This is a genomic window from Micromonospora sp. IBHARD004 (genome assembly GCF_052814115.1).
In genome coordinates this window covers 5005515-5061993 of sequence record NZ_CP199934.1, presented here as the reverse complement: position 1 = coordinate 5061993, position 56479 = coordinate 5005515, and the positions used below count along the sequence as shown (strand labels likewise).

55 protein-coding genes (2 of these 55 only partly in view) are annotated in these 56479 nt (G+C 73.6%); 31 read left to right on the top strand and 24 right to left on the bottom strand.

All coding sequences use genetic code 11. The features are described from left to right. The 3 genes in view from ACTWO6_RS24610 to ACTWO6_RS24600 are tightly spaced (at most 34 nt apart) and all read left to right on the top strand, a layout consistent with a single transcriptional unit that may run on beyond the window. On the top strand, positions 1-772 hold the 3' portion of the coding sequence (locus ACTWO6_RS24610; RefSeq protein ID WP_446216152.1) for an ABC transporter permease. 80 nt of this gene lie to the left of the window's left edge; the window shows 772 of its 852 coding nt (coding positions 81-852); its start codon lies off the left edge, out of view; it ends in the stop codon at positions 770-772. Beyond that, complete coding sequence (locus tag ACTWO6_RS24605; RefSeq protein WP_130338595.1) at positions 765-1568, top strand: ABC transporter permease; 804 nt, start codon at positions 765-767, stop codon at positions 1566-1568. The genes ACTWO6_RS24610 and ACTWO6_RS24605 overlap by 8 nt, the downstream gene beginning before the upstream one ends. 34 nt (positions 1569-1602) lie before the next feature. Beyond that, positions 1603-2592, top strand: coding sequence for an ABC transporter ATP-binding protein (locus ACTWO6_RS24600; protein ID WP_446216151.1), 990 nt, complete (start codon positions 1603-1605; stop codon positions 2590-2592). Between the two features lie 124 nt (positions 2593-2716). Here the strand turns inward: ACTWO6_RS24600 and ACTWO6_RS24595 are convergent, their stop codons facing one another. The 3 genes from ACTWO6_RS24595 to nadA form a co-directional block, all read right to left on the bottom strand. Beyond that, positions 2717-3364: a DUF3043 domain-containing protein gene (locus ACTWO6_RS24595; RefSeq protein ID WP_446216150.1), complete on the bottom strand. Its 648-nt coding sequence runs from the start codon at positions 3362-3364 to the stop codon at positions 2717-2719. A gap of 36 nt (positions 3365-3400) precedes the next feature. Then, entirely contained in the window at positions 3401-4756 is a 1356-nt protein-coding gene (gene murA, locus ACTWO6_RS24590) for a UDP-N-acetylglucosamine 1-carboxyvinyltransferase (protein WP_089016017.1), read from the bottom strand. A gap of 216 nt (positions 4757-4972) precedes the next feature. Next, on the bottom strand, positions 4973-6172 hold the full coding sequence (gene nadA, locus ACTWO6_RS24585; RefSeq protein ID WP_446216149.1) for a quinolinate synthase NadA: 1200 nt from the start codon (positions 6170-6172) through the stop codon (positions 4973-4975). 68 nt (positions 6173-6240) lie between these two features. Between nadA and ACTWO6_RS24580 the strand changes: the two genes are divergently transcribed. The 4 genes from ACTWO6_RS24580 (at position 6241) to ACTWO6_RS24565 (ending at position 9707) form a co-directional block, all read left to right on the top strand. Continuing rightward, positions 6241-7377: a glycerate kinase family protein gene (locus ACTWO6_RS24580; RefSeq protein ID WP_446216148.1), complete on the top strand. Its 1137-nt coding sequence runs from the start codon at positions 6241-6243 to the stop codon at positions 7375-7377. A gap of 166 nt (positions 7378-7543) precedes the next feature. After that, positions 7544-7912 (top strand): iron-sulfur cluster insertion protein ErpA, encoded by a 369-nt coding sequence (gene erpA, locus ACTWO6_RS24575; RefSeq protein ID WP_130338589.1) that lies wholly within the window; start codon positions 7544-7546, stop codon positions 7910-7912. Between the two features lie 227 nt (positions 7913-8139). Further along, positions 8140-9117, top strand: coding sequence for a carbohydrate kinase family protein (locus tag ACTWO6_RS24570; protein WP_446216147.1), 978 nt, complete (start codon positions 8140-8142; stop codon positions 9115-9117). Then, entirely contained in the window at positions 9114-9707 is a 594-nt protein-coding gene (locus ACTWO6_RS24565) for an AAA family ATPase (protein ID WP_446216146.1), read from the top strand. Before ACTWO6_RS24570 ends, ACTWO6_RS24565 begins: the two co-directional genes overlap by 4 nt. A 4-nt stretch (positions 9708-9711) precedes the next feature. Here the strand turns inward: ACTWO6_RS24565 and ACTWO6_RS24560 are convergent, their stop codons facing one another. Then, a complete protein-coding gene (locus ACTWO6_RS24560; RefSeq protein WP_130338583.1) occupies positions 9712-9939 on the bottom strand; it encodes a sulfurtransferase TusA family protein in 228 nt (75 codons plus the stop codon). After that, positions 9936-11087 carry a cysteine desulfurase family protein gene (locus ACTWO6_RS24555; protein ID WP_446216145.1) on the bottom strand — a complete coding sequence of 384 codons (1152 nt, stop codon included), beginning with the start codon at positions 11085-11087 and terminating at the stop codon, positions 9936-9938. The genes ACTWO6_RS24560 and ACTWO6_RS24555 overlap by 4 nt, the downstream gene beginning before the upstream one ends. A gap of 169 nt (positions 11088-11256) precedes the next feature. On the opposite strand from ACTWO6_RS24555, the gene ctaC reads away from it, so the two are divergent. Continuing rightward, positions 11257-12228, top strand: a complete 972-nt coding sequence (gene ctaC, locus ACTWO6_RS24550) for an aa3-type cytochrome oxidase subunit II (RefSeq protein WP_446216144.1) — start codon at positions 11257-11259, stop codon at positions 12226-12228. A gap of 10 nt (positions 12229-12238) precedes the next feature. After that, positions 12239-12664 carry a cytochrome c oxidase subunit 4 gene (locus ACTWO6_RS24545; protein ID WP_446216143.1) on the top strand — a complete coding sequence of 142 codons (426 nt, stop codon included), beginning with the start codon at positions 12239-12241 and terminating at the stop codon, positions 12662-12664. A 186-nt stretch (positions 12665-12850) separates the two neighbouring features. Here the strand turns inward: ACTWO6_RS24545 and ACTWO6_RS24540 are convergent, their stop codons facing one another. The 4 genes from ACTWO6_RS24540 to ACTWO6_RS24525 form a co-directional block, all read right to left on the bottom strand. After that, on the bottom strand, positions 12851-13054 hold the full coding sequence (locus ACTWO6_RS24540; RefSeq protein ID WP_446216142.1) for a hypothetical protein: 204 nt from the start codon (positions 13052-13054) through the stop codon (positions 12851-12853). A 221-nt stretch (positions 13055-13275) separates the two neighbouring features. Further along, positions 13276-14322, bottom strand: a complete 1047-nt coding sequence (gene trpD, locus ACTWO6_RS24535; RefSeq protein ID WP_446216141.1) for an anthranilate phosphoribosyltransferase — start codon at positions 14320-14322, stop codon at positions 13276-13278. 85 nt (positions 14323-14407) lie between these two features. Then, positions 14408-14806 (bottom strand): hypothetical protein, encoded by a 399-nt coding sequence (locus tag ACTWO6_RS24530; protein WP_446216140.1) that lies wholly within the window; start codon positions 14804-14806, stop codon positions 14408-14410. Between the two features lie 104 nt (positions 14807-14910). Then, complete coding sequence (locus tag ACTWO6_RS24525) at positions 14911-15864, bottom strand: cytochrome c oxidase assembly protein (protein ID WP_446216139.1); 954 nt, start codon at positions 15862-15864, stop codon at positions 14911-14913. 108 nt (positions 15865-15972) lie between these two features. Between ACTWO6_RS24525 and ctaE the strand changes: the two genes are divergently transcribed. The 5 genes from ctaE (at position 15973) to ACTWO6_RS24500 (ending at position 21162) form a co-directional block, all read left to right on the top strand. Continuing rightward, a complete protein-coding gene (ctaE, locus tag ACTWO6_RS24520) occupies positions 15973-16572 on the top strand; it encodes an aa3-type cytochrome oxidase subunit III (RefSeq protein WP_089013301.1) in 600 nt (199 codons plus the stop codon). A 72-nt stretch (positions 16573-16644) separates the two neighbouring features. Next, the gene (gene qcrC / locus ACTWO6_RS24515; RefSeq protein ID WP_446216138.1) at positions 16645-17481 is read left to right on the top strand and encodes a cytochrome bc1 complex diheme cytochrome c subunit; all 837 of its coding nucleotides are present in this window, start codon (positions 16645-16647) and stop codon (positions 17479-17481) included. A 67-nt stretch (positions 17482-17548) separates the two neighbouring features. Next, positions 17549-18637, top strand: a complete 1089-nt coding sequence (gene qcrA / locus ACTWO6_RS24510) for a cytochrome bc1 complex Rieske iron-sulfur subunit (RefSeq protein ID WP_446216137.1) — start codon at positions 17549-17551, stop codon at positions 18635-18637. Beyond that, positions 18634-20262 (top strand): cytochrome bc1 complex cytochrome b subunit, encoded by a 1629-nt coding sequence (qcrB, locus tag ACTWO6_RS24505; protein ID WP_446216136.1) that lies wholly within the window; start codon positions 18634-18636, stop codon positions 20260-20262. Before qcrA ends, qcrB begins: the two co-directional genes overlap by 4 nt. Before the next feature lie 225 nt (positions 20263-20487). Further along, entirely contained in the window at positions 20488-21162 is a 675-nt protein-coding gene (locus tag ACTWO6_RS24500) for a DUF4142 domain-containing protein (RefSeq protein ID WP_446216135.1), read from the top strand. 57 nt (positions 21163-21219) lie between these two features. On the opposite strand, the gene ACTWO6_RS24495 is transcribed toward ACTWO6_RS24500, so the two are convergent. The 5 genes from ACTWO6_RS24495 to ACTWO6_RS24475 all read right to left on the bottom strand — a co-directional run bounded on the left by ACTWO6_RS24495 (position 21220) and on the right by ACTWO6_RS24475 (position 26831). Continuing rightward, on the bottom strand, positions 21220-21507 hold the full coding sequence (locus ACTWO6_RS24495) for an Lrp/AsnC family transcriptional regulator (protein WP_446216134.1): 288 nt from the start codon (positions 21505-21507) through the stop codon (positions 21220-21222). Positions 21508-21607: 100 nt separating this feature from the next. Then, complete coding sequence (locus ACTWO6_RS24490) at positions 21608-22435, bottom strand: nucleotidyltransferase family protein (protein ID WP_446216133.1); 828 nt, start codon at positions 22433-22435, stop codon at positions 21608-21610. Positions 22436-22566: 131 nt separating this feature from the next. Beyond that, complete coding sequence (locus ACTWO6_RS24485; RefSeq protein WP_130338559.1) at positions 22567-23106, bottom strand: NUDIX hydrolase; 540 nt, start codon at positions 23104-23106, stop codon at positions 22567-22569. A 48-nt stretch (positions 23107-23154) separates the two neighbouring features. Continuing rightward, on the bottom strand, positions 23155-24945 hold the full coding sequence (locus ACTWO6_RS24480; protein WP_446220752.1) for a RelA/SpoT family protein: 1791 nt from the start codon (positions 24943-24945) through the stop codon (positions 23155-23157). A gap of 128 nt (positions 24946-25073) precedes the next feature. Continuing rightward, positions 25074-26831, bottom strand: coding sequence for a DEDD exonuclease domain-containing protein (locus tag ACTWO6_RS24475; protein ID WP_446216132.1), 1758 nt, complete (start codon positions 26829-26831; stop codon positions 25074-25076). A 127-nt stretch (positions 26832-26958) separates the two neighbouring features. On the opposite strand from ACTWO6_RS24475, the gene ACTWO6_RS24470 reads away from it, so the two are divergent. The 4 genes from ACTWO6_RS24470 to ACTWO6_RS24455 all read left to right on the top strand — a co-directional run bounded on the left by ACTWO6_RS24470 (position 26959) and on the right by ACTWO6_RS24455 (position 31406). Further along, complete coding sequence (locus ACTWO6_RS24470) at positions 26959-28407, top strand: NYN domain-containing protein (RefSeq protein ID WP_446216131.1); 1449 nt, start codon at positions 26959-26961, stop codon at positions 28405-28407. A gap of 143 nt (positions 28408-28550) precedes the next feature. After that, positions 28551-28766, top strand: coding sequence for a hypothetical protein (locus tag ACTWO6_RS24465; RefSeq protein WP_446216130.1), 216 nt, complete (start codon positions 28551-28553; stop codon positions 28764-28766). A 259-nt stretch (positions 28767-29025) separates the two neighbouring features. Continuing rightward, the gene (locus ACTWO6_RS24460; RefSeq protein ID WP_446216129.1) at positions 29026-30285 is read left to right on the top strand and encodes a M48 family metallopeptidase; all 1260 of its coding nucleotides are present in this window, start codon (positions 29026-29028) and stop codon (positions 30283-30285) included. Next, positions 30282-31406, top strand: a complete 1125-nt coding sequence (locus ACTWO6_RS24455) for a glycosyltransferase family 4 protein (protein WP_446216128.1) — start codon at positions 30282-30284, stop codon at positions 31404-31406. The genes ACTWO6_RS24460 and ACTWO6_RS24455 overlap by 4 nt, the downstream gene beginning before the upstream one ends. 93 nt (positions 31407-31499) lie before the next feature. Here ACTWO6_RS24455 and ACTWO6_RS24450 read toward each other — a convergent pair whose 3' ends face one another. The 5 genes from ACTWO6_RS24450 to ACTWO6_RS24430 form a co-directional block, all read right to left on the bottom strand. Next, positions 31500-33167 (bottom strand): putative bifunctional diguanylate cyclase/phosphodiesterase, encoded by a 1668-nt coding sequence (locus ACTWO6_RS24450; protein WP_446220751.1) that lies wholly within the window; start codon positions 33165-33167, stop codon positions 31500-31502. Between the two features lie 82 nt (positions 33168-33249). Beyond that, positions 33250-34062 (bottom strand): SAM-dependent methyltransferase, encoded by an 813-nt coding sequence (locus ACTWO6_RS24445; RefSeq protein WP_446216127.1) that lies wholly within the window; start codon positions 34060-34062, stop codon positions 33250-33252. Positions 34063-34263: 201 nt separating this feature from the next. Continuing rightward, a complete protein-coding gene (locus ACTWO6_RS24440) occupies positions 34264-34932 on the bottom strand; it encodes a response regulator transcription factor (protein WP_007072219.1) in 669 nt (222 codons plus the stop codon). A gap of 7 nt (positions 34933-34939) precedes the next feature. Continuing rightward, a complete protein-coding gene (locus ACTWO6_RS24435; protein WP_446216126.1) occupies positions 34940-36631 on the bottom strand; it encodes a GAF domain-containing sensor histidine kinase in 1692 nt (563 codons plus the stop codon). Between the two features lie 14 nt (positions 36632-36645). Then, on the bottom strand, positions 36646-38457 hold the full coding sequence (locus ACTWO6_RS24430) for an AMP-dependent synthetase/ligase (RefSeq protein ID WP_446216125.1): 1812 nt from the start codon (positions 38455-38457) through the stop codon (positions 36646-36648). Positions 38458-38648: 191 nt separating this feature from the next. On the opposite strand from ACTWO6_RS24430, the gene ACTWO6_RS24425 reads away from it, so the two are divergent. The 6 genes from ACTWO6_RS24425 (at position 38649) to ACTWO6_RS24400 (ending at position 44065) form a co-directional block, all read left to right on the top strand. Then, positions 38649-39104 carry an SRPBCC family protein gene (locus ACTWO6_RS24425; RefSeq protein ID WP_446216124.1) on the top strand — a complete coding sequence of 152 codons (456 nt, stop codon included), beginning with the start codon at positions 38649-38651 and terminating at the stop codon, positions 39102-39104. 40 nt (positions 39105-39144) lie between these two features. Further along, entirely contained in the window at positions 39145-39831 is a 687-nt protein-coding gene (locus ACTWO6_RS24420) for a hypothetical protein (RefSeq protein WP_446216123.1), read from the top strand. Positions 39832-39894: 63 nt separating this feature from the next. Beyond that, positions 39895-40851, top strand: coding sequence for an ROK family glucokinase (locus ACTWO6_RS24415; RefSeq protein WP_446216122.1), 957 nt, complete (start codon positions 39895-39897; stop codon positions 40849-40851). 173 nt (positions 40852-41024) lie between these two features. After that, a complete protein-coding gene (locus ACTWO6_RS24410; protein WP_446216121.1) occupies positions 41025-41732 on the top strand; it encodes an endonuclease/exonuclease/phosphatase family protein in 708 nt (235 codons plus the stop codon). Positions 41733-41837: 105 nt separating this feature from the next. Beyond that, positions 41838-43244 carry a flavin-containing monooxygenase gene (locus tag ACTWO6_RS24405; RefSeq protein WP_446216120.1) on the top strand — a complete coding sequence of 469 codons (1407 nt, stop codon included), beginning with the start codon at positions 41838-41840 and terminating at the stop codon, positions 43242-43244. Further along, complete coding sequence (locus tag ACTWO6_RS24400; RefSeq protein WP_446216119.1) at positions 43241-44065, top strand: alpha/beta hydrolase; 825 nt, start codon at positions 43241-43243, stop codon at positions 44063-44065. Before ACTWO6_RS24405 ends, ACTWO6_RS24400 begins: the two co-directional genes overlap by 4 nt. Positions 44066-44092: 27 nt before the next feature. On the opposite strand, the gene ACTWO6_RS24395 is transcribed toward ACTWO6_RS24400, so the two are convergent. Both ACTWO6_RS24395 and ACTWO6_RS24390 read right to left on the bottom strand, forming a co-directional pair. Beyond that, entirely contained in the window at positions 44093-45511 is a 1419-nt protein-coding gene (locus ACTWO6_RS24395; RefSeq protein WP_446216118.1) for an alpha,alpha-trehalose-phosphate synthase (UDP-forming), read from the bottom strand. A 172-nt stretch (positions 45512-45683) separates the two neighbouring features. Further along, positions 45684-46535, bottom strand: coding sequence for a DUF308 domain-containing protein (locus ACTWO6_RS24390; RefSeq protein ID WP_446216117.1), 852 nt, complete (start codon positions 46533-46535; stop codon positions 45684-45686). 232 nt (positions 46536-46767) lie between these two features. Here ACTWO6_RS24390 and ACTWO6_RS24385 point away from each other — a divergent pair, with 232 nt between their 5' ends. Beyond that, a complete protein-coding gene (locus ACTWO6_RS24385; RefSeq protein ID WP_446216116.1) occupies positions 46768-47469 on the top strand; it encodes a lysophospholipid acyltransferase family protein in 702 nt (233 codons plus the stop codon). Between the two features lie 7 nt (positions 47470-47476). Here the strand turns inward: ACTWO6_RS24385 and ACTWO6_RS24380 are convergent, their stop codons facing one another. After that, positions 47477-51112, bottom strand: coding sequence for an ATP-binding protein (locus ACTWO6_RS24380; RefSeq protein ID WP_446216115.1), 3636 nt, complete (start codon positions 51110-51112; stop codon positions 47477-47479). Positions 51113-51247: 135 nt separating this feature from the next. On the opposite strand from ACTWO6_RS24380, the gene ACTWO6_RS24375 reads away from it, so the two are divergent. After that, on the top strand, positions 51248-51457 hold the full coding sequence (locus ACTWO6_RS24375; protein WP_446216114.1) for a hypothetical protein: 210 nt from the start codon (positions 51248-51250) through the stop codon (positions 51455-51457). Between the two features lie 56 nt (positions 51458-51513). On the opposite strand, the gene ACTWO6_RS24370 is transcribed toward ACTWO6_RS24375, so the two are convergent. Next, positions 51514-52206: a Crp/Fnr family transcriptional regulator gene (locus ACTWO6_RS24370; RefSeq protein WP_446216113.1), complete on the bottom strand. Its 693-nt coding sequence runs from the start codon at positions 52204-52206 to the stop codon at positions 51514-51516. 247 nt (positions 52207-52453) lie between these two features. On the opposite strand from ACTWO6_RS24370, the gene ACTWO6_RS24365 reads away from it, so the two are divergent. The 5 genes from ACTWO6_RS24365 (at position 52454) to ACTWO6_RS24345 (ending at position 56118) form a co-directional block, all read left to right on the top strand. After that, positions 52454-52951, top strand: coding sequence for a polyadenylate-specific 3'-exoribonuclease AS (locus ACTWO6_RS24365; RefSeq protein ID WP_446216112.1), 498 nt, complete (start codon positions 52454-52456; stop codon positions 52949-52951). A gap of 86 nt (positions 52952-53037) precedes the next feature. Next, positions 53038-53538 carry a pyridoxamine 5'-phosphate oxidase family protein gene (locus ACTWO6_RS24360; RefSeq protein ID WP_446216111.1) on the top strand — a complete coding sequence of 167 codons (501 nt, stop codon included), beginning with the start codon at positions 53038-53040 and terminating at the stop codon, positions 53536-53538. A 178-nt stretch (positions 53539-53716) separates the two neighbouring features. Then, positions 53717-54745 (top strand): 6-phosphofructokinase, encoded by a 1029-nt coding sequence (locus tag ACTWO6_RS24355; protein ID WP_130340896.1) that lies wholly within the window; start codon positions 53717-53719, stop codon positions 54743-54745. Between the two features lie 72 nt (positions 54746-54817). After that, complete coding sequence (gene proC / locus ACTWO6_RS24350; protein WP_446216110.1) at positions 54818-55636, top strand: pyrroline-5-carboxylate reductase; 819 nt, start codon at positions 54818-54820, stop codon at positions 55634-55636. Between the two features lie 131 nt (positions 55637-55767). Then, entirely contained in the window at positions 55768-56118 is a 351-nt protein-coding gene (locus tag ACTWO6_RS24345; RefSeq protein WP_446216109.1) for a DUF2203 family protein, read from the top strand. A gap of 32 nt (positions 56119-56150) precedes the next feature. Here ACTWO6_RS24345 and ACTWO6_RS24340 read toward each other — a convergent pair whose 3' ends face one another. Then, a protein-coding gene (locus ACTWO6_RS24340; protein ID WP_446216108.1) for a threonine ammonia-lyase crosses the window boundary here: on the bottom strand, positions 56151-56479 show its end. 619 nt of this gene lie beyond the right edge of the window; 329 of the gene's 948 nt are visible here — the last part of the coding sequence; its start codon lies beyond the right edge, outside the window; it ends in the stop codon at positions 56151-56153.

Genomic DNA, 56479 nt, shown 5'->3' with positions numbered 1-56479 from the left:
CGCGTCCGGCTTCCGGCGCCACGCCACCTACCGGCAGGCCGCCGTCGCCGGCGTGGTCACCAACACGGTCTTCGGGTTCCTGCGCTGCTACATCTTCCTCGCCGTGGTCGGCGCGGCCGGCACCGTCGCCGGGTACGACCGGGCGCAGCTCGCCACCTTCGTCTGGGCCGGGCAGGGCCTGCTGGCGGTGATCCTGCTCTGGGGCTGGACCGACCTGGCGGACCGGATCCGGACCGGGGAGATCGCCAGCGACCTGCTCCGCCCGGTGCACCCGGTGACCAGCTACCTCGCCACCGACCTGGGCCGCGCGGGGTTCGCCTCGCTCTCCCGGCTGCTGCCGCCGGTGCTGATCGGCCCGCTCTTCTTCGACGTGTACCTGCCCCGGCGCTGGGCCACCGTGCCGCTCTTCGCGCTCTCCGTGCTGGTCGCCGTGGTGCTCTGCTTCGCCTGCCGGTATCTGGTCAACGCCACCGCGTACTGGCTGCAGGACGTCCGGGGCGCACAGATCCTCTGGACGCTCAGCTCCGGGGTGCTCGCCGGGCTCTACTTCCCGCTGCGCTTCCTGCCCGAGTGGTTCCAGCTCGCGCTCTGGTACGCCACCCCGTTCCCGAGCCTGTTGCAGACCCCGCTCGACGTGCTGGTCGAGCGGGACCCGACCCCGACGCAGTTCGGGCTGGTGGGGCTCCAGGTCGCCTGGGCGGTGCTGATCCTCGCCGCCTGCCGGCTGGTGCAGCGCCGGGCCGAGCGCCGGCTGGTGGTGCAGGGTGGCTGAGCGGCTGGCCGCGTACCGGGCGTTGCTCGGGGCGCAGGCCCGGTCGCAGACCGCGTACCGGACCTCGTTCGTGGTGGACCTGGTCGGGAACGTGGGGGCGACCGTCTTCGACGTGGTCACCGTGCTGGTGCTCTTCGGGGTGACCAGGGAGCTGGGCGGGTTCACGCTGCGCGAGGCGCTGGTCATCGTCGGCATCTCGTCGTTCGCGTTCGCCACCGCCGACCTGCTGGTCGGCAACATCGAGCGGCTGCCCCGGTACGTCCGGACCGGCCTCTTCGACGCCGTGCTGGTCCGCCCGCTGGGTGCGCTGCCCCAGCTGCTGCTGATGGACCTGCCGCTGCGCAAGGTGTCCCGCGCGCTCTTCGGCCTGGCCGTGCTGGTGGTGGCGGTCACCTCGGCCGGGATCGACTGGACGCCGGGCCGGTTGGCGCTGGTCCTGGTCGCCCCGGTCGCCGCGGTGGTCTTCTTCGGCGCGGTCTTCGTGACCACCGCGACGGTGTCGTTCTACTGGATCGACTCCGGCGAGCTGGCCAACTCGGTCACCTACGGCGGGCGCGACTTCACGTCGTACCCGATCACCGTCTACGGCGGCTGGTTCCGGGCGGTCTTCGCGTACGGGATGGGCTTCGCCTTCGTCAGTTACCACCCGGCGCTGGCGCTGCTCGGCCGGGCCGACCCGCTCGGCCTGCCGGCCTGGGTCGGCTGGACCGCGCCCGGCGTCGCGCTCGTCGCCGCCGCGGTCGCGGCCGTGTCCTGGCGCGTCGGGGTCCGTCACTACCGGAGTACGGGGTCATGAGCCAGGTCATCATCGTGCAGTGCGAGGAGTGAGCTTGCGAGCCCCGCAGTCACAAACAGCGGTCATTCTTGCGCGCGGGCTGCGCAAGGAGTTCACCGTCCGGGTGAAGGCCGGTCGACTGCGCCGGGATAAGCGGGTGGTCACCGCCGTCGACGGGGTCGACCTCCGGGTGGAGCGGGGCGAGATGCTCGGCTACATCGGCCCCAACGGCGCCGGCAAGTCGACCACCCTGAAGATGCTCACCGGCGTGCTGATGCCGTCGGCGGGGGAGGTCCGGGTCTGCGGCCTGCGGCCGGTGGCCGAGCGGACCCGGCTGGCGCTGCGCATCGGGGTGGTCTTCGGCCAGCGCTCGCAGCTCTGGTGGGACCTGCCGCTGCGCGACTCGTTCGACCTGCTGCGGTACATCTACCGGGTGCCGGCGGCCGAGCACGCGGCCCGGCTGCGTCGCTGTCGCGACCTGCTCGACCTCGACGAGTTCCTGGACACCCCGGTCCGGCAGCTCTCCCTGGGCCAGCGGATGCGGGGCGAGCTGACCGCGGCTCTGCTGCACGGCCCGGAGGTGCTCTTCCTGGACGAGCCGACCATCGGGCTGGACGTGGTGAGCAAGCAGGCCGTCCGGGGCTTCCTGGGGGAGCTGGGCCGGGCCGGCGACACCACCCTGGTGCTCACCACCCATGACCTGGCCGACATCGAGCGGCTCTGCCGCCGCCTGGTGGTGATCGACCATGGCCGGGTGGTGCACGACGGCTCCATCGCCGCCCTGCACAGCCGGTACGGCTCCCGCCGGCTGGTCGTCGCCGAGCTGGACACCGCCCTCGCCGCGCCGCCGACGCTGCCGGGTGCCCCGCTGGACCGGGTGGAGGCGGACGGCCATCGGCTGGTCTTCGCCCTGGAGTCGGCGAGCGTCGCCGAGGTGGTCGCCGGGCTCGCCGGCCTGGCGACGTTGCGCGACATCTCGATCGTCGAGCCGGACATCGAGGAGGTCGTCGCCCGCCTCTACCGGGCTCCGGCGGTCACCGGCTGATCCGCCCTTGTCCTGGTGGTGGTCGCCGCGGCCGGCACCACCGCGCTGCTGCGCCTGGTCGGGGTGCCATGACGAGGCCCCTCCCCGCGGCGGGCGGGAAGGGGCCGGTCGGAGCGGGTCCGGGTCAGACCTTGTCGCCGATGTTGACCCGCGGCTCGGGGGCGCGCATCCGGCGGAAGGTGATCGACCGCATGATCGCGTACAGGTAGAGCGAGCCCAGCTTCTGGTCGCTCTTCGGGAACCGCTCCCGCATCAGCTTCTTGATCTTGCGGGAGATCAGGACCGAGTCGACCAGCACGCCGAGCGCCAGCGCGCCCCACAGCACGTTGGAGATCAACCGGACGATCTGCGGCATGGCCTGGTTGGAGCCGACCAGCACGATCAGCGCGCCACCGAAGAACCAGGTGCCGACCGTACGCCGGGAGTCGACCACGTTGCGGGCGAGCAGCCTCTCCGGCCCCCGGTCCCGGGGGCCGCCCTCGCGACGGAATTCGGTGGCCGCCTCGGCGCGGACCGCCCGGCGCTGCTCCCGGACCTCCTCCTTGGTCAGCGGCCGGCTCGGCGCGCTGAGCCGCCGGCCGGCGACCGGCCGCTTCGGCGTGAGCTGGCCCAGCTCCTTCTTGCTCGGGGTGTAGCCCCGGGGGCGGGCGGCGGCGGACGCCTCGTCGGTCGTCACCGGGGTGACGGACTCATCGACGAGGTCGGCGGGCTTGCGACGAAACAGCGACGGCACGTGGTGAAGAGTAGCCAAACAGCCGCGCCCGGTGCACATCGCGGGTGCACCGGGCGCGGGAAGAGCGGTGTGACGTTACGGACGCTCGACGTGCGCGCCCAGGTCGGCCAGCTTCTTCTCGAAGTCCTCGTAGCCCCGGTTGATCAGGTCGACGCCGTACACCCGGGAGGTGCCCTCGGCGGCGAGTGCCGCGATCAGGTGGCTGAAACCGGCCCGCAGGTCCGGGATGACCAGGTCGGCGGCGTGCAGCTTGCTCGGCCCGGCGATCACCGCCGAGTGCTTGAAGTTGCGCCGGCCGAAACGGCACGGGGTGCCGCCCAGGCAGTCCCGGTAGACCTGGATGTTGGCGCCCATCGTGTTCAGCGCCTCGGTGTAGCCCAGCCGCTGCTCGTAGACCGTCTCGTGGACGATCGACAGGCCCCGGGCCTGGGTCAGCGCCACCACGAGGGGCTGCTGCCAGTCGGTCATGAAGCCGGGGTGCACGTCGGTCTCCAGCGCCACGGCGTTCAGCTCGCCGCCCGGGTGCCAGAACCGGATGCCGCCCTCCTGGCCCGGGTCGCCCAGCTTCGGCGGCCGGGCGTCGGTGACCTCGTACTCGCCGCCGACCGAGCGGAAGACGTTCAGGAAGGTCATCATGTCGGCCTGCTGCGCGCCCAGCACCTCGACGTCCCCGCGGGTGGCCAGCGCGGCCGCCGCCCAGCTCGCCGCCTCGATCCGGTCCGGGATCGGCCGGTGGGTGTAGCCGTGCAGCTTCTTGACGCCCTGGATCTCGATCACCCGGTCGGTGTGCACCTTGATGATCGCGCCCATCTTCTGCAGGATGCAGATCAGGTCGATGATCTCCGGCTCCACCGCGGCGTTGCGCAGTTCGGTGACGCCCTCGGCCATCACCGCGGTCAACAGCACCTGCTCGGTGGCGCCGACGCTCGGGTACGGCAGGGCGAACTTGGTGCCGTGCAGCCCGTTCGGCGCCGACAGGTGCATCCCCTCGGGGGTCTTGTCGACGGTCGCGCCGAACTCGCGCAGCGCCTGGATGTGGAAGTCGATCGGGCGGGGGCCGATGTGGCAGCCGCCCAGGTCGGGGATGAAGGCGTGGCCGAGCCGGTGCAGCAGCGGGCCGCAGAACAGGATCGGGATCCGGCTGGACCCCGCGTGCACGTTGATCTGGTCGGTGCTGGCGCTCTCGACGTTCGAGGGGTCGAGGATGAGCTCGCCGTCCTCCTCGCCGTCGCTCACCTTCACCCCGTGCAGGTCGAGCAGGCCGCGGACCACCTCGACGTCCCGGATCCGCGGCACGTCGAACAACCGGCTGGGCGAGTCGGCCAGCAGGGCCGCGACCATCGCCTTGGAAACGAGGTTCTTCGCGCCGCGCACGCGGATCCGCCCTTCGAGCGGAGTGCCTCCGTGTACGACCAGGACGTCGTCGGTCAACGCAACCTCCAGCGCGTTGGTGCTGCCGTGTAGAGATGGTTGGGGTCCACGATCTGCATCGCTACCCGAAACGCGGCCGGGTGAAAACGGCCGGCATGTGTTGTCGCCCCGGCAGCATAGCCCTCCGTGACGAAAATGGAATCGGTCACATCGCCAGCCAGGGCACGAACCGGGGTTTCCGACGCGTTTCCGTACCAACGATGTGACCGGGCGTGATCAAACGGCGGTGGCCGGCGGGGTGTCCGCCCCGGGAAGGGCGAGCATCTGGTCCAGGGCCACCCGGGCGTGGTGCGCGGTCTCCGGGTCCACGGTGATCTGGTTGACCACCCGACCGGCGACCAGCTCCTCCAGCGCCCAGACCAGGTGCGGCAGGTCGATCCGGTTCATCGTCGAGCAGTAGCAGACCGCCTTGTCCAGGAACATGATCTGCTTGTCCGGGTGGGCCAGCGCCAGCCGGCGGACCAGGTTCAGCTCGGTGCCGACCGCCCAGGCCGAGCCGGCCGGGGCCGCCTCGATGGTCTTGATGATGTACTCCGTGGAGCCCACGTGGTCGGCGGCGGTGACCACCTCGTGCCGGCACTCCGGGTGGACCAGCACGTTCACCCCCGGCACCCGCTCGCGGACGTCGTTGACGCTGTCCAGGGTGAAGCGGCCGTGCACCGAGCAGTGCCCGCGCCACAGGATCATCTTCGCGTCGCGCAGCTGCTCCGGGGTGAGCCCGCCGTTCGGCTTGTGCGGGTCGTAGAGCACGCAGTCGTCCAGCGAGAAGCCCATCTCCAGCACCGCCGTGTTGCGGCCCAGGTGCTGGTCGGGCAGGAAGAGCACCTTCGACCCCTGCTCGAACGCCCAGTCCAGCGCCCGCTTGGCGTTCGACGAGGTGCAGACCACGCCGCCGTTGCGCCCGACGAAGCCCTTGATGTCGGCCGAGGAGTTCATGTAGGTCACCGGGACGGTGTCCTGCGCGATGCCCAGCTCGGTCAGCACGTCCCAGGCGGTCTCGACCTGCGACAGCACCGCCATGTCGGCCATCGAACAGCCGGCGGCCAGGTCGGGCAGGATCACCTTCTGCGCGTCCGAGGTGAGGATGTCCGCGCTCTCGGCCATGAAGTGCACGCCGCAGAAGACGATGTACTCCGCGTCGGGCCGGGCCGCCGCCTCGCGGGCCAGCTTGAACGAGTCGCCGGTCACGTCGGCGAACTGGATCACCTCGTCGCGCTGGTAGTGGTGACCCAGCACGAACACCTTCGTGCCGAGCGCGGCCTTGGCCGCCGCCGCCCGGGCCACCAGGTCCGGGTCGCTCGGCGCGGGGAGGTCACCCGGACACTCCACGCCACGCTCGGTGGCGGGGTCGCTGCCGCGGCCGAGGAGCAGCAGCGCAGTGGCGGTGTTGGAGGGCTCAACCCAGGTCGAAGTCACGACTCCCATGGTCCCACAGCGTGGCCGCCGCGCAGCCGTCCCAGGTGTGGGCTGCCACACTGCTGGGCATGCGCGTGCTGCTCTGCCCGGACAAGTTCGCCGGCACGCTGCCGGCCCAGGAGGTGGCCGCCGCGGTGGCCGAGGGCTGGCGGGAGGTGGCCGCCGGCGACGACCTGCTGATCAGGCCCCTCGCCGACGGCGGGCCCGGCTTCGTCGCCGTCCTCGCCGAGGCGCTCGGCGGGCGGCGGCTGCCGGTGCCGACCGTCGACCCGCTCGGCCGGCCCGCCGCCGGTGAGATCCTGCTCACCGACGACGGCGTGGCCTACCTGGAGAGCGCCCAGGCGTGCGGGCTGCACCTGCTCACCGCCGCCGAGCGCGACCCGAAGGCCACCACCTCGTACGGGCTGGGGCTGCTGGTGGCCGCCGCCGTCGAGGCCGGGGCCCGGACCGTGGTGGTCGGCCTGGGTGGCTCCGCCACCAACGACGGGGGCGCCGGCATGCTCACCACGCTCGGCGTCACCCCCCTCGACCAGGCCGGCCACGCCCTGCCGTACGGGGGAGCGGCGCTCGCCGCGGTGGCCGCGCTGGACGGCGCGCCCCGGTTGCGCGGGGTCGACCTGGTCGCCGCCACCGACGTGGACAACCCGCTGCTCGGGCTGCACGGCGCCAGCAACGTCTACGGCCCGCAGAAGGGCGCCACCAGGGCGGACGTGCTGCTCCTCGATGCCGCCCTGGAACGCTGGGCGGCCGTGCTGGAACGCGAGCTGCCCGGCTGCCCGGCCGGCTTCGGCGCGCTGCCCGGCGCCGGCGCGGCCGGTGGGCTGGGCGCGGCGATCCTGGCGCTGGGCGGCCGGTGCGAGTCCGGCATCGGCCTGGTCACCCGGGCCATCGGGCTGGACGCCGCGCTCGACCGCGCCGACCTGGTGATCACCGGGGAGGGCTCCTTCGACCACCAGTCGCTGCGCGGCAAGGTGGTGGCCGGGGTGGCCGGGGCCGCCCGGGACCGCGGCGTGCCCTGCGTGGTGCTGGCGGGGCGGGTCAGCACCGGCCGCCGGGAGGCCGCCGCGGCCGGGATCACCGAGGCGTACAGCCTGGTGGAGCACTTCGGCGGCGAGGAACGCGGCGGGCTGGAGGCGGCGATGGGGCGGCCCGCCGAGGGGCTGCGCGCGCTCGGCGCCCGGCTGGCCCGGCAGTGGAGCCGCTGAGCGGGGCGTTGGCCTGCGGCGCGGCTCACGCGAGACGGACCACGCCACCGGAGGTGACTCCCGCCGGGGCGGCGTACGATCGGGTCTGGACCACACCGGGAATCACTGGGCGACGCGCGACGTTGGCCAGTGCGTCCGGACCCATACCGCGCAGGGAGATTTCCACGTGACCACGCCAGCGCAGACCGAGTCGACCGAGGCCAAGGCCCCTACTTCCGTCGTCCTCACCGACGTCGCGGCGCAGAAGGTCAAGGCCCTGATCGAGCAGGAGGGCCGCGACGACCTGCGGCTCCGGGTCGCGGTGCAGCCGGGCGGCTGCTCCGGCCTGCGGTACCAGCTCTTCTTCGACGAGCGGTCGCTCGACGGTGACGTCGTCACCGACTTCGGCGGTGTCGAGGTCGTCGTCGACCGGATGAGCGCCCCCTACCTGGCCGGCGCGACGATCGACTTCGCCGACCGGATCGACGCCCAGGGCTTCACCATCGACAACCCGAACGCCGGCAGCTCCTGCGCCTGCGGCGACTCGTTCAGCTGAGTCGACGTCGCGCCGAGCCGGCCGGCCCGTACCGGGCCGGCGGGTGATGTGACGAAACGGCGGGACCGCCCTCCCCGGGTGGTCCCGCCGTTTCTTCGCGCCTCCGGGTGTCCGGGCGGTGACGTCCGGGTATGCGTGGGTCGACCGGTTCTCGACCGACCCGCGACCGGCGTGCCGACCGGGCCGGTAGGCTGACCGGCGCCGTGCTGCCGACCCCGAGGGCTGACATGAAGATCGCCGTGACCGGCTCGATCGCGACCGACCACCTGATGAGCTTCCCCGGTCGCTTCGCCGACCAGCTCCTCGCCGACCAGCTGGACAAGGTCTCGCTGTCCTTCCTCGTCGACGAGCTGGTGCTCCGGCGCGGCGGCACCGCCGCCAACATCGCGTTCGGCATGGCCCAGCTCGGGCTCAGCCCGGTGCTGCTCGGCGCGGTCGGCGCGGACTTCGCCGACTACCGCTCCTGGCTGGAGCGGCACGGGGTCGACTGCGACTCGGTGCACGTCAGCGAGGTGGCCCACACCGCCCGCTTCGTCTGCACCACGGACACCGACATGTGCCAGATCGCCTCCTTCTACGCGGGGGCGATGAGCGAGGCGCGCAACATCGAGCTGGCCCCGGTGGCGGCCCGGCTCGGCGGCCTCGACCTGGTCCTGGTCAGCGCCAACGACCCGGCCGCGATGATCCGGCACTCGGGGGAGTGCCGGGAGCGCGGCTACGCCTTCGTGGCGGACCCGTCCCAGCAGCTCGCCCGGATGGACGGCGCGGACGTCATCGGCCTGATCGACGGCGCCGACTACCTGATGACCAACGAGTACGAGAAGTCGCTGCTGCAGAGCAAGGCCGGCCTGACCGACGAGCAGCTGCTGGAGCGGGTCAAGGTCCGGGTCACCACGCTCGGCAAGCAGGGCGTGGAGATCGCCGGGCGCGACTTCGGCACCATCCACGTGCCGATCGCCCGGGAGATCCAGGCGGTCGACCCGACCGGCGTCGGCGACGGCTTCCGGGCCGGCTTCTTCGCCGCCCTCAACTGGGGGGTCAGCCTGGAGCGGGCGGCCCAGGTCGGCTGCCTGCTCGCCACCCTGGTGCTCGAGAACTTCGGCGGCCAGGAGTACGAGGTCCGCCGCGACCTGTTCGTGAAGCGCCTCGCCGAGTCGTACGGTGACGCGGCCGCCGAGGACATCCGGCCGCACCTGCTCCCGTGACCTCCGCCGTACCCGACCCCGGGCACCCCGGCGTCTCCGGCGGGGTGGATCCGGGCGCCGTCCGCCCCGGCGCGGCCGCCGCCGCCGGCCCGGTCCTGGTGGCGTTCGCCGGTCTGCCCGGGGTGGGCAAGAGCACGCTGGCCGTCCGGGTCGGCGCGGCGCTGCGCGCCCCGGTCCTGCCGGTGGACCCGGTCGAGCGGGCCATGGCCCGCTACGGCCTGGTCGGCGACGTGCCCGGAATGGCCGCGTACGGCGCGGTCGCCGGTCTCGCCGAGGTGCAGCTCGGGCTGGGGTTGAGCGTGGTGGTCGACGCGGTCAACCCGGTGGCCAGCGCCCGGGGCCTCTGGCACGACCTGGCCGAGCGGGCCGGGGTGCCGCTGCGGGTGGTCGAGGTGCACTGCGGCGACGTGGCGGAGCACCGCCGCCGGGTCGAGGCGCGGCTGCCCGCCGAGCCGGACCAGCACCTGCCCACCTGGGAGCAGACCCTGCTCCGCCGCGCCGAGTACGCGCCGATCATCGGCCCCCGCCTGGTGGTCGACACCGCGGTCGACATCGACCCCCTCCCCGCCATCCTCAGCTATCTCGCATGACCCGTCACCGGCTCCGCCGGACGTCGTAGCTGGACCCGCCCGTTACGGCGCCGAGGAACTCCTGCCCCCGCATGCGGCACCAGGCGGGGATGTCGACCGCCGCGGCGGGGTCGTCGGCGAGGACGCGGAGCACCGCGCCGACCGGCAGCTCGGGCAGGCGGCGGGCCAGGGCGATCACCGGCAGGGGGCAGCGCTGGCCACGGCAGTCGAGGACCTCGTCCGGCTCGCTCACAGCCCCACCACCCCGGCCTCCGCGCGCAGGTCGGCGACGATGCCGGGCAGTTCGGCGAGGAACCGCTCGACGTCCGCCTCGGTGGTCTCCCGGTGCAGCGACACCCGGACGTTGCCGTGCGAGAGCACCCCCATCGCCTCCAGCACGTGCGACGGCCGCAGCGTCGACGAGGTGCACGACGAGCCGGAGGAGACGGCGAAGCCACGCCGGTCCAGCGCGTGCAGCAGCGCCTCGCCGTCCACGTACAGGCAGGAGAAGGTCACCAGGTGGGGGAGCCGGTCGACCGGGTCGCCGACCACCTCCACGTCCGGCACCTCGGCCGCCACCCGGGTCCGGATCCGGTCCACCAGCGGCGCCAGCCGGGTCGCCTCGGCCGCCGCGTCGGCCGCCGCCGCGCGCAGGCTCGCCGCCGCCGCCACCACCGCGGGCAGGTTCAGCACCCCCGGGGTACGCCCCGACTCCCGCTCGTCGGCCGGGAACGGCGACTCCCACCGGGTGCCCTTGCGGACCACCAGCAGCCCGACGCCGGGCGGCCCGCCCCACTTGTGCGCGCTGGCGCTGAGCACCGACCAGCCGGCCGGCACCGGCGCCCGGCCGACCAGTTGCGCGGCGTCGACGTGGAGCGGCACCCCGGCGTCGGCGCACGCGGCGGCCGCCGCCGGCACCGGCTGGACGGTGCCCACCTCGTGGCTGGCGCCGATCAGCGCGGCGAGCGCCACCCCGGGCGCCCGGACCGCCGCCGACCAGGCGTCCAGGTCGAGCCGACCCGCCCGGTCCACCGGCACCGGCACGGCCGTCCCGCCGGCGGCGACGTGCCGCTCGGCGGCGTGCAGCACGGCCGAGTGCTCGATCGCGGAGTGCACCAGGGCCGCCCCGACCCGGCGCCGGCCGGCCAGCCCGCCGAGCACGGCGGCGTGCGCCGCCGTCGTACCGCTGGGGGTGAAGGAGAGCTCGTCGGCGCGGACGCCGAGCGTGTGCGCGGTGGCCTCGCGGGCGGCGTCGAGCAGCTGGCGGGCCCGGCGGGCCTGGCTGTACAGCTTGCCGGGGTCGGCCCAGCCGTCCTCCAACGCCGCCAGCAACGCCTGCCGGGCGACCGGGTGCAGCGGCGCGGCGGTGGCCGCGTCCAGGTAGACCGGGGATGCGCTCACAAACGTCCACGCTATCGCGTCGGTATGCCCAAGATCCCCCGATGGGGGCGGACAGTGACCCCAAGACGGTCAGGCCCGTCATGGTCGAGTAATCTGCGACCGTCGGTGACGCCTTTGCCGTCGGTGTTGAGGAAACAACCACCGCGGCGCGCTAGGGAGGCAGGACCAGGTGGTCGCAAGGAGTTCGGAGGTACGGCCGACGGCCGTACGGCACAGCGCTTCCCCAGGAGCCGGTGGGCGCCGGCGGCGTGGTGCTGGTCGACTCGCCGGGCTCGGTCTCGGCGGAGCGGCGCTGCTGGTTCTGCTCACCGGCTGCAACGTCGGCAAGACGTTCGGCGGCTTCGGCTGGCCGGAGGGCGGCATCAGCCCCGAGTCGCACCGGATGTACGACCTGTGGATCGCGTCCTGCATCGCGGCGCTCGCGGTCGGCGTCTTCGTCTGGGGTCTCATCTTCTGGTGCGTGATCCGCTACCGGAAGCGCGGCAACGACCTGCCGGTGCAGACCCGCTACAACATGCCGATGGAGTTCCTCTACACCATCGCGCCGATCCTGATCGTCTCCGTGCTCTTCTACTACACGGCGATCGTGCAGACCGACGTGGACCGGACGACGAAGAACCCCGACGTCACCGTCGAGGTCGTCGCCTTCAAGTGGAACTGGCAGTTCAACTACCGCGACGGCCAGGGCCGCGACGCCAACACCGTCGCCTCGGTCCTCGGCACCAGCGAGGTCATCCCGGTGCTGGTCCTGCCGAGCGGCAAGTCGATCCGGTTCGAGGAGCAGAGCCGCGACGTCATCCACTCCTTCTGGGTGCCCGAGCTGCTGTTCAAGCGGGACGTCATGCCGGGCAACATCCGCAACGTCTTCGAGGTCTCCAGCCTCGACCAGGAGGGCGCGTACGTCGGTCGCTGCGCCGAGCTGTGCGGCAGCTACCACGCCTTCATGAACTTCGAGCTGCGGGTCGTCTCGCCGGAGAAGTACGAGCAGTTCCTGGCGGCCAAGAAGGCCGGGAAGTCGACCCAGGAGGCGCTCAAGGCGATCGGCGAGCCCGAGTACGCCACGAAGACCGAGCCGTTCAACACCCGGCGCGACAAGAGCAACTTCAACCCGGACAGCGCTCCGGTCGGCGCGGGAAGCTGAGGGATCCGGCATGAAGACCGAGTGGAAAATCTTCCTGATCATCGCGACCTTCCTCTTCGGCGTCGCGATCCTCTACGGCGCCTGGACGTACGGCGAGGGCGGCCGGGTCGAGTGGATCGGCACGGTGGCGCTGCTGCTGTCCTTCCTGCTCTGCTCGATGTGCGGCGGCTTCTTCTGGTTCGTCTCCCGCCGCATCGACCTGCGCCCCGAGGACCGGCCGGACGCCGAGATCGCCGACGGCGCGGGCGAGATCGGCTTCTTCAGCCCGGGCAGCTACTGGCCGTTCGGGCTGGCGCTGGCCGCCGCGATCGCCGGTCTGGGGCTGGTCTTCTGGCAGTTCTGGCTGCTGGGCCTGGGCCTGGTGACGGTCATCTTCGCCGCCTGCGGCCTGCTTTTCGAGTACTACAGCGGCACCCGCCGCACCGCCGAGCACTGAGCTGACGGCTTCCCCGAAAGGCCCGCGTCCTCCGGACGCGGGCCTTTCGCCTTTGCCGTCCACCCGCGACGTCGGCCTGCCTCGCCCCAGCTCCGCGACGTGGCGGCCTCGGGCAACTCCGTACACCGCCAGGTCGGCGATGTGGTGGGCGAGCCAGGGCCGGGCCAGGGCCGGCGGGGGCGTGGGTCAGGCCGCGCGGCGGTGGGTCGAGACCCGGCGGCGGCTGTCCAGGCGCGGGGCGCGGAAGGTGAACGTGGCGATCAGCACGGCCGTGCCGCAGCCGGTGCAGGCCAGCTCGGGGCAGTCGGCCCCGTGGCCGTCGACGCAGGATGGGGCCTCGAACGGCTGAACGCCCTCGCAGGTGTCGCAGTAGAGCTCGCGGTCCGACACGGGCGTCTCCTCTCGCTCCGGTGACCGCCGACGGGCAGGGCCGCCATCGGCGGAAAACGGAAAATTACTCCCGTGTAGTTTGGCACGCGGGTCCGACACTTCCGTTTCGGACCCGGCCGACGACACTCCTGTCCCGGACCCGGCCGGCCCGCTCCGGACAGGAGCGCCGGTCGAGCCCCTCCCGGGTGGCGCCGATCCCCGACGGCGTGGGGCAGCGGCGGTCAGAGCGCGCGGGCGACCTCGAGCCAGCGGTCGAGCGCGCCGGCGGCGGCGCCGGAGTCGATGGACTCCGCGGCCGTGGCCATCCCGGCCCGCAGCGCCTCGATCAGGTCCCCGTCCAGCGGCCCCTGGGTGGCCAGCGCCGCCGCGGCGTTCACCAGCACGGCGTCGCGGACCGGGCCGGTCTCGCCGGCCAGCAGCCGCCGGGCCACCCCGGCGTTGTACGCCGCGTCCCCGCCCCGCAGATCCGCCAGGGTGGCCCGGGGTACCCCGAGGTCAGCGGCGTCCAGCAGCGCCTCTCTCACGGTGCCCTGCTGGGCCACCCAGACCCGGGTGGGCGCGGCGGTGGTGAACTCGTCCAGCCCGTCCTCGCCGCGCATCACGATCACGGAGTCGCCCCGCTCGGCGAAGACGGCCGCCATCACCGGCGCCATCCGCAGGTCGAAGCAGCCGACCGCGCCGGCCCGGGGCCGGGCCGGGTTGGTCAGCGGGCCGAGGAAGTTGAACGCGGTGGGCACGCCGATCTCCCGGCGGACCGGGCCGGCGTGCCGCATCCCGGGGTGGAACCGGGCCGCGAAGCAGAAGCCGATGCCCGCCTCGTCGACGCACCGGGCGACCTGCTCGGGGGTCAGGTCCAGCGGAACGCCGAGGTACTCCAGCAGGTCGGCGGTGCCGCAGGAGGACGAGGCGGCGCGGTTGCCGTGCTTGACCACGCGGACGCCGGCGCCGGCCACCACGAGCGCGGTCATGGTGGAGATGTTGACCGTGTGCGCGAGGTCACCGCCGGTGCCGACCACGTCCAGGGCGGTCCGGCGCAGCTCCTCGGGGAGCACCACCTCGACGGAGCGGCCGAGCATCGCCTCCACCAGGCCGGCCAGCTCGGCCGGGGTCTCGCCCTTCGCCCGCAGCGCCACGGCGAAGCCGGCGACCTGGGCCGGGCTGGCCGCACCCGTCATGATCTCGTCCATCGCCCAGGCGGTGTCGGCGGTGGTGAGCTCCTCGCCGCGCAGCAGCGCGTTGAGCAGCAGCGGCCAGGTCCGTTCGCCCATGGCGGGCCTCCCGAGCGGGCATGGAGATGCGGGTGAGGAACGACGCCGGCGCGACGGCCGCGATGCCGTGGCGCCGAGGGGTGGCTCAGGCCGCGGCGTGCGTGCGCCGCAGCAGCTCGGCGACGGTGGTGCCGGTGGTCACCGGGTCGAGCGGGTGCACCAGCGTCGCGTCGACCTCGGCGTACGCGGCGAGCCAGCGGTCGGCCGCCCGGGCGATCACCACGCAGGTCGGCGGGGCGTCGTCCCGGTCGTCCTTGATCTGTCGGGCGATGCCGATGCCGCCGCCCGGGGTGGCCTCGCCGTCGAGCAGGAGCAGGTCGATCTCGTACTCGTCGACCAGCCGGACGCACCCGGCGTAGTCGGCGGCCTCGACGAACTCGATCTGGAGTCCCGGCGCGGGCCGGGTGCCGACGGCCAGCCGCATCCGGTCGCGGACCTCGGGGTCGTCGCTGTAGAGCAGGACGGTGCAAAGACGATCGCTCATCGCTGGCATGGCTCCCACCTCGTAGCTGCCCGCTGATCGTAGCGGGCGTCACATCGGGCCGGACGGCCCGCCCTGGCCGGCCGGTGGGCGTACGCCCGCGACGGTCAGGCGGGCGACTCGGCGGCGCGTTGCAGGGCCTCCTGGCGGTCCAGCTCGCGGTCCACCCGGCGGGCCTCCCGCTCGGACTGCTTCACCCACTGCACGACCAGCACGGCCAGCATGGTGACGCTGACGAACTCGCCGCCGGCCCAGAGCACCCCGCCGGCCACCACCTGGTCGTTCCACGGGTTCGACCAGCTCAGGTGCAGCGACGGGTACCAGTCGCCGCCGAAGAGGGTGGTGCTCTGCATGATGGTGAGCCCGAGCACGGTGTGGAACGGCACGGAGAGCAGCATCAGCAGCGCCCGGGCCGGGTACGGCCACCGCCCGGGCAGCGGGTCCAGCCCGAGCAGCGGCCAGAAGAAGACGCAGCCGGTCATGATGAAGTGCGCGTGCACCAGCTCGTGCGCCCACTCGTGCTGCAGGGTGTAGCGGTACAGGTCGGTGAAGTAGAGCACGAACGGGTTCGCCACGAAGATGGCGAACGCCACCAGCGGGAAGCTGTAGACCTTGGCGATCCGGCTGTGCACGATCGCCAGCAGCCGCTTGCGCGGGCGGAGCGACAGGGTGCGCAGGGCGAGCGTCACCGGCGCGCCGAGGGCCAGGAAGATCGGCGCCACCATCGACAGCACCATGTGCTGGACCATGTGCACCGACAGCAGCGCGGTGTCGTACGCCTCGAGCCCGCTGGCGGTGACGAGCGCGATGCTGCCCAGGCCGGGGCCGAGGAAGGCGACCGTCCGGATCACCGGCCAGCGGTGGCCGCGCAGCCGCAGGCGGTACACGCCGTAGAGGTAGAGCCCGGCGACGACGACCAGCCCGAGGGCGAGCCAGCTGTCCAGTCGGGTCTCGGTGAAAACCCGGGCGACGGTGAAGGGTGGCGGGACGGCTTCGCCCCCCGCCGCGAGGGTCGACGGGGCGACCGAGGTGGCGGCGAAGATCGGATCGACGTGCAGCACGCTTTTCAGGGTAGGTCAGGCGAACCGGACCACCCCGATCGGGCCACGGATGGCGCAGGTTTGCCACCCCGCTGATCGCCGGTCCCGGTCAAGGGCAATAATGACCGCGTGACTGCGGCCCCAGCCATTGACAAGAGCCGGATCCACTCCCTGACCCGACCCAACATGGTCAGCGTCGGGACGATCGTGTGGCTCTCCAGTGAACTCATGTTCTTCGCGGCGCTGTTCGCGATGTACTTCTCCATCCGCGCGGCAGCGCCGGAGCAGTGGGAGAAGCACACCGAGATCCTCAACATCCCCTACGCGACCACCTTCACGGTGATCCTGGTGTTGTCCTCGGTGACCTGCCAGCTCGGTGTCTTCGCCGCGGAGAAGGGTGACGTCCACGCGCTGCGGCGCTGGTTCACGATCACCTTCGTGATGGGTCTGATCTTCGTGCTCGGCCAGGCGAACGAGTACCGCAACCTGGTCCACGAGGGCGTGAAGATCAACGTAGACGGTTACGGGTCGATGTTCTACCTGACCACCGGCTTCCACGGTCTGCACGTGACCGGCGGTCTGATCGCCTTCATCATCTTCATGATCCGCACCACCATGGGCCGGTTCACCCCGGCGCAGGCCACGTCGGCGATCGTCGTGTCGTACTACTGGCACTTCGTCGACGTCGTGTGGATCGGCCTCTACGCCATGATCTACTGGCTCCAGTGATCTTGGCGCGTCACGAACCGCGCCGCTGCTCCGTCCCCTGAGACAAGGTCCAACCGGTTAAGGACACAGGTCATGACTTCTGACAACGACCGCCGACGCGGTCTGCTCGCGCGCCTGCGCGGGCGGCCCGCAGCGCGCAGCAGGGGCCGCCGCCGGCTGGGCGCCGCGGTCCGGCTGATCGCCGCGCTGACGCTGGCCGGCGGCGCCTACACCGTCTTCGCCCCCGGCGTGCAGGCGCAGGAAAACCCGCCGCTGAGCGCCGCCGCCGGCGAGGGCAAGGCGCTGTTCGACGTGAGCTGTGTGACCTGTCACGGTCGCAACGCCCAGGGTGTCGAGGGACGCGGGCCGAGCCTGATCGGAGTCGGCTCGGCCTCGGTCGAGTTCCAGGTCGGCAGCGGTCGGATGCCGATGGCCCGGCAGGAAGCCCAGGCCGTGCGGAAGCCCCCGCAGTTCACCGACGAGCAGGTGCGCCAGCTCGGCCAGTACATCCAGGAGCTCGGCGGCGGCCCGCAGGTCCCCGCGGGCAACAACCTCCACGCGGGTGCCAACCTGTCGACCGGTGGTGAGCTGTTCCGGATCAACTGCTCGCAGTGCCACGCCTTCGGCGGTGGCGGCGGCGCCCTCTCCTCGGGCAAGTACGCCCCGAGCCTGAAGCCCGCCAGCGACCGGCAGATCTACGCCGCCATGCTGAGCGGCCCGCAGAACATGCCGGTGTTCGGCGACAACCAGCTGCGGCCGGAGCAGAAGGCGGACATCATCGCCTACATCCAGGAGACCCTGAAGCACGACCAGGACCAGGGTGGCTTCAACCTCGGCCGGTACGGGCCGTCCACCGAGGGCCTGGCGGCCTTCCTGATCGGCATCGTCGCGCTGGTCTTCGCGAGCCTGTGGATTGCGGGCAAGTCGTGACCGAGCGGATCATTGGTTTCAGTGCTGCGGTGCCGGGCTCCGGCACCGCCCGGAGCGAGGTGACGGCATGAGCACCCACACCGAGCACCAGGCCCCGCAGGGCCGGGAGCCGCTCGACGTGAACGACCCCCGGCTCTCCCGGTTCGACATCGTCGAGGAGGGCGCCCGGCGGGACGACATCGAGATCGTCCACTACGAGCCGCAGGTCATCCCCGGCACCAAGGCCGAGCGCCGGCTGACCCGGCTGGTCGCCGGGATGTTCCTGCTGACCGGCCTGGCCGCGACCGCCTTCCTGGTCATCTACATCTGGTGGCCGTGGAAGTACGAGGCCGGCCGCGGCGGGGACAAGTACTACACCCCGCTGCTCGGCCTCACCCTGGGCGTCGCGCTCCTCGGCATCGGCTTCGGCATCCTCACCTGGGGCAAGAAGCTGCTGCCCAAGGAGGTCTCGATCCAGGACCGGCACGACCAGCCCGGCTCGCCGGAGGAGCGCAAGATCACCGGCGAGACCATGCTCTACCTCGCCGACGAGATGGGTGTCCGGCGTCGTCCGCTGCTCGGCATCTCGCTGCTCGCCGGCCTCGCGCCGGTCGGCGCGATCGTCGCGGCCCCGCTGGTCGGTGGCCTGATCTCCCAGCCGCACAAGAACAACCAGATGTTCACCACCGGCTTCGCGCCGGCCGAGGGCGGCGAGAAGATCCGGCTGGTCACCCAGGACGGCCGGCCGATCCGCCCGGCGGACATCAGCGCGGGCGGCCAGATCACCGCCTTCCCCGGCATCGAGCACGGTGTGAGCAACAAGCACGCCGACTCGCCGACCCTGCTGATCCACATGCGGGAGGAAGACGCGCAGCAGTCCCGGGCGAACAACGCGCGGGTCGGCCACGGCGACTACATGTGGGGCAACTACGCGGCGTTCTCCAAGATCTGCACGCACGCCGGCTGCCCGGCCAGCCTCTACGAGCAGCAGACCAACCGGCTGCTCTGCCCGTGCCACCAGTCGCAGTTCCTCATCACCGACAACGCCCGGCCGGTCTTCGGCCCGGCCAGCCGGCGGCTGCCGCAGCTGCCGATCGAGGTGGACGAGGAGGGCTTCTTCGTGGCGAAGTCCGACTACACCGAGACCATCGGTCCCGACTTCTGGGAGCGGCCATGAAGCGCCGAAAGTTTGACGTAGCAGCGGTGCCGGGCAAGACCGCCGGGGCGGTGGACGACCGCTTCCAGGTCGCCACTCCGCTGCGCAAGCTGCTCAACAAGGTCTTCCCGGACCACTGGTCCTTCCTGCTCGGCGAGATCGCGCTCTTCTCGTTCATCGTCCTGCTGTTGACCGGTGTCTTCCTGACCTTCTTCTTCGAGCCGGCGATGACCGAGGTCGTCTACAACGGCAGCTACGCCCCGCTGCGGGGCACGCCGATGTCCGCCGCGTACGCCTCCAGTCTGAACCTGTCGTTCGACGTCCGGGGCGGTCTGATCATGCGGCAGATGCACCACTGGGCGGCGCTGCTGTTCATGGCCGCGATCGTGGTGCACATGCTGCGGGTCTTCTTCACCGGCGCGTTCCGCAAGCCGCGGGAGACGAACTGGATCATCGGCTCGCTGCTGTTCTGGGTCGGCTTCCTGGCCGGCTTCACCGGCTACTCGCTGCCGGACGACGGCCTCTCCGGCACCGGTCTGCGGATCGCCTCCGGCATCATGCTGTCGATCCCGGTGATCGGCTCCTGGGTCACCTCGTCGATCTTCGGCGGCGAGTTCCCCGGCGCGATCCTCATCAGCCGGGCTTTCATCGCCCATGTGCTGCTCATCCCGGGTCTGCTGGTCGCCCTGATCACCGTCCACCTGGGCCTGGTCTTCAAGCAGAAGCACACCCAGTGGCCCGGCCCCGGCCGGACCAACGAGAACGTGGTCGGCGAGCGGATGTTCCCGCGCTACGCGCTCAAGCAGGGCGGCTTCTTCATGGTCGTCTTCGGCGTGATCGCGCTGATGGGTGGCCTCTTCCAGATCAACCCGATCTGGTACTTCGGCCCGTACGAGGCGTGGGTGGTGTCGGCCGCCAGCCAGCCCGACTGGTACGTCATGTTCCTCGACGGCTCGACCCGCCTCATGCCGGCCTGGCAGATCAACATCCCGATCGGCGACGGGTACGTCATCCCGCCGATCTTCTGGCCGACGGTGGTGCTGCCCGGCATCCTGGTCGGGATCTCCCTGCTCTACCCGTTCCTGGAGGCGCGGCAGCTCAAGGACTACAAGCACCACAACCTGCTCCAGCGCCCCCGGGACGTGCCGGCCCGGACCGCCGCGGGCTCGATGGCCGTGGCCTTCTGGCTGGTGCTGACCCTCTCCGGCGCCAACGACGTCATCGCGGACAAGTTCCACATCAGCCTGAACGCGATGACCTGGGCGGGCCGGGTCGGGCTGCTGATCGTCCCGCCGCTGGCCTACTACTTCACGTACCGGATCTGCCTCGGTCTCCAGCAGCACGACCGGGAGGTGCTGGCCCACGGCGTGGAGACCGGCATCATCAAGCGGCTGCCGGACGGCCGGTTCGTCGAGGTCCACCAGCCGCTCACCGCGGTCGACGGCCACGACGGGCACGGCGAGCTGGACTACGTCGGCTGGGTCGTGCCGAAGAAGATGAACCGGCTCGGTGCCCTCGGCCCGGCGATCCGGGGCTTCTTCTACCCGATCGAGAGGCCGGCCGAGGCGCCGGTCTCGCCGGGGCACCCGCCGGTCGAGGCTCGACCGGAGCGGGAGGAGATCGGCAGCGGCGAGAGCCGTCGCTGACCCGTCCGACACACCCGACCGTGGCGCCCGCCGGATCTCCGGCGGGCGCCACGTCCGTCTCCGGGCACCGGAGACCGCAGTGCCCGATCCGTCCCCCCACGCGCCGTCCGAGACGGTCGCTCCGCCTTCGGCGGACGTCCGTCCCCGCCCACGGACGGGTGGAATCGCAGGAATAACCCCGGTCAGCCGGGTATCCGTGCGGTCCAACGAAAAAGGGGGGGAAACATGTTGGGTATCAAACGCCTCGGAGTGCTGGCCGCCGTGGTGGTGGTCGGGCTGGCGCCCGCCGCGGCGGCGCAGGCCGCGGCACAGCCGTCCACGCAGGACACCCAGTACCTGCAGGCGTTGCACCAGGTGAACCTGGCGGAAATCGTCACCGGCAACCTGGCGCAGCAGAAGGGCCGGAACCAGCAGGTCAAGGACCTCGGCAAGCAGTTCGTGACGGACCACACCCAGCTGGACCAGACGGTGCAGAGCACCGCGCAGCAGCTGAACGTGAACTTGCCGTCCGAGCCCACCGCCGACCAGCAGAAGGTGATCGACCGGCTCAACAACCTCAGCGGCGCCGAGTTCGACAAGGCGTGGGTGACCGCCGAGCTGGCCGGCCACATCCAGGCCATCCAGGCCACCCAGACCGAGATCTCGCAGGGTTCCGAGCAGTCGGTGGTTCAGCTGGCCCAGGACGCCCTGCCGGTCCTCCAGGCGCACGTCGACGCGCTGACGGCCCTGGCCCAGACCCTGGGCGTTCCGGTCCCGCAGACCAGCGCCAGCGGCACGCCCAGCCCGGGCGGCAGCGGGACGCCGGGTCCGGGTGGCACCGAGTCCCCGACTCCGGGCGGCACCACCACCGAGTCGCCGGGCCCGGGCACCACTGAGACGCCGGCTCCGAGCATCAGCTGACGTCGCACGGCCGATGGTGGCCGGTCCACCCTCCGGGGCGGGCCGGCCGCCGCGCGTTCAGTCGGCGCTGGCCAGCCCGATCGCGAACGCCTCCTCCAGGTCGTGCTGCGAGTACGCCCGGAACGCGATGTGCGACTCGGTGTTGAGCACACCGGGGACCTTGGAGATGCTGCCGGCGATCACCTGGGCGATCTGCTCGAACTCGCGGACCCGGACCATGGCGATCAGGTCGACGTGGCCGGCCACCGAGTAGACCTCGCTGACGCCGGGGAGGTTGGCCAGGGCCTCGGCCACCTCGGGGATGGAGTCGGTGGCGCAGTCGATCAGCACGATCGCGGTGATCACGGGACACTTCTCCGTTCGTCGACGTCGTCGCCCATGCTAGAGGGTCGCCCGGCCGCGGCGTCCCGGGCTGGTGGATCCGGCTACCGCCGCGTGGATCCGGCTACCGCCGCGCCCCCGGCACCGTCAGGCCGAGGCCCGCCCGGATCGCGTCGGTGAGCTGCTCGTCCGCGCCGACCGTGGCGCCGGGCCACACGACGGCCCGGGTGGCGGCGCCGAGGACGACCGCCCCCGCGCCGACCACGGTCCGTTCCACCCGTCCGGTCACCGTCGCGGTCGGGTGGACCAGGCTGCCCCCGCCGGCCGCGTGCAGGTTCGCCGCGAGGTAGTCGGCCGGGGTCCCGGTGTCGTAGAAGGTGCCCCGGTACGGCACCACCGCCAGCGCGCCGGCCGCCTCCGCCGGCCGCCAGACCGCCCGAACCAGGTCGCCGAAGGTGGGCGGGAGGTCGCGGACCAGGCGCCAGGGCAGCAGCGAGAAACCGACGAAGCGGTGGCCGCTGAAGGTCCCGGGCGCCGCCGGGTCGTCGGCCGGCTGACCGAGCAGCCGTACGCTCCGCCCGTCCCAGCCGTCCAGCAGCGCGGCGATGTCCGGCCCGGGTGGGGCCTGCGGGTCGGCCAGGTACGCGTCGGCGTTGCCGACCAGCACGCCCCGGCCGGCGATCCAGTCCCGCAGGTTGCCCAGCGCGCCGGCGGTGCCGAGCGGGTCGCCCGGCTCGACCGACAGGTGGGCCCGCGCCCCGACGTGCTCGACCACCTGGCCGCCCAGGTAGCAGGCGTTCACCGCGACCCGCTCCGGGCCGGCGAGACCGAGCCCGGCCAGCCGGGCGAGGGCCCGGTCCAGCAGCGGCACGTTCCCGACCGGGCAGAGCGCCTTGGGCAGCCGCTCGGTCAGCGGTCGCAGCCGGGTGCCCTCGCCCGCGGCGAGCACCACGGCGCAGACCTCGACCGCCGCCCGCCACCCGGGATCCGACCCGCCCGGGCCGGCCGGTCCGGGCCGTCCGGGGGCGCCGGGCGGGCGGGTGCGGTCAGTCGGGGCGGGACCGTCGGCCGGTCCGGCGCCGGTCACGCCCCCGGCGGGGCGGCGGGCGGGACCTGTCCCGCCCGGGGCCCGATGCCGTAGTAGCCGAGCAGGTTGGCGGTGGCCCGGCTCAGCCGGGGCAGGTCGTCCAGCGGGTGCCAGGCCGCCTCGAAGACCTCGGCGCCGTCCACCACCAGCTCGGCGGTCGACGCCGGGACATCCAGCTCGAAGACCACGTCCACCCAGCCCTTGGCGTGCACCACGGCGTTCGGCACGGCCGGGCGGAGCCGGTCCGGGGTGACCCGGATGCCGGACTCCTCGAACAGTTCCCGGGCGGCGCCGACCACCGGCGCCTCGCCGCGCTGCAGCAGCCCCGCCGGCAGCGTCCAGCTGTGACCGGGCGGCTGGCGCAGCAGCAGCAGCCGGCCCGAGCCCTCCGCGTCGGCGTCCCGGACCAGGGTGACCGCGCCGACGATGTACTTCGGCACGGCCAGCCGGACCAGCCGGCGGCGTAGCGGGACGGGAAGCCGGTAGAAGACCTGGTAGCCGAGGGCCCGTCCGGTGGCACGCGCGCGGGGGATCATGCCTCCAGGCTAGTGGCCGCCCGGTCCGGTCACGCGAGGGGCGTTCGGCTACTGCCGGTGGTCGACAAGGTCGATCAGTTGCCGGACCACCGCGTCCGGCTCGACCGCCCGGTCGAAGACCGCCACCAGCAGGGTCTCCAGGTCGGGATAGCCGAGTTCTTCCGACAGCCGTAGCAGCGGCAGGTCGCTGGCCAGCCCCCGGTTGTGCTGGCGCAGCGCCAGGCCGATGGTGGCGCGGCCGAGGCGTACCTTGTCGGCGATCGAGATGCCCGGCTCGGTGTGCTCGGCGAACCAGCGGTTGATCTGCATCTGGGCCTGCGGCGACTTGACGAAGCCGAGCCACTCCCGGCGCGGCCCGCGGGGCGCGGCGTCGGCCTCGAAGCCGCTCTCCGCGTCGGACTCGGTGAAGATCTCCACCACCTCGCCCTCCTTCAGTTCGGAGGAGAGCGGCGCCAGCCGGCCGTTGATGCGCGCCGCCAGGCAGTGGTCGCCCCGTTCGGTGCCCAGCTCGTACGCCAGGTCGACCGGTGTCGCGCCGGCGGGGAGGACGACCTGCCGGCCGTCGGCGACCACCTGGATCTGCGCCTCGGCCAGGTCGCAGCGCAGCGACTCGAGGAACTGCGCCGGGTCGACGGCCTCCTGCTCCCAGTCCAGCACCCGGCGCAGCCAGGCCAGCTCGTTCGCCCGGTCGGCCGCCCGCTCGGTGGCGCGCGGGAAGCGGTAGTGGGCGGCGATGCCGTACTCGGCGGCGCGGTGCATCTCCTCGGTCCGGATCAGCACCTCGACCGTGCGGTCCTGCGGGCCCCGGATGCTGGTGTGCAGCGACCGGTAGAGGTTGTTCTTCGGCGAGGCGATGAAGTCCTTGAAGCGGCCGGGCACCGGGCGCCACAGCCCGTGCACCGCGCCGAGCGCGGCGTAGCAGTCGGTGGCCGGGCCCGCCACCACGATCGAGATGCGGGGCAGGTCGAAGGGGGCGGCGTGGCCGCCGGCCACGGTGTCCTTCCAGATCGAGTGGAAGTGCCGGGGGCGCGGGGCGACCTCGGCGTCCACCCGGCTGCGGCGCAGCGCCACCCGCGTCTTCGTCACCACGTCGTCGAGGTACGCGTCCCAGCCCGGCCGGTCGTGCACGTGCCGGGCGATCCGGGCGTGCTCGTCGGGCTCCAGGTGCAGCAGCACCACGTCGTCCAGCTCGCGCTTGAGGGTCTGGATGCCCAGCCGGTCGCAGAGCGGGATCAGCACCTCCTGGGTCTTGCGGGCGATGCGCTCCCGGGAGGCGGCGGACCGGACGCCGAGCGTGCGCATGTTGTGCAGCCGGTCGGCGAGCTTGATGATCAGCACCCGGACGTCCTTGCCGGCCGCGATGATCATCTTGCGGACGGTCTCCGCCTCGGCGGCCTTGCCGTAGAACGCCTTGTCGAACTTGGTCACCCCGTCGACCAGGTGGGCCACCTCCCGGCCGAAGTCCTCCGCCAGGGCCTGGAGCGTGTAGCGGGTGTCCTCCACGGTGTCGTGCAGCAGCGCGGCGACCAGGGTGATGGTGTCCATCCCCAGGTCGGCGCAGATCTGGGCGACCGCGAGGGGGTGGGTGATGTACGGCTCGCCGCTCTTGCGGAACTGGCCGCGGTGCATGTTCTCCGCGATGGTGTAGGCGCGGCGCAGCACCGAGGAGTCGGCGCTGGCGTGGATGTTCCGGTGGGCGCGGATCAGCGCGTTGACCGGGTCGGTGTCGTTGGTGGGCCAGGTGAGCAGGGAGCGCAGCCGGCGGGTGAGCGGCAGCTCACCGGGCTGGGTCGGAAGGGCGCCGCCCAGGGCGGCGCCGTGCCCGGCGTCGACGTCCACCTGGGACACCTCCTCACCCCGGCCCCACGGTCGCCGTCACCGGCGATCGGGAGCAGGCCCGCGAAACGGGCAGGACTGCACTTCTCTAACAGCCTAAGCGAGTTGACGTAGTCCGATCGGTCACTTGGTCATGAGCGTTCGGTCGAGAGTTGGTGGGACCCGCCGTTCTCCGCCTTGGCCAGCAGGTCCCGGAAGCGGCCCGCGCCGGTGACCGGCGAGGCCCAGCCGGAGGAGATCTCCACCAGCCGGGTCTCCGCTCGCTCCAACCAGGACAGGATGCGCTCGGTCTCCTCGGCGGAGGCCCGGGGGACCGGGCCGTGGCCGGGCAGCACCGTCTCGGCGGTCGCCCGGATCGCCTCCAGAGTCGGTCGCGGGTGGACACCCGGCGGGGACACCCCGGCGCCGGCCAGCCGGCCGTGCCGGACCAGGGCCAGCTCCCAGCCGCCGTGCGCGGCCCGCCGGGCGGCGGCCAGCTCGGCGATCCCGGTCAGCCCGACCAGCCGCTGCATCCGGACGGTGGCGCGCAGCACCGCCGCCAGCCGGGACCGCACCACCGCCGCCTCCTCGTAGCGCTGGTCGCGGGCGAGCACCTCGATCCGGGCCAGCAGGGCGTCCACCACCACCTGCGGGTCGCTGGTGGTCGCCGTCCGGAACGGCGCGGCGGCGCGGTGGTCGTACTCCTCGGGGGTGATCCGGTGCTCGCAGGGCGCCGGGCAGCGACCCAGCTCGGCCAGCGCGCAGGCCGGCATGGTCGTGCGCCGCGACAGCCGGTGCGTGCACTGGCGCAGCGGCACGGCGTCGTGGAAGCCCGCGGCGGCCAGCTCGGCGGCCTGCTTGGAGCGGAACGGGCCCAGGTACGCGGTGTCGGTGGGGGCGAGGTTCCGCACCACCGACAACCGGGGGTACGCCTCGTCGGTGAGCTTGAGCCAGACCATCCGCTCCGGGTACTTGGAGCGCCGGTTGTACGGCGGCGCGTGCGCGGCGATCAGCCGCAGCTCGCGGACCTCCGCCTCCAGGGAGTGCGCGCACTCGACCGCCTCGACCCGCTCGGCGGCGGCGAGCATCTCGGAGATCCGGGCCCGCTTCTCGCCGGCGGTGAAGTAGCTGCGCACCCGGGTGGCGATGTCGCCGGAGGTGCCGACGTAGAGCGGCCGGTCGTCGGCGGCCCGGAAGATGTACACCCCGGGCACCTTCGGCAGCCCCTCCGCCAGGTGCCGCTTGCGGCGCTGGGTCGGGGTGACCGCCCGGGCGAACTCGATCGCGTCACCGACGGTGTCCACCCGGTGGCCGCCCAGCCGGGCGATCAGCCCGTGCAGCACGTCCACGGTGGCCTTGGCGTCGTCGAGCGCCCGGTGGTTCGGCTGGGTGGCGGTGCGGAAGTAGGCGGCCAGGGTGCCGAGCTTGCGGTTGGGCACCTCGTCCCGGGTGAGCACGCGGCGGGCCAGCGCCGCGGTGTCCAGCACCCGCGGGTTGGGCCAGCGGTAGCCGTGCTTCGCGCAGGCCGCCTTGAGGAACCCCACGTCGTAGGGGGCGTTGTGGGCGACCAGCACGGCGTCGTCGATGAACTCCAGGAAGCTCGGCAGCACCTGCTCGATCGGTGGCGCCGGGACGAGCATGGCCTGGGTGATCCCGGTCAGCACGGTGATGAACGGCGGGATCGGCACTCCCGGGTTGACCAGGGTGGCGAGCACCCCCAGCTCCTCACCGCCGCGCACCTTCACCGCGCCGATCTCGGTGATCCCGCCGCCGTCCGGCGCGCCGCCGGTGGTCTCCAGGTCGACCACCACGAAGGTGGTCGCGTACAACGGGAGCGCCGGGTCCACCCCCGCGGCCGCCGTCCGGTCCAGGCCGGCCAGCGCCTCCTGGACGTACTCCGCTCGTGCCACCCGGGGCACGCTAGTGGCCGGGTCCGACACTCCCGTCTCAGCGGTCCCACGAGTTACCCCGGGGCTAGGATGAGAGATCGGCTCACTCACTGGGCACTGGGCCCGTTCGCGGTGGGAGACTTGCCACATGCCCCTCACCGAGCCGCACGACGACCACCTCCCCGAGGCGGGGCCGGTGGCTGCCGGGCGGGAGGTCGGTGGGGGCGACGACGACCTCGCGGGTGGCGCCGAGCAGCCCCGGCCGGGGGAGACCGAGCCCACCGCGCCGGAGCCCGAGCCGGTCCTGCCCGAGCCGGTCCGGCAGCGGATCGTGGCGCTCACCGCCGCGGTGCTGCCGGCGATGCCCACCGACGAGGTGCCCGTCCCGCTGCGCCGGGTGGCCAAGTTCGCCCCCAACCGCCGCGCCCGGCTGGGTGCACCGGCGATCGCCGCCCAGCTCACCGCCGACCCGCTGTTCCGGCAGCGGGTGACCGCGCGGGTGCTCGCCGACGCCGGCGACCTGGGCGCCGCCGTGGTCGAGGGGACCGCCCCGGCCGCCGCCGACCCGGTGGAGGTGGCCGCCCTGGCGTACCTCGCCCGGCCGCGCGGCTGGCGGGAGCTGATCGAGGCCAGCGGCGCCGCGGTCCGGGCCGAGGCGGACAGCGCGGTCGTGGCCGAGCTGGTCCGCGAGGCCGAGCAGCGGGCCACCCGCGCCGAGCACGACCGGGCGGTGGCCCGGGTCGAGGCCGAGAAGCTCCGCGACGAGCTGGCCCGGGTCCGGGAGGAGCTGGGTCAGCTCCGCGAGGAGTCCCGGCAGCTCAGCCGTACGCTGCGCGAGACCCAGGCCCGGGAGCGGCGGGCCAACGAGCTGCTCGCCACCGAGCGCGGCCGGGCCGCCCGGGCCGCTGCGGACACCGAGGCGGAGCTGCGCCGGGCCCGGGCCCGGCTGGCCGAGGCGGAGTCGGCGGCCGGGGTCGCCCGGGCCAGCGCCAAGGAGTCGCGCTCGGTCGACGACGCCCGGCTCTGGCTGCTGCTGGAGACCATCGGCCAGGCGGCCGTCGGGCTGCGTCGCGAGCTGGCCCTGGAGCCGGTCGAGAAGCTGCCGGCCGATTTCGTCGCCGACGCCTTCGCCGACCAGTCGGCGGCCGCCCCGGCGGGCGCCGCCGCCCGGGCCCGGGACACCGATGACCCGGCCCGGCTGGACCAGCTGCTGGCCCTGCCCCGGGCCCACCTGGTCGTCGACGGCTACAACGTGACCAAGCGCGGCTTCGGCGAGATGTCCCTGGAGCAGCAGCGCAAGCGCCTGATCACCGGCCTGGGCGGGATCGCCGCGCAGACCGGGGACGAGGTCACCGTGGTCTTCGACGGGGCCGAGCGGATGCACGGCCTGCCGCCCACGCCGCGGGGGGTGCGGGTGCTCTTCTCCCGCAAGGGGGAGACCGCCGACGAGCTGATCCGCCGGCTGGTCCGCGCCGAGCCCACCGGCCGGCCGGTCGTGGTGATCTCCTCCGACCGCGAGGTCGCCGACGGGGTACGCCGGCACGGCGCGTACCCGCTCGGCGCGGACTCGCTGCTGCGCCGGCTGGCCCGCTCCTGACGTCGCTTGATGGGATTCGGGGTGGCTGCGACCTCGTTGTCCGTTTCTGTCACACCCCTCGCCTAGCGTCGACGTGACCGACGGTGGTCGGGCGGCCACGACGGCGTCCGCCCGCCGCCGCCGTGACGCGTCAGGAGGCGTTGATGCTCATCGACTGCGACAGCTGCGGGATCCGGGGGGCGGGCTGTTCCGGCTGCCTGGTGACCGCGCTGCTCGACACCGGCTCGCCGACCGCCGACCTCGGCGCCGCCGAGCACCGGGCGATCGAGGTGTTCGCCCGTGCCGGCTTCCAGGTGGAGGTGCTGCCGCCGCCACCGGCCGCCCGGCCCCGCCGCGCCGGCCGTCGCCGGGTCGCCTGACCGGTCGATCATCGCGGCCCGGTGGCCCCGGCCCTTCCCCCTTCGGAGGTGAGCCACGACGGGTCCCGGATGTGGCGCGGTTCCGCCCAATCGAATGCCGAGGCGCCGCCGATGTGGTGGGCCGGGTGGGTCGGCGCGGTGCCGGACGACCGCGGTGCGGGCACCCGGGCCGGCGCCGGCGCGCCGGGCCATAGGATGGGCGCTCACGGCGGGAGGAGCGCGGGATGATCCGGGTACGGCGCAGCGACGGGACGGGGCGGTGAGCCCGCGCGGCTGGGCGGTGCTGACCCTGGCCGGGCTGGCCGTGACGCTGATCGTCGTCGCGGCCCTGCTGATCCCCTGGAGTCGCCCCCCGGCCCCGCGCGCCGACCAGCTCGCCGCGCTGCGGTCCCTCCCGGTCGACCAGGTGACCCGTGGCCGGGCCTTCCACGCCGCGCTGCGCCCCGGCGGGTACGGCGCGCTGGCCGTCGGCCTGGCGGTGGCCCTCCTGCTCGGCCTGACCCCGCTCGGCAGCCGCCTGGTGGAGCTGGCCGGCCGGCCGCTCGGCGGCCACTGGGCGGCCCGGGCGGTGCTCGGCGGGCTGGCCGTGATGCTCCTCGCCGACCTGCTCACCCTGCCCTTCGCCGCCTGGCGGCAGACCGTGCTGGCCCGCTACGGGCTGAGCACCCAGGGCTGGGGCGGCTGGGCGGTCGACCTGCTCAAGTCGTACGCGGTCAGCGCGGTCATCGGCGGGCTCGCGCTGCTCGGCTTCTACACCGTGGTCCGGCTCGCGCCGCGCTGGTGGTGGGCGTTCGGGGCGGCCGGCGCGGCCGGCCTGGTGGTGCTGCTGTCGTTCGTGCTCCCGGTGCTGGTCGAGCCGGTCTTCAACCGGTTCACCCCGATGGAGCCGGGCCCGCTGCGCAGCGAGCTGATCAGCATGGCCGCCCGGGACGGTGTGCCGGTGCGCGACGTGCTGGTCGCCGACGCGTCCCGGCGGACGAAGGCCGTCAACGCGTACGTCTCGGGGCTGGGGCCGACCCGGCGGGTGGTGGTCTACGACACCCTGCTGCGCGAGGCGACCCCGGCCGAGGTGACCAGTGTGGTCGCCCACGAGCTGGGGCACGCGAAGGACCGGGACGTCTGGGTCGGCACGCTGATCGGGGCGCTGGGGGCCGCCGCCGCGGTCGTCGCGCTCTACCTGATCGGCTCCTCGGCGCCGCTGCTGCGGCTGGCCGGGGTCGACTCGGTGGCCGAGCCGCGCGCCTTCCCGCTGCTGATCGCGCTGGTCACGGTTGTTGGGCTGGTCGCCGCGCCGGTCCAGGCGCTGGTCTCCCGACGGGTGGAGGCCCGGGCCGACGCGCACGCGCTCGCCCTGACCGGCGATCCCGCGACCTTCGAGGCGATGCAGCGCCGGCTGGCCGGGGTGAACCTGGCCGATCCCGACCCGCCCCGGTGGGAGTACCTCTGGTCGGCCTCGCACCCGTCCACCGTGGAGCGGATGGCCGCCGCCCGCGCCTACGCCAGGGAGAGCGGCCGATGAGCCGGACGTTGCTGGTCACCAACGACTTCCCGCCCCGCCCCGGCGGAATCCAGTCCTTCGTGCACCACCTCGCGGTGCGCCAGCCCGCCGGCTCGGTGGTGGTGTACGCGTCGAGCTGGCGGGGCGCCGAGAAGTTCGACGCCGACCAGCCCTTCGAGGTGGTCCGGGAACGCACCCGCGTGCTGCTGCCCACCCCGCTGATCGCCCGGCGGGCGGCGAAGCTGGCCCGCGCGTACGACTGCGACACGGTGTGGTTCGGCGCGGCGGCCCCGCTGGGGCTGCTCGCGGCGGGGCTGCGCCGGCGGGCCGGGATCCGGCGGGCGGTTGCCCTGACCCACGGTCACGAGGTCGGCTGGGCGGCGCTGCCCGGTGCCCGCGCCGCGCTGCGCCGGATCGGCCGGGGCGTGGACGTCACCACGTACCTGGGGGAGTACACCCGGGTGCGGCTGGCCCGGGTGCTGGACGGGGTGACCGACCTGCGCCGGCTGGCGCCGGGGGTGGACGTGGAGACGTACCACCCGTCCGTGGACGGGGAGCCGGTGCGGGTGCGGCTGGGCCTGGCCGACCGGCCGGTGGTGGTCTGCGTCTCCCGGCTGGTGCCGCGCAAGGGCCAGGACATGCTGATCCGGGCGATGCCGGAGATCCGCCGGCGGGTGCCCGACGCCGCGCTGCTGATCGTCGGTGGGGGTCCCTACCGGGCGACCCTGGAGAAGCTGGCCCGGCAGACCGGTGTGGAGCGGGAGGTGGTCTTCACCGGCTCGGTGCCGTCGGCGGAGCTGCCGGCGCACTACGCGGCCGGCGACGTGTACGCGATGCCGTGCCGCACCCGCAACCGCGGCCTGGACGTCGAGGGCCTGGGGATCGTCTACCTGGAGGCCAGCGCGACCGGGCTGCCGGTGGTGGCCGGCGACTCCGGCGGTGCGCCGGACGCCGTCCGGGAGGGGGAGACCGGGTACGTGGTCCGGGGCCGGGACGTCGCCCAGCTCGCCGACCGGGTGGCGATGCTGCTCGCCGACCGGGACCTGGCCCGCCAGCTCGGCGCGGCCGGTCGGGCCTGGGTGGAGCGCGAGTGGCGCTGGGAGACCCAGGCGCAGCGGATGGCTGCCCTGCTCGCCGGCTGACCCGCGCCTGCCCGCGCGGCGGGTCCGCCGCACCTCAGGCGCCGACCGGGAACCGCGACGCGGTGAGGTGGCCCGCGGGGAGGCGCGCGATGCTCAGGCCAGGCGGGCGAGGAACTGGTCGGCGGGGGCCGGGCGGCCGAAGTGCCAGCCCTGGCCGGCGTCGCAGCCGATCGCCCGCAGCCGGTCGGCCTGATCGGCGGTCTCCACGCCCTCGGCGGTGACGGTCAGGTCCAGGGCGTGCGCCAGGGACACCAGCGAGGCGAGGATCCGCTCGTCGGTACGGCTGCCCGGGTCGGTGGCCGGGGCGCGCAGGCCGGCCACGAACTCGCCGGCCACCTTCAGCTCGGTCACCGGCAGGTCCCGCAGGTAGGCGAGGTTGCAGTAGCCGGTGCCGAAGTCGTCGATGGCGATCCGCACCCCCAGGTCGGCCAGCACCCGCAGGGCGCGTACCGGCTCCTCGGCCGTGCTCATCAGGGTGCTCTCGGTGATCTCCAGCTGGAGCCGTTCCGGGGACAGGCCGGTCTGCCGGAGCACGCCCCGCACCTCCTGCACCAGGCCCGGGCGGTGCACCTGGCGGACGGCGAGGTTGACGCTGACGAACGGCGGGTCGTCGTGCCCCGCCGACCAGCGCTGCGCCTCCCGGCAGGCCTCGGCCAGCACCCACCCGCCGAGCCGCACGATCAACCCGGTCTCCTCGGCCAGCCCGATGAAGCTGTCCGGCCGGAGCACGCCCAGCTCGGGGTGGCGCCAGCGGACCAGCGCCTCCATGCCGAGCACCCGCCCGTCCCGCAGGGCGGCCAGGGGCTGGTAGTCCAGAAAGAACTCGCCCCGGTCGAGGGCGGTGGGGATGGCCGCGGAGAGGGCGTACCGGGCAAGTTCGCGACGGTTGCGGTCGGCGTCGAACAGGGCCCAGCGGGCGCCGCCGGCCGCCTTGGCCCAGTGCAGCGTGCTGTCGGCGGCCCGCATCAGCTCACCCGGCGAGGTGCCGGCCACCTGCCGTTCGACGATGCCGATGCTCGCCGACACGGTCAGCTCGTGGCCGTCCACCAGGGCCGGTTCGCTCACCGTCGCCAGGGCCGCCTCGGCGACCTTGACCGCGTCGTCGGTGCAGGCGGTCCGCTCGACCAGGATCACGAACTCGTCCCCGCCGAGCCGGGCCACCAGGTGCTCGCCGAGCGCCCGGCGCAGCCGCTGCGCCACGGACACCAGCAGCGAGTCGCCGACCTGGTGGCCGAGGGAGTCGTTGACCACTTTGAACCGGTCCAGGTCCAGGAAGCAGACGCCGACCCGGTCGGCGCCCCGGCCGGGCTCGCCGATGGCGGCGGAGAGCCGTTCGGTGAACAGGGTGCGGTTGGGCAGGTCGGTGAGCGGATCGTGGGTGGCCTGGTGCCGGAACCGGGCCTCGCTGTCCCGCAGCGCCCGTTCGGCCTGCGCCCGGGCCACCATCGCGGCCCGCCGGATCGACTCCTGCTCGTCCAGCGTCCGGTCGCGCAGGGCGCGGGCGTACCCGGTGGCCACGGTGGCCAGCAGCCGGGCCATCCGGTCCTCGACCTCGTCGGCGACCAGCCCGAGGTCGCGGACCAGGCGGAGCTGGATGACCTCGATGGTCCGGCCGAGCCCCTCCGCGGAGGCGATGTGCGCCGCCACCAGCTCGGCGCCGACCTGCTGGCCGATCCGCAGGTCGAACGGCTCGGCCTGGATCGCCATGGCGAGCCGCTCGGTGAGCCGTTGCAGCAGGGACTCCAGCTGGGCCTGGGTCATCGGCAGGTAGCTGGTCCCGGAGACCGCCTTGGCCCAGGCCCGGGCGAAGGCGCCGGGGCAGGTGCGGGCCCCGGCGGCCCCGTCACCCACCGAGACGCCCGACGCCGCCCATGAACACCGCCTGCTCCGCGTTTTCCGCCTGCTCCGGGGACTCCGGCCGCCACTGCGGCACCCAGACCACGGCCGGGTCGACCAGCTCGAAGCCGTCGAAGAGCGCGGTCAGCTCGGCCCGGCTGCGGATCGAGAGCTGGTTGTCGGTGCGGCGGTAGACCCGCTCCGCCTCCGCCCGCTCACCGGTCTCGGCGCGACCGTCGTCGCTGGCCTGCGACATCACCAGGTAGCTGCCGGGCGCCAGGGCCGCCCGAAGCGTCCGCAGGATCTCCTCCGGCCGGTCCTCGGACGGGATGAAGTGCAGCACCGCCACGATCATTACCGCGACCGGCTGGGAGAAGTCCAGCAGCTTGGTGACCTCCGGATGCCCCAGGATCGCCTCCGGCCGGCGCAGGTCCTCCTGGATGACGTTGGCCCGGTCGTTGCCGTTGAGGATTTCCCGGCTGTGCGCCACCGCCACCGGGTCGACGTCGACGTAGATCACCCGCGACTCCGGGTCGATCCGCTGGGCGATCTCGTGCACGTTGCCGACGGTGGGGATGCCGGAGCCGATGTCGAGGAACTGGCGTACCCCGGCGTCGGCCAGGAACTGCACCGCGCGGCGCAGGAATGCCCGGTTGGCCTGGGCCATCAGCGGGGCCTCCGGCACCGCCTCCACCATGGCCCGGGCGGCCGCCCGATCGGCGGCGAAGTTGTGCGAGCCGCCGAGGTAATAGTCGTACATGCGGGCCACGCTGGGGCGCTCGATGTCGATCGTGTCGGGTGCCCAGTCCGGCCGCTGCATGCCCTTGCCCCTTTTTGTCAACAGCGCGTGAGTGCCACGGCCCCGTGGGCCACCCGGTATTCTGCCCGCCCGTTGTCGCGGTGCAAAGACCGCGGTCTGTGCGAGGTCGGGTCCTCACCGTACGCAGCCGCACCGGCCCGGAATGCCGGAGAGGCCCGGTCCGGAACGGACGCGGGCCTCTGCCGTGAGCTGTCGGAGCCCCTAGAACTTGGGGGCGTCCGGGGCCTCCAGCAGACCGAGCCGCAGCGCGGTCATCAGCGCCTGGGCCCGGTTGGCGGCGCCCAGCTTCTCGTAGAGCTTCGAGATGTGCGTCTTGGCGGTCGACTCGCTGACGAAGAGCTGTTTGGCGATGCCCGCCACGCTCATGCCGTCGGCGAGCAGCCGCAGCACCTGACCCTCGCGGGGGGAGAGCTGCGGGCCGGACGGGGCCAGCCGGCGCTTCATCGCCTCGGCCAGGTCAGCCGCGGTGAAGGCGCTGGGGGAGGAGGCGGCGTGCCGGGCGGCGGCCACCACCTCGTCGGCCGGGGCGGTCTTCGGCACGAAGGCGCTCGCCCCCGCCTCCAGGGCGCCGAAGAGCTGGTCGTCGCCGGCGTACATGGTGAGCACGACGATGCCCATCGACGCGCTGGACTTGCGGAGCGCCCGGGTGGCCTCCAGCCCGCTGCCGTCGGGCAGCCGCAGGTCCATGATCACCACGTCCGGCTGGAGCGCACCGGCCTGGCGTACGCCCTCCGCAGCCGTCGCGGCCTCGCCGACGACCTCGAACTGGCGGTCCCGCTCGAAGGCGTGCCGCAGACCCTTGCGGATCAGGTCGTGATCGTCGACAAGGAGGACCTTGGTACGGGTGGCCGGTGTCGGACTTGTGGTCATCCTCGGGTTACTCCCCTTCTGCTGCTGTGCTGCCGCGCACCTTATCGCGCCGGGGCGAGGAGCCGAGTACCACCGCCACGGTAGTGCCGCTGGGTTGCCGCGGCCTGATCTCCAACCGGCCCCGGATACGTTCCGCTCTCTCGGCCATGATCGCAAGACCGTAGTGCCCGTCGGGGCGCTGGTCACCGATGCCGTGACCGTCATCCGACACTTCGATCTGAGCGTACGGGGGATCCACCTCACAGGTCACCCACAGATTTGCCGCCCCGGCGTGCTTGCGCGCGTTGGTGACCGCCTCCTGGGCGATCCGCAGCAGCTCGGCCTCCGTGGCGGCGGGCAACCGGGCGGTGGACTCGTCCAGCGACAGGTGCACCCGCAGGCCGCCGGACGCGCCCACGGTCCGGGCGTACTCGGCGATCGCGGCGGCTAGGCCGCCGTGCCGGTCCACCTCGCTGCGCAGCTCGAACAGGCTCAGCCGCAGCTCGGTGATCACCCGGGTCACCTCCTGGCGCAGGGTCCGCAGCGACTCGGCGGTCTCCTCCGCGTCCTCGTGCACCGTGGCCAGCGCGTTGTCGATGCCGTAGCCGACCATCACCAGCTCCTGGGCGACCCCGTCGTGGATCTCCCGGGCCAGCCGCTGCCGCTCCTCGTTGGTGGCCAGCGACCGCACCTCGTCGAAGAGCAGCGCGGCCTCCAGCCGCAGCGCCGCCGGACCGGTCAGCGCGGTCACCCGGGCCACCACCGGCGGCGGGTAGGCGTGCCCGGCGTCCGCCTCGAGGACCACCAGGCCGACCGTCCGGACCCCGGCGACCAGCGGCACGATCAGCGCCGAGACCTCCCCGCCGCGGTGCGAGCGGGACTGGGAGCGGGCCGAGGTCTGCGCCTGCTGGCTGGCCCAGGCGTCCGCGATCGCCGAGTCCGCGTCGAGCGTGGTCTCCCAGTCGACCCGGTCCACGCCGACCTGGGCGAGCACCACCAGCCGGCCGCCGCCGCTGGCGGAGAGCACCGCGCCGCGGTCGGTCTTCGCCACCACCCGCAGCTCCTCCAGCAGGTGCTCGGAGATGCCGCCCGGGTCGAGGGTGGCCCCGGGCAGCTGCCGGGCGACTGTCCGGAGCTGGGTCAACAGCCGGGTGGCCTCGGCGTACGGCTGGGGCTTGCCCTCGCCGCGGACCCGCATCACCCGCTGGAGGGTGCGGGCGGTGAACAGGCCGAGGCCGGCGAGGATCAGCCACTGCGCGCAGACCGCCAGGTAGCCGGGCTCGGTGAGCTGCCGACGCCCGTCGACCTCGGTGAGCGCGGCGGCGACCAGCAGGGTGGCCGCGGCGACCGCGAGCAGCGCCGCGCCCTCGGCGAACCGGCGGCGCAGCGCCGTCACGGTCACCGGGACGGCGAGGTATGCCAGCACCGCCGAGGCGCCCAGCCCGCTGGTCACGCCGCTGAGCTGGGTGTCGGCGGCGATCTGGCTGGCGGCCAGCCCGAGGACGACCACCTCGGCGAACCGGCTGAGCGGGCCGAGCAGCCGATGCTGGGGGGCGAGGACGGCCGGCAGCCCGGCGACGCCCAGCAGGGCTATCCACCAGAGCTGGACGACGTCGCGGGTGGCGAAGAGGGTGAGGACGGCGACCAGCGCGAGCAGCACCCCGCGCGCGGCTGCGGCGAGGGGTTGCGTCTGGGGCTGGCTGGGTGTGGAGGCGGGCACGTGACGGATCGTAGTCAGCCTCGGTAGATGTCCGCGATCTCCGCCGCGTACGTCTTGTGCACGACCTGCCGCTTGACCTTCAGCGACGGGGTCAACTCGCCGGTGGTCTCGGTGAAGTCCTGCGGCAGGATCCGGAAGACCTTGATCGCCTCGGCCTTGGAGACCGCCTGGTTGGCCTGGTCGACCGCGCTCTGCACCTCGACCCGCAGGGTCTCGTCCTCCCGCAGCTCGGCGACGCTGGTCGTCTCCGGCCGGCCGTGCGCGGCGAGCCACTTCGGCAGCGCCTCCTCGTCGATGGTGACCAGCGCCGCGATGAACGGCTGCCGGTCGCCGACCACCACGCACTGGCTGATCAGCGGGTGCGCGCGGACCTGGTCCTCCAGGACGGCCGGGGCGACGTTCTTGCCGCCGGCGGTCACGATGATCTCCTTCTTGCGGCCGGTGATGCTCAGGTAGCCGTCGTCGTCGAGCTGGCCCAGGTCGCCGGTGCGGAACCAGCCGTCGCTGGTCAGCGCCTCGGCGGTGGCCGCCTCGTTGTGCCAGTAGCCCTGGAAGATCAGGTCGCCGGAGATCAGGATCTCGCCGTCGTCGTCGATCCGGATCGCGACGCCGGGCAGCGGACGGCCGACGGTGCCGATCTTCGTGCCGGTGGGCAGGTTCGCGGCGGCGGCGGGGGAGGTCTCGGTGAGGCCGTAGCCCTCGCAGATGGTCACCCCGATGCCGCGGAAGAAGTGGCCGAGCCGCGCGCCGAGCGGGGCGCCGCCGGAGATCGCGTCGTGGCAGCGGCCGCCGAGGGCGGCCCGCAGCTTGCGGTAGACCAGCTTGTCGAAGGCCGCGTGCTGGGCGCGCAGGGCCAGGCCGGGCCCCTCGGCGGTCTCCAGCGCCTCGCTGTACGCGATGGCGACCTTCTCGGCCCGGTCGAAGATCTTGCCTTTGCCGTCCGCCTCGGCCTTCTGCCGGGCGCCGTTGTAGACCTTCTCGAAGACCCGGGGCACCGAGAGCACGAAGGTCGGCTTGAACTCCTGCAGCTCGCCGACCAGGTTCTTGGTGTCGGAGCAGTGCGCCATTGTGGCGCGGGCCTGCACCACGCCGATCTGGATGAGCCGCGCGAAGGCGTGCGCGAGCGGCAGGAAGAGCAGGGTGGAGGCACCCGGGCGGAACAGGTTCGGCAGCACCGGCACCGCGTTGGCGATGTCGGCGTACATGTTGCGGTGGGTGAGCACGCAGCCCTTGGGGCGGCCGGTGGTGCCGCTGGTGTAGATGATCGTCGCGATGTCGCCGGCCTTGACCGTCTTGCGACGTACCTCGATATCGGCCGCGTCGACCGACTCGCCGGTGGCGACCAGCTCGTCCACGGCGCCCAGCTCGATCTGCCAGACCTGGCGCAGCTCCGGCAGGCGGTCCCGGATCCCGGCGACCAGGGTGGCGTGCGCGGTGGACTCCACCACCGCGGCGACCGCGCCGGAGTCGGCGAGGATCCAGGCGGCCTGCTCGGCGCTGGAGGTCTCGTAGATCGGCACGGTGACCGCGCCGGCCGCCCAGATGGCGTAGTCGAGGAGCGTCCACTCGTAGCGGGTGCGGCTCATCAGGGCGACCCGGTCACCGGGGGAGATGCCGGCGGCGACCAGGCCACGGGCCACCGCGACGACCTCGTCGCGGAACTGGCGGCAGGTCACGTCCACCCGGGCCCGGCCCTCGGCGCCGGCCGGTGCGGGCCGGACGAACTGCACGGCGTCCGGGGCGACCTCGGCGTTGTCCCAGACCGGATCGGTCAGGTTTGCCGCATCGCCGACGGTGACGATGGGGGGAACGGAGAACTCGCGCACCTGCACTCCCTCGTGCTCGCACTGGCCGGGCCGGCCCTGGGTCGGCTCTGTCGAAACCTACCCGTCCACCCGGACGGGTGAGGTAGGGAGGTTGCCCGCCCGCCTGGTGGGACGGGGGGCCTTTGCCGCCGATGTCGGCGGCGCGGGGGTGGAGCGACGCGCCCGGGGCCGCCGCCGGGTAGCCTCCCCCCATGGCGGACTCCTCCACCCAGTCGATCATCATCGACGCACCACCGGACCAGGTGGCGGCGGTCATCTGCGACTTCCCCAGCTACCCCGAGTGGACCGAAGCGGTGCGGCGGGCGGAGGTGGTCGAGGAGTACGAGGACGGGTACGCCAGCCAGGTCCGATTCACCATCGACGCCGGCGTGCTCGCCGACGAGTACGTGCTGGCCTACGAGTACGCCGAGGACCTCTCCCGGATCGAGTGGCACCTGGTCGAGCCCTCGAAGATGCAGAAGGCCCAGCGCGGCTCGTACGACCTGGTCGGCAACCCGGACGGCACCACGACGGTGACCTACACGCTCGAGGTCGAGCTCTCCGTGGGCATGCTCGGCATGTTTCGGCGCAAGGCCGAGAAAATGATCATGGATACCGCGTTGAAGCAGCTCAAGCGCCGGGTAGAAGCACCCGGTGCGGCCCACTGACCCGACCGGCGACCCGGTCTGCACGGTAGAGGAGCCGACCATGGGGAGTACGGATCCGGGTTCGGCCCGGGAAGAGGCGGAACGTCTGGTCGCCATGCTGCTGGCGACCGCCCGGCTGGCCGGTTCCAGCCCGGGGGCCGGGCCCTGGGGTCCGCTCGGTGGGATCTTGTCGGGTGTCCTCGGTCACAGTGCCGGTTCCGGCCGGACCGCCGGCGGGGACGGCGCGACGTCCGGCGCCGACTCCGGCCCGGTCGGTTTTTCCACCGGCTCGGCCGAATGCTGCATCTGCCCGGTCTGCCGGGGCATCGCCGCGTTGCGTGATCCGAGTCCCGAATTCGCCGAGCGGCTGGCCACCGGAGCCGGGGACCTGGCGGCCGGAGTGGCCAGTCTGCTGCGCGCCTTCGCCCCGGCCGAGCCCGCTCACCCGGCCTCCCCGGCCAGCGCCGGTGGGTCCGCCGGACCGGCCGCCGGAGCCGGGGCGGGGGACCACGTGTGGCGCGAGGCCACCCGTACCGGGCATGATTCTCAGCCGGCACCCGAGCAGGACGTGTGGTCCGCCGCCACCCGGGGGGAGGGCGCGGCCGATCCGGGCGCCGACGTGCCGCCCGCCGATGGTGCCGGGCCGGACGCGCCGGTGACGATCCGGCCGCCGGCCGGCCGTCCCGTGGTGCCCGCCTCGCGGGCGTCCGGCGAGGTGGGCGAGGACGTACCAGGCGACGGGGCCTGACCACCGGACATCCCGGCATCGCACGGCCGGTTCGGCCGATGTCGGGCAGCACAGCAGAGGGGAGTGGCAGCGGTGACGCTGACCATCGGAGTCGACGTCGGTGGCACGAAGGTGGCCGGCGGTGTCGTTGACGACACCGGCAAGGTTCTCGTGCAGGCCCGACGGGACACCCCCGCCGACGACGTGGCCAAGACCCGGGACGTCATCATCGAGCTGGTCACCGAGCTGGCCGTGGGGCGCAGCATCGCGGCCGTCGGCATCGGCGCGGCCGGCTGGATCGACGCCTCCCGCTCCACCGTGCTCTTCGCCCCCAACCTCGCCTGGCGGGACGAGCCGCTGCGCGAGTACGTCGGCAACGCCACCGGCCTGCCGGTGATCGTGGAGAACGACGCCAACGTCGCCGCCTGGGCGGAGTTCCGCTACGGCGCGGCGCGGGAAGCCGACGACTCGATGGTCATGTTCACCATCGGCACCGGCGTGGGCGGCGGCATCGTGCTCGGCGGCGAGCTGCTGCGCGGCGCCCACGGCATCGCCGCCGAGCTGGGGCACATGCTCACCGTGCCGGACGGCCACCAGTGCGGCTGCGGCCGCCTGGGCTGCATCGAGCAGTACGCCAGCGGCAGCGCCCTGGTCCGCTTCGCCCGCGCCGCCGCCCGCCAGGAGCCGCACCGGGCCACCGCCCTGCTGGAGCTGGCCGGCGGCGAGGCCGAGTCGGTCACCGGTCCGATGGTGACTGCCGCCGCGAAGGGTGGTGACCCCGTCTCCGCCGAGGCGTTCGCCCAGGTCGGACGTTGGCTCGGCACCAGCCTCGCGGACATGGCGCAGATCCTCGACCCGCAGGTGCTCGTCGTCGGCGGTGGCGTGATCGACGCCGGTGACCTGCTGATGGGCCCGACCCGCCGGTCGTTCACCGAGGCCCTCGCGCAGCGCAGCCGGCTCCCGGTGGCCGAGATCCGTCCAGCCGAGCTGGGTAACAGCGCCGGCGTCATCGGCGCCGCCGACCTCGCCCGTCGGCTGTGAGCGCGAGGAACGAAGCGCCGCGGAGTCCCGCAGTCGCGAACGGAAGGTCGGCCCGGTGAGCGCGAGGAACGAAGCGCAGCGGAGTCCCGCAGTCGCGAACGGAAGGTCGGCCCGGTGAGCGCGAGGAACGAAGCGCAGCGGAGTCCCGCAGTCGCGAACGGAAGGTCGGCCCGGTGACCGAAGCGGGCGGCGGGGTGCCGCTGCGGGTGGTGTCGTACAACATCCACAGCCAGCGCGACGACACGGCCGCGCTGGCCGCGGTGGTGCGGGCGGCCGCGCCGGACGTGGTGATCGTGCAGGAGGCGCCGCGGCGCTTCCGGTGGCGGCAGAAGTCGGCCACGCTGGCCGAGTCGTTCGGGCTGGTGGTCGCCGCCGGCGGCCTGCCGTCGCTGGGCAACCTGCTGCTGACCAGCCTCCGGGTCCGGGTACGCGGCACCCGCTGCCAGCGCTACCCGCTGACCCCGGGCCGGCACCTGCGCGGCGCCGCGTACGCCGAGTGCCAGGTCGGCGGGGCGCGGTTCCTGCTGGCCGGCTCGCACCTGTCCACCGACCCGGCGGAGCGGCCGGCCCAGGCGGCGGCGTTCAAGCGGGAGCTGGCCGCCGCCACGCTGCCGGTGATCGCCGGCGCCGACCTGAACGAGGGGCCGGACGGGCCGGCCTGGCGGACCGTCGCGGCGGGACTGACCGACGCCGCGGTCGCCGCCGACCGCGCGGACCGGCACACCTACCCGTGCACCGCCCCGCGCCGCCGGATCGACGCCCTCTTCGTCGACCCACGGGTGACCGTGGTCGACTACGACGTGGTGGACACGCCGCTGACCCGCCGGGCCAGCGACCACTTCCCGGTCCTGGTGGACCTGCTGCTGCCCGCCGTCGACTGAGCCGCCGCGGCCCCGGCCGGCGGGGCGGGGCTGGACAACGGCCGGAGTTGTCGGCAGGATTTCGCAGCGACCCGGCCACCGTGCCGCACATAAGGAGATTCCCCGGTGTCCTCCTCCACCGACCTCGGCCGCCCCGATCCGGGGACGACGACGCTCGCCCTGACCCGGGACGGCCGCCCGGTCTCGGACCGGGGTGACACGGTCTGCGTCATCGGGGCCGGGGCCAGCGGCCTGACCGCGGTGAAGAACCTCGCCGAGCACGGCTTCGGCGTGGACTGCTACGAGCGGGAGACCGGCGTCGGCGGGGCGTGGAACTGGCGGCACGACCGCAGCCCTGTCTACGCCAGCACCCACCTCATCTCGTCCCGGCCGTTCACCCAGTTCCCCGACTTCCCGATGCCGGACGACTGGCCGGACTACCCGCACCACAGCCAGCTGCTGTCCTATTTCGAGCGGTACGCCGACCACTTCGACCTGCGCCGGCACATCTGGTTCGGCACCGAGGTGGTCCGGGTGGAGCCGGTCGAGGGGGACCGCTGGGACGTCACCACCCGCAGCACCGGCGGGTACGGCCCGGAGCGCACCTCCCGGTACGCGGCGGTGGTCGTCGCCAACGGGCACAACTGGTCGCCCAAGCTGCCCCGCTACGAGGGCCTGGAGGGTTTCCGCGGCGAGGTGATGCACGCCTCGTCCTACAAGGACCCCGCGCAGCTGCGCGGCAAGCGGGTGCTGGTGGTCGGCGCCGGCAACACCGGCTGCGACATCGCGGTCGAGGCCGCCCAGCAGGCGTCCCGCTGCTGGCACTCCACCCGCCGCGGCTACTGGTACGCCCCGAAGTACGTCCTCGGCCGCCCCGCCGACCAGGTCAACGACACCCTGCTCGCGCTGCGGGTGCCGCTGCGGGTCCGCCAGTGGCTCTACCACTGGACGCTGCGGCTCACCGTCGGCGACCTCACCCGGTTCGGGCTGCCCAGGCCGGACCACCGGGTCTACGAGACCCACCCGATCGCGAACAGCCAGCTCGTCTACTACGTCGGCCACGGCGAGATCACCCCGGTGCCGGAGCTGGCCCGCTTCCACGACCGGTCGGTCGAGCTGACCGACGGCCGGGAGATCGATCCCGAGCTGGTCATCTTCGCCACCGGCTACCTGCCGCGCTTCGAGTTCCTCGAGGCGAAGGTGCTCGGCGACGACGAGGCCGTCGGCCGGCCCCGGCTCTGGCTGAACGAGTTCACCGCCGGGCATCCGACCCTGGCGGTGGTCGGTCTGGTGCAGCCGGACTCCGGCATCTTCACCATCTCGCACTGGCAGAGCGTGCTCTTCGCCCGGCTGCTGCGGCTGCGGGCCGGCCGGCCGGAGCGGGCCGCCGCGTTCGACCGGAAGGTCGCCGCCGGCATCGGCGAGCGCTACTCCGGCGCGGTCAAGGACAGCACCCGGCACTGGTTCGAGGTGGGCCACGCCGACTACCTGCGCGCGCTCCAGCGCGCCCTCGACGAGGTGGAGGCCAAGTGACCGGCGAGCGGCTGCGGATCGTGCGGGCCCGGGAGTGGGCCCGGCCGGAGCGCCCGGCCCGTCGCGAGGTGCTCAGCGCCGTGCCGCAGCTGGAGGAGGGGCGGCCGCCGCTGCTCTTCGTGCCCGGGTTCGGGCACGGGGCGTGGGCGTTCGCCGAGCACTGGCTGGAGCACGCCGCGTCCCGCGGTTTCCCGGCGTACGCGCTCAGCCTGCGCGGGCACGGCGGCAGCGAGCCGGCGCCGGAGGCGACGCTGCGGTCGTACACCCATGACGTGACCCAGGTGGCGGCGAGCCTGCCGCGGCGGGCGGTGCTGGTGGGGCACGGCGCCGGGGCCCGGGTGGTCGCGCACGCGCTGGCCCGCTACCCGGCCCGGGCGGCGGTGCTGGTGGCGCCGGTGCTCGGTGACTGGGGGACGCTCCGCGCCGCGCTGCGGCGCAACCCCGGCGGGACCCTGCCGGCGGTCTTCGGCGGTGGCCTGCGGCTGAGCCGCCGGCAGCTGTTCAGCCGGGAGCTGCCGGACGGCGAGGCCCGCCGGTACGTCGCCCGGCTGGGCCGGGCCGGCCGGCGCGCGCAGTGGCAGCTGCTGACCGGCCGGGAGCCCGAGCCGGCGGTGGGCAGCCCGCCGGTGCTGGTGCTGGGCAGCCCCGACGACCGGGTGGTGCCGGCCGCCGCGCTGACCCGGACCGCCCGCCGGTACGCCTCGGCCCCGCTGCTCTTCCCCGGCATGGGCCACGACCTGATGTTGGACGCCCGTTGGCGGGAGCCGATCGACGCGATCCTCGACTGGCTGGAGAAGGACCCGGCGCCGGCGGCCGGCTGAGCGACGGCCTTCGGCGCCGGGCGCGGGTCAGTCGGTCGCGGCGAGCCGGGTGACCAGCGACCCGCTCTTGTCCAGGGCGCTGAGGTAGGACCGCGCCCAGGCGTGGATGTCGTTGCGGTGCAGGTGTTCCCGCATCGCCCGCATCCGGGCGGCCACGTCGGCCGGCGCCGCCCGCAGCGCGGCGAGCAGCGCCTGCTTGAGCCCCTCCAGGTCGTGCGGGTTCACCAGGAACGCCTGGGACAGCTCGGTGGCCGCCCCGGCGAACTCGCTGAGCAGCAGCGCGCCGGTGTCGTCCACCCGGGCGGCGACGTACTCCTTGGCGACCAGGTTCATCCCGTCCCGCAGCGGGGTCACCGCCATCACGTCGGCGACCCGGTAGAGGGCGGCCAGTTCGGCCCGGTCGAAGGTCTGGGTGAGGTAGTGGATCGCCGGCTCACCGACCCGGCCGAACTCGCCGTTGATCCGTCCGACCTCGCGTTCCACCCGCTCCCGGAGGATCTGGTACTGGCCGACCCGCTCCCGGCTCGGCACCGCCACCTGGATCAGCACCGTGTCGCGGACCTTGACGTCGCCGCTGGCCAGCAGCTCGCTGTACGCCTTGAGCCGCTGCTCGATGCCCTTGGTGTAGTCCATCCGGTCGACGCTGAGGATGACGTGCTCGGGTTCGCCGAGGTCGCAGCGCAGCCGGCGGGCGCGGTCGGCGACCTCCGGTCGGGCGGCGAGCGCGGCCATCTCGGCGGTGTCGATGGAGACCGGGAACGCGCCGACCCGGACCACCCGGTCGCCGACCCCGATTCGCCGGTCGGTGGCGGGCAGGTCGAGCACCTTGGCGACCAGCTGCGCGAAGTTGTGCGCCGCCTGGGCCCGCTGGAAGCCGATCAGGTCGGCGCCGAGCATCCCGCGCAGTAGCTCGACCCGGCGGGGGAGCTGCATGAACAGCTCCGGCGGCGGGAACGGCACGTGCAGGAAGAAGCCGATCCGCAGGTCGGGGCGGAGCGCCCGGAGCAGGCCGGGGACCAGTTGCAGGTGGTAGTCCTGTACCCAGACCAGCGCGTCCGGCTCGGCGACCTCGGCGGCGGCCTCGGCGAACCGCTGGTTGACCCGCTGGTACGCCTCCCACCAGCGGCGGTGGTACTCGGGCTGCTCGACGGCGTCGTGGTAGAGCGGCCAGAGGGTCGCGTTGGCGAAGCCCTCGTAGTGGTCGCGGAGGTCCTCGGTGGTCAGCGGCACGGTGTGCATGCGGACGCCGTCCACCTCCGGCAGGTGGGGCGCCGGGCCGGTGCCGCCCGCCCAGCCGATCCAGGTGGCCGGGGTGTGTCGCAGCAGGGGGTGCAGGGCGCTTACCAGGCCGCCGGGGCTGCGGCGCCACTCGCAGGCGCCGTCCGGCGCCGCACTGTCGTCGATGGGGAGGCGGTTGGCCACCACCACGAGGGGACTCTGTCGCATCTCGGGCATTCCGATCAGCAGAGGGCTGACCGCCGCGAGCGGGGAGGAACCGGGCAGTCAGGAGGGAAGTGACGTACAGCGATATTCCTACTGACCGTAAGTTACACCACTGTTACGTCCCCGGCGGGGAGCCGTCGGCGTCCCGGCATGCGGGCGGCCGCCCGGGCGGGGGTCAGACGACCGCGCCGTCGTCCGGGTCGTGGTCGTCGGTGTCGCCCGGCCGCAGCCGCCAGATCAGGGTCACGAAGCCGGCCAGGATGCCGGTGAAGCCGAGCAGCGTCACCACCGAGGGGTCGCTGACCGGGAGCACCGTGGGGGAGAGGAAGAGCACGAACCCGACGATGATGGCGAGCATGCCGACCACCGCGTACTTCGAGAAGCGGGGCAGCGGGGGTGGCGGTGGCGGGGTGTAGTGCTCCTCGTCGGCGTCCGCCGGCAGGTCGGCGCCGAAGGTGTCCAGGCCGTCCAGGAGCGAGGGCTCGTCCTGCCGGCCCCGACTCACCGAGATCCCGGAGATGTCGGCCGCGTACGGCAGCCGCCGGACGTCGGTGGCGGTCGGGCCGCCGGACTCCTCGGCCCCGGCGCGCGGGGCCGCCCCGCCGGCGGGCTCGGACGGGTCGACCGGGTCGTCCACGTCCTCCGCGGCGGGCCACGGGCGGCTCCCGGGGGCCGGCCCGGTGTCGAAGCCGGCGACGATCCGTGCCCACTCGGCCTCGATGTCCGGCTCGTCGTCCCGGGCCGGCTCGGGGGCGCCCTCGTCGGCGAGCTGGGTGAGGTAGTCCCGGGCGGTGGTCAGGTGGGAGCGGTCGACGTAGAGCCGGTCGACCGGTCGGGACGGCACGGTGGTGGTGCGGGTCACCGGGTTGAGGTCGGCGGAGGGCTGGAGGTACGCGGCGATGCCACCGGCGGCGAGCACGTCGAGCAGATGCTCGCCGACGCGCGGATCCACATCGCCCGCGACGGCGTACTCGCTCGCGTCGAGCCCGTTGTCCCGCCGTCCCCGGCGGGGCCCACCCGCTGACACCGGACACCCTCCTCGTCGCACCTGGCGGTGCGGTCGCCGCGGCGCGCCCTACGCCGTGCCCTGAATCGTGACACGTCAGGACCCGGTTCCGGGAGTGCGTTGTGGCGTGCCGCTCCCGGTTCGTAGGCTCATCCCCGACAGTCCCGCTCGCCGACGGCGCCCCGGGCGCGGTCCCGGCGACCCGGCCGGGCTCCCGGCGACGGGCGTCGCCACCCCCGCTGGAAGGACACCGGTGCTGTACTGGCTGATGAAGTACATCATCCTCGGCCCGTTGCTGAGGCTGATCTTCCGCCCGCAGGTGGAAGGGCTCGAGAACGTCCCGGAGACCGGGCCGGTCATCCTGGCCAGCAACCACCTCTCCTTCTCGGACTCGATCTTCACCCCGCTCATCGTCAAGCGAAAAGTCACATTCATCGCCAAAGCGGAATACTTCCTCGGTAAGGGCATCAAGGGCTGGCTGACCAAGATGTTCTTCGTCGGCTCCGGCGCCATCCCGGTCGACCGCTCCGGCGGCCGCGCCGCCCGCGCCGCGCTGGACACGCAGCTCACGGTGCTGCGGTCCGGCGGTATCGCCGGCATCTACCCCGAGGGCACCCGGTCGCCGGACGGCCGGCTCTACCGGGGCAAGACCGGGGTGGCCCGGCTGGCGCTGGAGAGCGGCGCCCCGGTGGTCCCGATGGCCATGCTCAACGCCGACGAGATCCAGCCCCCCGGCCAGCTGGTCCCCAACGTCAAGCGGGTGCGGATCCGCTTCGGCGCGCCGCTGGACTTCTCCCGGTACGCCGGGATGGCCGGCGACCGGTTCGTCGAGCGCGCGGTCACCGACGAGATCATGTACGAGCTGATGGAGCTCTCCGGCCGCGAGTACGTCGACATGTACGCGCAGAAGGCGAAGAGCCAGCCGGCCGTGCCGAGCGAGCCCGTCCCCGTCTGAGCGGGCCTCAGCAGGCCACCGCGGGCCCGGTGTCCGGAACCGGACGCCGGGCCAGGGCGAGCAGGCCGGGCGCGTCGTTGCGCAGCGCGAAGGTCCGCACCTCGGCCAGCGGCGCCCCGGCAGCCGCCCGGTCACCGGCCCGGTCCAGCTCCGCGACGGCCAGGGCGAGCGCCAGCATCCGGTCGGTGACGTCCGGGATCCGCGCGTAGATCTCGGCGCCGGCCACGTGCAGCTCGCCCGCGCGCCGATGGTCGCCGTCGGCCGCCGCGAGGGCCCCGGTGACCGTCCGCAGCGCCGCCTCCGACCACGGCGTGCGGTGCCCCAGCCGGTCCAGCATCGCGCGGACCCGCACCGCCGCGTCCCGGCCGGCCAGGGCCGCCGCGTACGCCGCCGCGGCGATCCACTCGCCGCTGGCCAGCGCCGGCACCGCCGACCACGAGTCGGCCAGCTCGTCGACGAGCGCCGCGGCCTCGTCGGCCCGCCCCTGCAGGGCCCGACAGAGCGCCGCCATGCCGAGCATCGTCCAGTGCGGCCGGTGGAAGCCGCTGCGGCGGGCGGTGTCCAGCGCGGCGGCCACGTCGTCCCGGTGCCGCGCCGGCGACGCGTCGGCGCCCGCCGCCGGGTCCCGCTGCCGGGGCGCCGGCGGGACCGGCTGGCCGCGCAGCACCAGCAGGCAGGAGCGCAGGCCGCGGACCTGCATGTCCCAGCCGCCGGTCGGGGTGTCCACGAACGCGTCCGCGGCGGCGAGCAGGCGGGGGAAGTCCCCGTCGAAGTACGCCCGCATCGCCTCGCCCGAGTAGCTGGTGGTCAGCGTCTGCCCGCTGGCCGTCCGCGCCGGCGCGGCCGAGAGCAGGGCGTCCGAACGCAGCCAGTCGCCCTCCTCGCGGACCGCGTACGCGAGGTTCTGCACCGCCCGGTGCAGCGCCAGCAACTGCTGCGCCCGGCTGAACTCCACGATCGCGTGCAGCTCGTCCAGGCCGACCCGGTCGCCGGCCTGGTACCGGGCGGTGGCCGCGGTGATCCGGGCGTTGGTGCGGGTCTCCGACAATCCCAGCCGCTCGCCGATCTCGGCTGCCGTCTCAGCCGCGGCGACCGCCGCGTCCCGCTCGTAGTTGAGCATGTGCAGCCGGCCCAGCTCGGCGTACGCGTCCGCCTTCTGGGCAGTGTCCGGCAGCGGGTCGAACAGCGCCACCGCCCGGTCCAGGCAGGCCACCGCGGTGGTCCGGTCCGCGCGCAGCCAGGCCGCCTGGCCGAGCAGCGTCCAGGCCCGGGCGGCGCAGGCGTCGTCGCCGTGCGCGAGCAGCCGGTCCGCGAGCGCGTGCAGCTGCTCCGGCCCGCCGCCGGAGAGGAAGGCGTTGCCGTCCCGGTAGAACGAGATCTCCGTGCTCAACAGCTCCAGTTGCAGCCGGCCGACCGGGTCGCTGTCGTCGGCCAGACCCAGCGCCCGACCGGCGTGGGCGGCCGCCGCGTCCAGGCCGTGCAGGGCGTACGCCCGGCGGGCCGCCCGGTGCAGCGCGGCGCGCGCCGGGCCGGCGTACCGGTGGGTGTCCATGCCCAGGGTGCGGGCGATCTCGTGGGCCGCCCACCGGTGGTGCGCCAGCACCTCGGCCAGGTCGGTGTCCCGGCTCTGCGACAGCGCGTCCAGCCAGTCCGCCGTCCGCTCGTGCCGGGCCACCCGCTCGGTCCGCGGCAGCCGCTGGTAGCAGACGTCCCGGACCAGCACGTGCCGGAACCGGAACTCCGGCTGGCCGGCCATCGTGGACGCCCCCTGCTCGTGCACGAAGTCCCGCTGCTCCAGCCGGCGCAGCGCGCGTTCCACCGACTCGACCTGCTGACCCAGCGCGGCGGCCACCGCGCCCGGCCAGAACTGCACGCCCACCACCGAGGCGGCCAGCAATGCCGCCCGGTCCTTGGCGTCGAGCAGGTCGACCCGGTTGGCGATGACCGCGTGCACGCTCTCCGGCATGGGCAGGTCGAGGTGCTTCTCGAGCGACCAGCCGCGCCCCGACTGGCGCAGCGCGCCCTGCTCGATGAGCATCCGGACGTACTCGTGGGCGTAGAGCGGGTTGCCGCCGGCCACCTCCACCAGCGGGGTGAGCATCTCGGCGGAGAACGCGGCCTGGCCGAACATGTGCGCGTAGAGCGAGGCGATGCCGGTGTCCCGCAGCGGCGGCAGGGTGATGGTGACCGACCCGGTGATGGTCCCCGCCCAGCTCGGGTCCCGGTCGACCAGCTCGGGCCGGGCGGTGCAGAGCAGCAGCAGCGGGACGTCCCGGGCGGCGGCGCCGACCAGCTCGACGAAGCGCAGCATCGCGTCGTCGGCCCAGTGCAGGTCCTCGAAGACCAGCACGGTCGGCCGCCGCGCCGCGAGGGCCAGCAGGAACCGCCGCCACGCCGACTCGGCCTCCTCGGCCGGCAGCGTGGTGCCGGTCAGCCCGACCAGCGGGCGCAGCGCGTCCACGATCCGGTCCCGTTCGCCGGCCCCGACCAGCTCGGCGACCGCCGAGGCCAGCCGCTGCGCCGCGGTCGCGGCCGGGTCGGTGTCCAGGATGCCGGCCTCGGTCTTCACGATGTCGGCCAGCGCGGCGAACGTGACGTTCTCCCCGAACGGCGGGCACCGCCCGGTACGCCAGGTCAGCGGCTCGTCGACCAGCCGCCCGGCGTGCCGGTACAGCTCGCGGACCAGCCGGCTCTTCCCGATGCCGGCCCGGCCGAACACCGTCACCACCTGCGGGAGGCGGTCCCGCAATGACCGGTGCAGGGCGTTGACCAGCAGTCCCAGCTCGTGCTCGCGGTCGATCAGCGGGGTGGTGTCCGCCTCCCGGTCGGTCGGCTGCCGGCGGACCGGGGAGAGCGCCAGCCAGACCTCGGTGGGGGAGGAGCGCCCGCGCAGGGTGACCGCCGGCTGCTCGGAGTAGCGGATGGCGTCCTTGGTCAGCGCGTGGGTGGTGCCACAGACCAGCACCCCGCCGGGCGGCGCGACCGACTGCATCCGGGACGCGGTGTTCACCACGTCGCCGGCCACGATGGCCTGCCCGCCGTCCCGGGCGGCGGCCACGTCGACCAGCGCCTCGCCGGTCGCCACGCCCACCCGGAAGCGCAGCTCGTCGGCGCCGGTCGGGGCGAACCGGGTCAGCACCCGCTGCAGCTCCAGCCCGGCCCGCACGCAGCGCAGCGCGTCGGTCTCGGTGGCCACCGGGGCCCCGAAGAGCGCCATCACCGCGTCGCCGATGTACTTCTCGACCACGCCGCCGTACTGGCCGACCACCCGCTTCGCGGCCGAGAAGAAGCCGGTCTGCATGCCGCGGACCTGCTCCGGGTCGGCCCGCTCGACGTACGGCGTGAAGTCGATCAGGTCGACGAAGAGCACGCTGACCCGGCGGCGGTCCTCCTGCGGCGCCGCGGCGGGGCGCTGCGCCCCGGTCCGGGGCGCGCCGCACGAGGTGCAGAACGCCACGTCGGCGGCGAGCGGGCGCAGGCAGTGCGGGCAGACGACGCCCAGCTCCGCGCCGCAGCCACCGCAGAAGCGGTCGCCGTCGGCGGCGGTACGTCCACAACGGTCACAACGGGCGGAGATGACGCCCTCCACTGGTGGATCTGCCGGCCGGCCCACGGCCGGGGCGCCGCCCCCCGCGGCGTCCACCGCGAGTATCGCCGTCGGGGCGCTTGTCAGGTACCGGGCTGTTGGCTTGTGGACAGTCTTCCGGGTGGTCGCGGAGGCGGTCCGGAGCGCTACATTCAGGCGGCCGAATGCGACCGCGATCAAGGGGGACACGCCATGGTGTACGTGAAGCTGGAGAGCGACTGGACCGACGCCGACGGCGTCAACCACACGGCGGGCGAGTCCGTCGACGTGGACGCCGCCACGCTCGCCGCGCTCCAGGCCGAGGGCATCGTCAGCGAGGGGTCCAGCAGCAAGGACACCACCGAGTGGGCCGGCCCGGGCAGCACCACCGCGTGGGCGGGGCCGGGCAGTTCCACCGTCTGACGGCGGACACCGCGAGGGGCCGGGGTGGCGACGCCGCCCCGGCCCCTCGCGTACGTCTAGCGGTCGTTCATCCCGGCGCGGCGGCGTAGCGCGGCCACGTCGGTGACCACGATCCGGCGTCCCTCGGTACGCAGCCACCCGCGGCTGGCGAACGAACCGATCGCCTGGTTGACGCTCTGCCGGGAGCCGCCGGCCATCTCGGCGAGCTGGCTCTGGTTGAGCTCGATCGTGATCATCGGGGCCTGGCTCTCGCCGGCCAGCCGGACCAGCGTCTTGGCCACCCGACCGGGCAGGTCGAGGAAGACGTGGTCGGCGTTCTGCTCGGTGAGCCGGCGGATCAGCCCGCCGAGCGAGCGCATCACCGCGTCGAGGATCCGCGGGTTGGAGTGCACCAGCTCCATGAAGGCCGGGCGGGACAGCGCGAGCGCGGCGCAGTCCTCGATGGCCTCGGCGGAGAGGGATCGGGTGGAGGCGTCCAGCAGGGAGACCTCGCCCAGCACGTCCGGTGGACGGATCACCGACAGCACGGCCCGCTCACCGGTCGGCGCGGTGCGGAAGACGGCCACCGCCCCCCGGCGCAGCACGATCAGCGACTCGCCGGGGTCGTTCTCCACGAAGAGCAGCTGACCCTTGCGGTAGGTGCGCGGCACCGCCGCGGCGATGACCCGTTGCCGTACCTCCGGCTCGAGTCCGGCGAACATCTCCACGCCCGTGAGCGCGTCACCCGGCTCCGGCAGGCGAACCTCCACGGCCCAACCCCTCCCCGGTCAAGGAACACAACTCGCAGCCGGGTGAACCTGACAGCCCCCGGTACGAGGTTCTGAACCGGTTCGGCGTCCGGTAGCGGTACACATCAGATCATGACGGTCCGGTCGCTTGCTGTACACCCCTGGAAACACTTCCGTGACCCTGCCGAGCTGCGGCGCAGGGCCGGTGGCCGGCTCGTCGGGTGCCCCGCCGGCCGGCGTCCGGCGGCCGTGGGCGAGGATGGCGGGGATGGTCTACCGCTACTTCTACGACTGCGAATTCATCGAGGACGGCCGGATCGTCGACCTCGTGTCGATCGGCGTCGTCGACGAGTACGGCCGCGAGTTCTACGCGGTCTCCACCGAGTTCGACGACTCCCGGGCCGTGCCCTGGGTGCGCCGCAACGTGCTCGACAAGCTCCCCTCGCCGGCCGACCGGGCCTGGCGCTCCCGGGAGCGGATCCGCGACGAGCTGTACGACTTCCTGATGGAGCCGGTCCGGGAGCGGCCGGGCGAGCAGCTCGAACTCTGGGCCTGGTACGCCGCGTACGACCATCTGGTGCTGGCCCAGCTCTGGGGCGCGATGCCGGCGCTGCCCCGGGAGATCCCCCGGTTCACCAAGGAGCTGCGCCAGCTCTGGGACGACCGGGGCCGCCCGAAGCTGCCGGACGCCGAGGCGGACCGGCACGACGCCCTGGTCGACGCCCGGCACAACCTGGCCCGGTGGCGGGCGATGACCCGGCGGTGACCTGTCCGAAAGGTGACGTCCCGCAGGTTTGACCGATTCTGTCCCGGGCACGGTTCGACATTGATCCGATGCGAGGGAGTGCTGCCATGAGCAAGGAGCCGACCACCGCCGAGGAGGGCCGGGGGCGGGTCACCGAGCTGATCAGGGACGCCCGGATCTGCCTGCTGACCACGACCGCCGTGGACGGCCGGCTGGTCAGCCGGCCGATGGGCCTGCAGGCCGCGGAGTTCGACGGGGACCTGTGGTTCTTCGCCTACGCCGACTCCGCCAAGGTCCGCCAGATCCGGGTCAACCCACAGGTCAACGTCGGTCTCTCCGACCAGCGCCACCACGCCTGGGTCTCGGTGGCGGGCACCGCGCAGGAGGGCTGGGACCGGGCCCGCGCCGAGGAGCTGTGGAACCCGCTGCTCCGGGCCTGGTTCCCGGACGGGCTGGACACCCCGGGGATCACCCTGATCAAGGTGCACGCCAGCTCGGCCGAGTACTGGGACTCGCCGAGCACCGTGGTGAACCTGCTCGGCTTCGCCAAGGCGGCGGTGACCGGGCAGCGGCCGAGGGCGGGGGAGAACCACGAGGTCAGCTACTGACGGGTAGCCGGCCGCCCCGGTGGGGCCGGCCGGGGCGCGGTGTCGGCGGGCACCCACGGCGACTACAGTGCGCACTGACGGCCCGCCCCGGGCCGGCAACGGCGCCGATGGTCTGATCTGACGCATATCCTGGGGCTTATCCGGGCTTCACCTGATGCTCCAGGAGGATGAGCAGATCATGCGTATCGGCGTGCTCACCGGCGGCGGCGACTGCCCAGGTCTCAACGCGGTCATTCGGGCGGTGGTCCGCAAGGGCGTCGCCACCTACAGTCACGAGTTCGTGGGCTTCAAGGACGGCTGGAAGGGTCCGCTGGAGGGCCTGTCCAGGCCGCTGGGCATCGCGGAGGTGCGCGGCATCCTGCCGCGCGGCGGCACCATCCTCGGCTCCTCCCGGACCAACCCGTTCAAGATCGAGAACGGCGTGGAGCGGATCAAGGACAACCTGGCCGCGCAGGGCGTGGACGCGCTGATCGCGATCGGCGGCGAGGACACCCTCGGCGTCGCCACCAAGCTGCACGAGCTGGGCGTCAACGTGGTCGGCGTGCCGAAGACCATCGACAACGACCTCGGCGCCACCGACTACACCTTCGGCTTCGACACCGCGGTCAACATCGCGATGGAGGCGATCGACCGGCTGCACACCACGGCGGAGAGCCACCACCGCACCCTGGTCGTCGAGGTGATGGGCCGGCACGCCGGCTGGATCGCCCTGCACGCCGGCCTCGCCGGCGGCGCCAACGTGATCCTCCTGCCGGAGCGGCAGTTCGACGTCGACCAGGTCGCCGGCTACGTCGAGAAGCGCTTCCAGCACCAGTACGCCCCGATCGTCGTGGTCGCCGAGGGTGCGCAGCCGCTGGACGGCCAGATGGTCCTGCACAACAAGGAGCTCGACTCGTTCGGCCACGTCCGCCTCGGCGGCATCGGCCAGTGGCTCGCCGAGCAGCTGGAGGCGAAGACCGGCAAGGAGGCCCGCACGGTGGTGCTCGGCCACATCCAGCGCGGCGGCACCCCGACCGCGTTCGACCGGGTGCTCGCCACCCGGCTCGGGCTCCAGGCCATCGACGCGGTGCACGAGGGCGACTGGGGCAAGATGGTCGCGATGCAGAGCACGGACATCGTCCGGGTCCCGCTGGCCGAGGCCACCCGCGAGCTGAAGACCGTGCCGCTGGAGCGGTACGCCGAGGCCGAGGTCTTCTTCGGCAGCTGATCGACGGCCGGCGGCGCGGCGGTCCCGCGGGGGACGGCCGCGCCGCGGCCAGACCGAGAGGGGTACGGCGGAATGGCACCCGGGGTGCACACGGTCGCGGTGATCGGCGCGGGCAAGATCGGCGAGCTGATGCTCTCCGGCCTGCTCCGCTCGGGCTGGCCGGTGGAGCGACTGCTCGCCACGGCCCGGCGGCCCAGCCGCGCCGAGGAGCTGACCGCCCGGTACGGCGTCCGGGTGGTGGACAACCTCACGGCGGTGGACGAGGCGGCGGTGCTGGCCATCTCGGTCAAGCCGCAGGACGCCTCGGCGCTGCTCGACGAGATCGGCCCCAAGGTCCCGGCCGACAAGCTGGTGATCTCGCTCTGCGCCGGCCTGCCCACCACCTTCTTCAGCCGCCGGCTGCCCGACGGCACCCCGGTGGTCCGGGTGATGACCAACACCCCGGCCCTGGTTGACGAGGCGATGAGCGCCATCTCGGCCGGCGCCCACGCCACCGGTGAGCACCTGGCGCTCGCCGAGGAGATGTTCACGCCGCTCGGCGCGACCCTGCGGGTCCCCGAGTCCCAGCAGGACGCGGTGACCGCCCTCTCCGGCTCGGGCCCGGCCTACTTCTATCTCCTGGTCGAGGCCATGATCGACGCGGGCATCCTGCTCGGCCTGCCCCGGCAGGTGGCGCACGAGCTGATCGTGCAGACCGCGATCGGCTCGGCGGTGATGCTGCGCGACTCCGGCGAACACCCGGTCAAGCTCCGCGAGGCGGTCACCTCACCGGCCGGCACCACCATCTCCGCGATTCGGGAGCTGGAGAACCACGGCGTCCGCGCGGCCATGCTGGCGGCCCTGGAGGCCGCCCGCGACCGCGCCCGCGAGCTGGCCGCCCAGGCGGAGTGAGCCGCCCCTGCCCCGCCCGGTTCCGCGCGGGTTGATCGACTTCAGGTCGGGGAGCTGGAGTTGATCAAGCGTGGTTCGCCCCATCCGGCGGCGGGGGCGAGCGGCGGCCCGCCGTGCCGCATACTGGCCGCGTGTTCACTCTCGCCCAGGCGCGCCATCTGGTGGCCACCCTGCGGCCGCGCGTCGACGAGCTGATCCGGCTCCGGGCCGACCTGGCCGAGCTGCGGGTCGACCTGGCCGACCACGGGGCCAGCGTGCTCGGCGGGCTGGCCGAGGTCAAGGCTCTCGAAGCCCGGCTGCACGCCGTCGTGGACGAGTTCCACCACCACGAGATCCAGGTCAAGGGGATCGCCCCGGTGCTGCTGGACTTCCCCGGCGAGCGGGACGGTCGCCAGGTGCTCTGGTGCTGGCTGGAGGGCGACACCGACGTGCGCTGGTACCACCGGTTGGAGTGCGGCTTCGCCGGCCGCCGTCCGGTCTGACCGACCACCACCCGACCCGGGCCGGAGTGCGGTCAGCCGAGGGTGGCGAGGCGGGACGGGGCGACGTTGCCGCCGCTGAGGACCAGGATGGTCCGGTCGCCGGGGGCCACCTCGACCAGGCCCGCGCGCAGCGCCGCCAGGGTCACCGCGGCGGCCGGCTCGATCAGCAGCTTCGTCGCGTCCAGCAGGTCCGACCAGGCGGGGAGGATCGACTCCTCCGGCACCTCCACCAGGTCGTCGACCAGTGCCCGGACGTGGGCCAGGGTGTGCCGCCCGGCGAACGGGGCGGCCAGGCCGTCGGCGACCGAGGCCGGTCGTACCGGCGGGGTGGGCGTGCCGGTGCGCAGGGCGTACGACATCG

Excerpts from the sequence above, each read along its gene's own strand:
- trpD (WP_446216141.1), bottom strand. The coding sequence starts at position 14,322 with ATGGGCGAACGGACCTGGCCGCTGCTGCTCAACGCGCTGCTGCGCGGC.
- ACTWO6_RS24595 (WP_446216150.1), bottom strand. The coding sequence starts at position 3,364 with ATGTGCACCGGGCGCGGCTGTTTGGCTACTCTTCACCACGTGCCGTCG.
- ACTWO6_RS24450 (WP_446220751.1), bottom strand. The coding sequence starts at position 33,167 with ATGACCCAGGCCCAGCTGGAGTCCCTGCTGCAACGGCTCACCGAGCGG.
- ACTWO6_RS24485 (WP_130338559.1), bottom strand. The coding sequence starts at position 23,106 with ATGATCCCCCGCGCGCGTGCCACCGGACGGGCCCTCGGCTACCAGGTC.
- ACTWO6_RS24355 (WP_130340896.1), top strand. The coding sequence starts at position 53,717 with ATGCGTATCGGCGTGCTCACCGGCGGCGGCGACTGCCCAGGTCTCAAC.
- ACTWO6_RS24360 (WP_446216111.1), top strand. The coding sequence starts at position 53,038 with ATGAGCAAGGAGCCGACCACCGCCGAGGAGGGCCGGGGGCGGGTCACC.
- ACTWO6_RS24470 (WP_446216131.1), top strand. The coding sequence starts at position 26,959 with ATGCCCCTCACCGAGCCGCACGACGACCACCTCCCCGAGGCGGGGCCG.
- ACTWO6_RS24365 (WP_446216112.1), top strand. The coding sequence starts at position 52,454 with ATGGTCTACCGCTACTTCTACGACTGCGAATTCATCGAGGACGGCCGG.
- ACTWO6_RS24465 (WP_446216130.1), top strand. The coding sequence starts at position 28,551 with ATGCTCATCGACTGCGACAGCTGCGGGATCCGGGGGGCGGGCTGTTCC.
- ACTWO6_RS24530 (WP_446216140.1), bottom strand. The coding sequence starts at position 14,806 with ATGAGCGATCGTCTTTGCACCGTCCTGCTCTACAGCGACGACCCCGAG.
- ACTWO6_RS24445 (WP_446216127.1), bottom strand. The coding sequence starts at position 34,062 with ATGCAGCGGCCGGACTGGGCACCCGACACGATCGACATCGAGCGCCCC.
- ACTWO6_RS24395 (WP_446216118.1), bottom strand. The coding sequence starts at position 45,511 with ATGCGACAGAGTCCCCTCGTGGTGGTGGCCAACCGCCTCCCCATCGAC.
- ACTWO6_RS24375 (WP_446216114.1), top strand. The coding sequence starts at position 51,248 with ATGGTGTACGTGAAGCTGGAGAGCGACTGGACCGACGCCGACGGCGTC.
- ACTWO6_RS24545 (WP_446216143.1), top strand. The coding sequence starts at position 12,239 with ATGAAGACCGAGTGGAAAATCTTCCTGATCATCGCGACCTTCCTCTTC.
- qcrA (WP_446216137.1), top strand. The coding sequence starts at position 17,549 with ATGAGCACCCACACCGAGCACCAGGCCCCGCAGGGCCGGGAGCCGCTC.
- ACTWO6_RS24580 (WP_446216148.1), top strand. The coding sequence starts at position 6,241 with ATGCGCGTGCTGCTCTGCCCGGACAAGTTCGCCGGCACGCTGCCGGCC.
- ACTWO6_RS24440 (WP_007072219.1), bottom strand. The coding sequence starts at position 34,932 with ATGACCACAAGTCCGACACCGGCCACCCGTACCAAGGTCCTCCTTGTC.
- proC (WP_446216110.1), top strand. The coding sequence starts at position 54,818 with ATGGCACCCGGGGTGCACACGGTCGCGGTGATCGGCGCGGGCAAGATC.
- ACTWO6_RS24570 (WP_446216147.1), top strand. The coding sequence starts at position 8,140 with ATGAAGATCGCCGTGACCGGCTCGATCGCGACCGACCACCTGATGAGC.
- ACTWO6_RS24420 (WP_446216123.1), top strand. The coding sequence starts at position 39,145 with ATGGGGAGTACGGATCCGGGTTCGGCCCGGGAAGAGGCGGAACGTCTG.
- qcrB (WP_446216136.1), top strand. The coding sequence starts at position 18,634 with ATGAAGCGCCGAAAGTTTGACGTAGCAGCGGTGCCGGGCAAGACCGCC.
- qcrC (WP_446216138.1), top strand. The coding sequence starts at position 16,645 with ATGACTTCTGACAACGACCGCCGACGCGGTCTGCTCGCGCGCCTGCGC.
- ACTWO6_RS24455 (WP_446216128.1), top strand. The coding sequence starts at position 30,282 with ATGAGCCGGACGTTGCTGGTCACCAACGACTTCCCGCCCCGCCCCGGC.
- ACTWO6_RS24500 (WP_446216135.1), top strand. The coding sequence starts at position 20,488 with ATGTTGGGTATCAAACGCCTCGGAGTGCTGGCCGCCGTGGTGGTGGTC.
- ACTWO6_RS24425 (WP_446216124.1), top strand. The coding sequence starts at position 38,649 with ATGGCGGACTCCTCCACCCAGTCGATCATCATCGACGCACCACCGGAC.